Genomic DNA, 47,326 nt, shown 5'->3' with positions numbered 1-47,326 from the left:
TTTATTTGACAGGAAATTTCTCCGAAATTACCTGTCAAATAAAAATCTCTCCGAGGGATCGCACTGCGGCGGATATGTAGATGTCACTCACGCGACCCGCCACAGGCGGTGAATTCTGCGAAGAAGGATTCTTTCTTGTGTTATTATGCATTTTTCTTCCAATATCTATGGACATAATGCTATCATTATATTATACTAGACAATAAGAACTTTTGTTCTGTTTATTATAATTATTATTTATTTTGATTTACATTATCATACATGGAGGTTTTTTATGTGGGATATTGTTTTAATAGTAGTTGTAGCATTGACGCCGGTAATAATTTCATTATTATATTTTATTGAAAGTGATAATAAGAATAATAGGGCTGTTTCTTTATTTATTAGATTTGTTAGAAAGTGTGCTAGCTTTGTGTTAAAATGTCTTTCTTTATTTTTGGTGGGAGATATAAAGTTTGTAAGCGAGATAGAAAAAGATGTGGAAAAAAATAATACGGGAGCTTAAGATGCTTGGAAATGAAGCCTTAATGGAATTTTTAAGGAAAATTTTACCTGATGAAACTGATAAAAAACAGATGGAGGAACAGGCTCATAAACTTGCCCTTAGAAAGCCTGAAAAATCTGAGTCAGGATATATACTTATCGATCCTTTAGAAAATAAGGGAAATAGCAGGTACGAAAAAGAAATTATTGAGAGAAGACAACAGGAGCCTTTGGCTGAGAGCGAGCCTTATTCCACCTTCCGTCAGATGAGAATTTTAGGCAAGAAGGCTGGTTTAAGCAGTGATTGGTATCTTGGGGATACTGAGACCTTTCTTAAACAGGCAAAATTCATGGAGGACTTTAGTGACGATGCAGACAAAGCCTATCCTTTGGAAGCCTACTATACTACCTATGATAGGATGAATGATAATCAGCTTAGGACCTATTTTACTTGGCGGACAAAGGTTAGGAATTCTAATGTAACGGATATATCTGTATCCTACTTGTTTTGTTATGTATATGAACTATTAAACGGGATAGGTACGAAGTGTGCAGAAGAAACCATTGAAAAGCTAATATATATATGGACTGAGTTTAGAAAATATGATGACAGTATTGATGGACATTTTCGAACCTGGATAAGGGACTACTATATTGTAAACCATAATGAACTTCAACATGATTTTTCGTATTATAGAGACTTGATGCCAATTAATTACTATGGTTTTGAACCTCGCTTATATGTTGAAATGATGGACTTTAAGTGGAAGAGTTTAAGAGCAGTTGAAATTTTTTCATCTTTTAGGATAACTGAAGGACAGTTTTATAAGTCAGGCAATCAGGAGATTATCGAAAAATGTGCCTGCTTTGTACTTGAGAGACTTTCACAGACTTTGAATGAGGCTGAAACAGATATCAAAAAATTGTTCACAGCTAAACAAAGTGAGGTTATATACTCTTTTTTTAGAGGAGCAGTGGTTATGCCTTCCAATTTTTTTGAGCAGGTTGTCTCGCTTGATGGTATTGAAACCTATAAATACAATGGAAAGTCACGTAAAATAGATGCTGCTGACATAGGAAAATACAAAGCTATTGTGGGATACATATTAAAGCTTACTGAAGTTAATATGAGAAAAATGTTCGGCTCAAAGAGAAGTCTACAGCCTCCTGCGATTAAACAGGTGGAGAAATGCTTTTTCAATGATAAAAGTGATTATGGTTACTATGCCGGCAGCCATATTTCTAAGTTAAGCTCTTGGAAAAGAAAAATGCTTGAGGCATTGTATGAAGATAGTTTTGAAGAAACTATAATTCAGGCAATTTCTGACTTTATAAAAGAGGAAAACATAGTAATAAAAAATGGCAAACTTGAAATAATTAAGCCTATTGAGATAGACCTTAGTAAAATCAAAGAAATTGAAAGAGACCATATTGAAACTGCTAAAAGGCTCATTCTTGAAGAGGATATCGAAAGAGATGAGAGACAACTATCAGAAATATATAATTGTAAGAAGAATTATAGACAGCAAGAAATAAACTTAATTAACAAAGCTGAAGTACAATCTAATAATGAAAGTGATATTAAGTCAAAAAATGATGCAAATGCTGCTAAAATACCATTATCATCTATAAATCATATCTCTAAAATAGATGCGGTACATATAGTTGATGGAAGTTATGAAAATGAAAGTCAGTCAATTGGACAATTAAATATATTTGATTTTGCTAAAGAAACAATAACTGATGAAGGTAATAAGCCTGAAATTGAAGCTAAAGATTATGATAATGCTGAGCTATCAGGCTGCGCAGCTGTAATAAATGTCTTGTCGAACGAGGCAAAAGACCTGATTTTACATCTTGCAAATGGTGAAAAAACAGGTTCTAATTATGAACTTCTTGTTGAAGAAATAAATGAGAAGGCACTTGAAATAACAGGTGATAACCTGATTGAATATGTATCAGGTGACCCACAGATTTATGAAGATTATTTGAATGAAGTAAAAGAGGCAGTTGGAGGAAGGTCATGAATGTAACAGACAGAATACCGCTTAGAATAGCAAATACCCTGCTAAATTCCCTTAAGGGTGGAGTTGTGCCACGCACCGGCTTAGGCTATATAACGGTAGGTAGGAAAGATGAAATAGATGCACTTTTAAATGATATTGAAATGATATCCGAAGGAGGTGCTTCATTTCGATTTGTTGTAGGAAAATATGGAGCAGGTAAGAGCTTTTTGCTGCAGACTATTCGTAACTATGCCATGGAAAGAGGCTTCGTAGTGGTGGATGCTGACCTTTCTCCTGAGCGAAGGCTTGTAGGCAATAAGGGTGATGGGCTTGCTACTTACAAAGAGCTTATGAAAAACCTCTCCACTCAAACCTCTCCTGATGGAGGTGCTTTAAGCCTCTTACTAAGCAAATGGATAAATGCACTTAAAACTGAAGTGATGACAGAAAACTCACTAACCGCCGACAGCGAGAAGATTAACGGACTGGTTGAGATTAAGATTCATCAAACTGTAAATGAGCTTGAAACCATAGTACATGGCTTTGATTTTGCAAGGATAATTTCTATGTACTGGAAGGCTGTAGTTACTGAGGATGACGAGCTTAAAAGTAGAACCTTAAAATGGCTTAGAGGAGAATACGCAACCAAGACTGAGGCTAAGGCGGAGCTTGGAGTCGGTGTCATTATAAATGATGATGACTGGTATGAGTATATTAAGCTCTTTTCTATGTTCGTGGTAAAGGCAGGATATAAGGGGATGATAATGATGATTGATGAACTCGTCAATCTATTTAAGATTCCCAATTCTATATCAAGGCAAAATAATTATGAGAAAATCTTAACAATATACAACGATATAATGCAGGGCAAGGCGAATTACTTAGGAGTGATAATGGGAGGTACGCCTCAGTGTGTAGAGGATACAAGAAGAGGTATATTTAGTTATGAGGCACTTAGGTCAAGGCTTGAAAGCAGTAGATTTTCTGACGGAAGTACAAGAGATTTGCTCTCTCCTATTATAAGGCTAAAACCTCTTACCCCTGAAGAAATGTATTTTCTTATCTGTAAGCTAGAGAAAATTCATGCTCAGGTGTACAAGTATGAGGCAGGGCTTAGCTCTGAAACCTTGCAGTATTTTATAAAAACTGAATTTAGCAGGGTAGGAGCAGGACAGAATATTACACCACGTGAGATAATAAGGGATTTTATAGAAATACTTAACATCCTCATTCAAAACCCTGACAAAACCCTTGAGAGCATACTTGGAGGGGATGATTTTAACTACGCTAAGTCAAGCGAAGATACTGAGGAAATAAGAAGCGAATTTAAGGGATTTGAGATATGAGTACATTTGATAAGCTTGCTCCTTTTATACAGGATTATATCTATAGAAATGGCTGGGAAGAGCTAAGGGAAATACAGGTTGCTGCCTGTGATGTTATATTTAATACCGATTCTAATCTTCTCATAGCTACACCTACCGCATCGGGTAAAACAGAGGCTGCTTTTCTTCCGGTTATCACAAAGCTTTACAACGAACCGTCTGAAAGTGTAGGAGTCTTATACATAGCTCCACTTAAGGCTCTTATTAATGACCAGTTTGCCCGTATTGAGGAGGTGCTTGAGGAGGCTTATATACCGGTTACTAAGTGGCATGGGGATGTGTCTGCCACTGCTAAGAATAAGCTGCTTAAAAAGCCTTCAGGCATACTACAGACTACACCTGAATCCCTTGAAGCAATGCTAATGAGAAGGAAAGAACAGGCTGTTAAATTATTTTCTGATTTGAGATTTATCATAATTGATGAGGTACACAATTTCATAGGAGAGGAAAGAGGAACACAGCTTATTTCCCTGCTTGAAAGGCTTCAAAAGCTAACAGGTGTGATTCCTGTAAGGATAGGACTATCTGCAACACTTGGGGATATAGAGGGTGCCAAAGACTGGCTAAACGGTGGTACGGGAAGAAATTGCATTACTCCTGATACCGGAGTTAAAAGGCGGAGAGCAGTGGTAATGGTGGAGCATTTTTATGAATTTGCCTTTCAGGAAAAAGATAAGAAGAACGAAATATCCTTTTACGATAATCTATATGAGCTAACTAGAGGGAAGAAGAGCATTGTATTTTCAAATGCACGCTCTGAGGTAGAAAAAAATATTGTTAACCTTAAGGATGTGGCTAAAAAAAGAGGAGAGCCTGATGTATTTATGGTTCATCATGGCAGTATTTCTGCATCTGACAGGGAGTTTGTGGAAGAACAGATGAGGCTGTCTGACTTACCCCTTGTTACAGGTGCGACTGTTACCCTTGAGCTGGGTATCGATTTGGGGGATTTGGAGAGAATAATACAAGTGGGCTGTCCTAAGTCTGTAGCCAGCCTATCTCAAAGACTTGGAAGAAGTGGGAGACGAAGCGGAGTTTCTGAGATGTGCTTTTTGTTTGAAGAGGAAAAGCGAAGTGAGTCCACTGAGTTCTATAAGGCGATAAATTGGAGCTTTATTAAGTGTATAGCTTTAATTGAACTTTATAGGGAAAATTATATAGAGCCGGTGCTGTCTGAGCGATATCCATTTGGTATACTCTACCACCAGACTATGAGTTTTTTATATAGTAGAGGTGAGGCAAGTCCGGAAGTTTTGGCGCAGTCACTCCTTAGTGAATATGCTTTTAGATTTGTTACGCAGGAGGACTACAAGGAATTATTGAGGCATCTCCTTAAGATAGGTCATATCGAGAGAACTGAGAACGGAGGCTTCATCTTAGGTACCGAGGGAGAAAAGATAGCAAATCACTATGACTTTTATTCGGTATTTGAATCTGATGTGGAATATTCTGTAAGAGAGGGCTCACACGAAATAGGTACTCTTACAAGGCTTATGCAGCCTGATACAACTTTTGTTCTGGGGGGAAAGAGTTGGATGGTTACAGAAATAGACAAGGAGAATAAGAATATCTATGTAAAGAGTGCCGAGGGTAAGCCGCCTACAGTCTGGGATGGAACAGGAGAGGTTATTGAGCATACCAGAGTACTTAAGAAAATGAAGGAGATAATAACAACTGACTGTAAGTATCCTTATTTGGGAGATGGAGCAAAGAAGAGACTTGCTGAAATAAGGCAGGTGGCAGCGGGGGCGGGGCTTGACACCAAAGAAATCTTTGAAATATCTCCGGATACTTATGGGATATCTCTGTGGTTAGGCACAAGAGCGCTTAATTCCTTAGACTATATCTTAAATAAACTCCTGCCTGATAGAAAATTTGTAGAACCTTACTGGCCTTTTTTAATAGTTAAAAATGTAACAAAGAATGAACTTATGGATGCAATTGACTACATAAGAAAAAATGATGTTACGGAAAGTGATTATATTGTTCCTAAAGATGCTAAAACCTTAGGGAAGTACAATGACTTTGTTCCTGAAAACCTCTTAATTAAGCAGTATGTTGATAGATATACTGATGTGGCGGAGATGAAAGAAGAGATTAGCTTATAAAAGGTTAGCTTTTTAAGAAGATATTAGAAGGTATTAAAAGCTACTGGAAAGCATTAGATTGGACTAGGAGAATGTTAGATGATAATAAGGACTCTGTCAGACTATTGCAAAGAAAAGTTTGGCACAAAGGTATATAGGTTGTCTTTATCCACAGGATGTAGTTGCCCAAACAGGGATGGAAGGGCAGGAAGAGGTGGTTGCAGCTTTTGCTCTGAGGGCGGTTCCGGAGAATTTGCTACAGAACTTAAGCCCATAGAAATACAGATAGAAGAAGCAAAAGCCAGGGTGAAAAGCAAATTTCCAAAGGATATAAAGGAAGAAGACAAGAAGTATATTGCGTATTTTCAGTCATTTACCAATACTTACGGAGATGTAGACAGACTTGGCAGGATTTTTAAGACTGCTATACTTAGGGATGATATTGCCGCCCTATCTATTGGTACAAGGCCTGACTGCTTGGAAGATGATATACTTGACCTCTTGGACGAGCTTAATAAAATAAAGCCTGTATGGATAGAACTTGGCTTACAGACGATTCACGAAGACAGCGCAAAGGCATTTAACAGGGGCTATAGTTTGCCTGTCTTTAATAAGGCTTATATGGAGCTTAAAAAGAGAAATATTGAAGTGATAGTCCATGTGATTTTAGGCTTACCGGGCGAAACGGATAAAGATATGTATGAAACTGTCAGGTATTTAGCAAATCTCAGTCCTAAGTTAGACGGAATTAAGCTTCACCTCCTCCATATATTAAAGAATACCAGACTAGAGAGGGAATATAGGGAAAAGCCTTTTAAGATACTAAGCCTTGATGAATATACTGAAATTCTTATAAACTGTCTGAGAATCCTGCCTGAAAGCGTGGTGATTCACAGGATGACGGGAGACGGAGATAAGAGGCTTCTGGTAGAGCCACTGTGGAGTGCTGATAAGAAAAAGGTGCTAAATACTATAAATAAGGCTATTAGAGAAGCTAAAAGATGATATTAAATTAATTGTAGTTAAACAAAATACTTATTGGAGAAAATAATGGCAAAGAATAATTATTATGCGGTAAGAATAGGAAAGACTCCCGGTATATATAAGACCTGGGAGGACTGTAAGGCTCAGGTTATAGGCTATAAAGGGGCTATATATAAAGGATTTGTAGAAAAGCAGGATGCGGAAGACTTTTTAAGGGGAGGATTATCTGCTTCTAACACTGATGCAGCAAGTGATAATAATGATGAAAATACACAGGTAGAGCCCTCTGATAGTGAAATAACCGCTTATGTGGATGGAAGCTTTAGTAGTGGGAAGATTTTTGGCTGTGGCTGTATTATACTTAAAGACGGAGAAGTAATAGCTGAAATATCAAAGGCCTACGAGGATGAAGAGCTTGCCACAATGAGGAATGTGGCGGGAGAGATAAAAGCTTCTGAACTTGCCATGCAATATGCGTTAGACAATGGCTATACATCATTAAGCATATATCACGATTATCAGGGGATAGCAAGCTGGTGCCTGGGAGAGTGGAAGACGAACAAAGCAGGAACCGTAGCATATAAGCAGTTTTATGATGGTATAAAAGATAAGCTTAAGGTTCATTTTATCAAAGTCAAGGGCCATTCAGGTGATGAATATAATGAGATGGCTGATGGGCTGGCTAAAAGAGCACTTGGAATTGAGTAGACAAAAAGTGTAAAATTCTCATAAAATAAAACAACAAAAAATATTAAAAAAGTGTTGACATCATAAGTTAATTCATGTATAATATTCCTTGCTTGATTGCAAAACACTTAAGAAATTTCGGGGTGTGGCTCAGTTTGGCTAGAGTACTTGATTTGGGATCAAGGGGTCGCAGGTTCGAATCCTGTCACCCCGACTTGTTTCTAAGTTTTGTAAAAAAAGCAAAAAGTTAATATTTCTTGTATGCGGGTGTGGTTCAATGGTAGAACACCAGCCTTCCAAGCTGGATACGTGGGTTCGATTCCCATCACCCGCTTTCATTTTGATTATTGTCAAAATGGGTTTGTACCGATAGCTCAGTTGGATAGAGCAACGGCCTTCTAAGCCGTGTGTCGGGGGTTCGAATCCCTTTCGGTACACTTAAGCTAGTCGGATTATATATATGGTGGGTATAGTGTAGTTGGTTAACGCGCCAGATTGTGGTTCTGGATACCGAGGGTTCGAGTCCCTCTACCCACCCTTAGAGTGCAAAGGCGAGAGTCTTTGTATTTTTTGGGCTATAGCCAAGCGGTTAAGGCACGGGACTTTGACTCCCGCATCGACGGTTCGAATCCGGCTAGCCCAGCCATGCGGATATGGCGGAATTGGCAGACGCGCCAGATTTAGGTTCTGGTGGGAACCCCCGTGCAGGTTCAACTCCTGTTATCCGCATACTACCGGACTTTATTGCATCTTGCATGAAGTTCGGTTTTTTTATATAATGTACAGGTGTCAAATTAAAAAACGATATGGCTTACATAATAAGTAGGGCTGTAGCAATTCCATATCATTTTAATATGCTTAATAGATAATGACTTAGAGGGATTATGCTACAAGTAAAAATTGCTTGCAAATAGGAGAGCAGTGATGAAAGACTTGATGAAAAAGTTTAACTTGAAAGAATTTATCTGGATGACCATTGGCATCGAGATTATGGTAATTGGTATTTATTTCTTTAAGTTTCCAAATAACTTTTCTTTCGGAGGAGCTACAGGTATAGCGGTTATTTTATCGAAGTATACTGTTGGAGTTTTAACCAAGGGAAATATTGTAGTTATCTTCAATATTTTGCTCCTTATAATAGGATTTATTTTTCTCGGAAAAGAATTTGGACTAAAAACAGTCTATTGTTCGCTGATTATGTCATTTTCGCTGCAGGGGCTTGAGTACATAGTTCCACTTAAGGGACCTCTTACCAATGAAACGATAATGGAACTTGTATATGCCATTTTTCTTCCTGCAATAGGCAGTGCAATTTTGTTTAATATAGGTGCTTCATCCGGAGGTACTGACATACTCGCGATGTTGCTTAAAAAGTACACCTCTATGAACATAGGAGTTGCACTTATGTCTGCTGACTGCATACTTGCAGCCCTTACCTTCCCTATCTACGGAGTGAAGACAGGTCTTATGTCAATGCTTGGTCTTGGAGTGAAGGCTCTTGTTATAGACAACGTAATTGAAAGTATTAACCTACACAAGTATATCAATATTGTTTGTAATGATTCTGAGCCTATAACAAATTTTATAGGTAAGGAATTAAATCGTTCTGCTACTGTGGTTGATGCAAAGGGTGCATATTCAGGACAGCATAAGTTTATGGTGCTTACTGTAGTTAACAGAAGACAGGCGGTTCTTTTAAGGAATTTCCTAAGGGAAACTGAGCCTACAGCTTTTATTATAATTACAAGTACCAGCGAAATAGTTGGAAAAGGATTTATGAGAATATAGGAGAGAATCTATGGGAAAATACTTTGGAACAGATGGATTCAGAGGGGAAGCCAATGTAGGATTGACAGTTAATCACGCATTTAAGGTTGGAAGATTTCTAGGATATTACTATGGTAAGGAGCATAAGGCTAAGATAGTAATAGGTAAAGATACCAGAAGATCAAGCTATATGTTCGAATATGCCCTTGCAGCAGGACTTACCGCAAGTGGGGCAGATGCATATCTTTTGCATGTTACAAGTACTCCAAGCGTATCCTATGTGGTAAGAACGGAGGAATTTGACTGTGGTATTATGATATCTGCAAGCCACAATCCTTTTTACGACAACGGTATAAAGATAATAAACGGAAACGGTTATAAGTTAGAGGCTGAGGTTGAGGCTCTTATAGAAGAGTATATAGATAGGGAAGATGACAATATTCCCCTTGCTACAGGAGAAAATGTCGGAAGAACTGTTGACTATGTACTTGGAAGAAACAGATATCTGGGTTACCTTATTTCACTACCAACCAAATCCTTTAAGGATGTGAGAGTGGGACTTGACTGTGCGAACGGTTCTGCGCATCAGATAGCAACAGCAGTATTTAAGGCACTTGGAGCTAAGACCTATGTTATAAATGCTGATCCTGACGGCACTAATATAAATACTGAATGTGGTTCAACCCATATAGAAAAGCTTCAGGAATTTGTTAAGGAGAAGAAGCTTGATATAGGCTTTGCTTATGACGGAGACGCGGACAGATGCCTTGCTGTAGATGAAAACGGCAATATAATTGACGGAGATGCTATTCTCTACATCTGTGGTTCATACCTCAAGAACAAGGGTGAGCTTGACAACGATACAGTAGTTACAACTGTAATGTCAAATATGGGACTATATAAGGCTTTTGATAAGCTCGGAATTAAATATGAAAAGACAGATGTAGGCGACAAGTATGTGAGTGAAAATATGGTTGCAAACGGCTATTCTTTAGGTGGCGAACAGTCAGGTCACATTATATTTGGAAAGCATGCTACTACAGGAGATGGAGTACTTACTTCACTTAAAATAATGGATGCAATGCTTATCAGTAAGAAGAGGATATCAGAGCTTACAGAAGGCTTTAAGGTATATCCTCAGCTTCTTGTGAACTTAAGAGTTACTGATAAGGACCTTGTGATGAATGATGAAAAGGTTCTTAGAGCTGCGGCTGAGGCTGAGGCAGGGCTTAATGGAGATGGAAGAGTGCTTTTTAGAAAGAGTGGTACTGAACCTCTTATAAGAGTTATGGTAGAAGCAGGAAGTGATGAGAAATGTAAAGAGGCAGCGGACAAAATAATCGATGCTATTAAAGCTTGTGGCTATATTTTATGATACAAGTGTCGAATCTAATCTTTATATTAAAAAGCTTAAGTAAAATGTCCTATACCATTGAAAAAACTCGAGAATTGATATATTATTGAAACAGTTACGCTTTTAAGGCGATAACTGTTTCTTTATGCTTAATGTGAGGTAAAAATGGCAGGGAATAATAATAGAAAAAAAACAGCAAACAAAAGTAATAGAAAAAGCAGCAATAGCAGGAATTCTACAAAGAATACTGTAGGAAAGAAGACAGGTGCAAAGAGAACTACACGTAATAAGCAGGTTAAAGTTGAAAGAGAAGGCTTTTTAGCAGAGAACAAATATGAATTATTATTCATATTTACCAGTGTCATCTCAATTGTACTTTTACTTTCAAATTTTAATCTGGTTGGACCTGTAGGAAGAGGTATTAATAGCTTTCTTTTTGGCTGCATAGGTGTGATTACATGGGTATTTCCATTCTATGTTTTCTTTGCGTCTATTTTTATGTTGGCTAATGTAGGCAATAAGAGGGTTAGAAATAAAGTTATGGCAAGTGCAGGCCTGCTTTTAGCCTTTGGTGGTATATTTGAGCTTGCGTCATATGGAGACCTAAGTGACATTCCTTGGAAATCTCTATACACGATGTCTGTGGATAATAAAAACGGAGGAGGTTTCCTCGGAGGTGCTCTTGCTAAGATATTTAATCTTGGTCTTGCCCAGGTAGGAGCATACCTTTTGCTAATAGCGATAATTATAATGTTTGTTATTTATTTAACAGGAAGACTCATAACCTCTGTTATAAACGACAGGGTGACAGAAACCAGAGAGACTATAGCAGAATACAAGAATGAGGCCATGCTTGACGCTAGGGCAAAGGCTGAGGAGAAGCTAGCCAGAAGAAAAGAGCTAAGAGAAATAAGAAGGGCAGAAAGAGAGAGAATAAGACAGGCCAGAGCCGAAGAGGATGAGAGGCTTAGACAGGAGGAAATGGATAGAAAGAGGGCCATTTCGGAGGAAATCATCCAGGAAAGAATAAAGGCCAATATAGAAAACAAAAAGAAGCTTGAGGAGGCTGCAAAGCAGGAAGAAGCTAAGAAAGAAGAGGAAGAAGCAGCTACAAAAGAGAAGTCTGCGGATATGGGTAAAGAGACTGTAGATGATACTCCTATCGGAGAAGCTAAAGTGTCTGAAAAGAAAGAGGCTGCCCGCGAAAATCAAAAAACAACAGAGGAAGCTGCTGATATTAACAAAGAGGTAGAAGTAAAGGAGGTAGGCGAGACAGAAAAATCTCAGCTTTCTTTTCTGATTCATAGGGCAAATGAGGATAAGAAGATTTCTGAGGGTAAAGAAGATGAGTTTTACTTAAAAGAAATCAATGATAAGTTTGGTGATGGGGAAGGTTTGTGGAAGCCTGAAGGAGAAGAAGGAAAGATTGATGAAGGGCTTGATAATATAACAGAGACTAGTGGTATAGCAGAGTCTGATTATAAATCAGAGCATGGAGGTATAGTAGAGCCTGAAGTAAAGGCTGAAGCTTTGATTGAAGAAGAGGATAAGGAAGATTTAGAGGATGAAGCAGAAAATGAAGTAAGCTCTCATAAGCTTGATAAAAATTACTACGAAACAGATGAAAGCGATTTTGAAGATGATATAGACGAATATGAAGATTTGTTAGATGATGAGGATGAAGAAGAGCTAGTTCCTCAAAGGTCTATTCTTGAAATTGAAAAAGATAGGCTCCTTGAAAAGAAAACCATAACCGGCAATAAAGCGCTTGAGTCTTCATTTGGTGATGGTGGTAATAATAGTACCATCTCTACAGACATTTCAAATATTCCTGAAAATAGAAAAAGCTCTGTAAAAGAAGGAAGAGATGATGGCATAGAGCCGCTTATTCCGGATTTATCGGTTGAAAATCCACACGAACCGCCTAAGCCTTATGTATTCCCGCCTACTAGCCTTTTAAGTAAGGCTTGGGGTGATGATGAAGGGATAAGTGATGAAGAGCTACACGAAACTGCAAGAAAACTTCAGGAAACCCTGACAGCCTTTGGAGTAAATGTAAAGGTAACTGATGTCAGCTGTGGCCCATCTGTAACAAGGTATGAGCTTCAGCCTGAACAGGGGGTTAAGGTAAGCAAGATAACTGCACTTACTGATGACATTAAGTTAAATCTTGCGGCCGCAGATATTCGTATAGAGGCACCGATTCCGGGCAAGGCAGCAGTTGGAATAGAAGTACCTAACAAAAAGAACCTAATGGTGTATTTTAGGGATTTGATTGAGAACAAAGACTTTAATGAACACCAGTCTAAGCTTGCCTTTGCTGTAGGTAAGGATATAGGCGGACAGACTATGATATCTGATATAGCCAAGATGCCGCATCTCCTCATAGCGGGTGCAACAGGCTCAGGTAAGTCGGTATGTATCAATACGCTTATTATGAGCATACTATACAAGGCGAAGCCAAGTGAGGTAAAACTCATCATGGTGGATCCTAAGGTGGTTGAGCTTTCTGTATATAACGGAATACCTCATCTTTTGCTTCCTGTAGTAACCGATCCTAAGAAAGCTGCTGCAGCTCTAAACTGGGCGGTTGCGGAAATGAACAGGCGTTACAAGCTTTTCTCCGACATGAAGGTTAGAGAAATAAAAGGCTTTAACAAAAAGGTAGGAAAAGATTCGCCTGAATGGATGCCTCAGATAGTGATAATAGTAGACGAGCTTGCTGACCTTATGATGGTTTCATCAAAGGAGGTTGAAGAAGCTATATGCCGTCTTGCTCAGCTTGCAAGAGCAGCAGGTATCCATCTTGTGATTGCAACTCAGCGTCCAAGTGTAAATGTCATTACGGGTCTTATTAAGGCCAATGTACCTTCAAGAATAGCCTTTGCTGTTTCTTCTCAGGTGGATTCAAGGACAATTCTTGATGGAGCAGGAGCCGAAAAGCTCTTAGGTAAGGGGGATATGCTATTCTTCCCTTCAGGATATCCTAAGCCTGTGAGGGTTCAGGGAGCCTTTGTTTCGGATAATGAAGTCTCTGATGTAGTTGAATTTATCAAAGAAAACAATGATCCTGCTCACAAGGCGGCTGATATCACCGAGCAGGTAAACGCAGCTGCTCAGGTTGAGAGCATCAAAGAAGGAAATACACCTGCTGAAGAGGATGATGGCTATGATGCGTATTTTGAAGAAGCCGGGAAACTGGTAATAGACAAAGATAAGGCTTCTATAGGTATGTTTCAAAGGGTGTACAGAATAGGATTCAACAGGGCAGCCAGAATCATGGATCAACTTGCTGAAGCAGGAGTAGTAAGTGCTGAGGATGGAACCAAGCCTCGTAAGGTGCTTATGAGTAAGGATGATTTTGAAGCTTTCATAATGACCAGGCATTAATTAGATTTTTTGACATTAATAGCTATAAAATAGACACTTTTTTTGAATTGACAGAAAGGGCGTTTATTAGTTATGATTTAGATATATGAGGCATTTATAAGTAAAAAATATTAATTGCTATTAACTACAATAAACCACAAAGGGGATGGAATCTTATGAAGACTGATATTGAAATAGCTAAAGAAGCGGTGATGAAACCTATTGGCGAGGTGGCTGAAAAACTCGGCATTTCTTCAGATGAGCTTGAATTATATGGAAAGTATAAGGCTAAGCTCTCAGATGAGCTTTGGGACAGGATTAAAGACAATGAAGATGGAAAACTGATTCTCGTAACCGCTATCAATCCTACCCCTGCGGGTGAAGGAAAGACAACGGTCACCGTAGGTCTTGGTGAGGCATTTGAAAGACTTGGCAAAAAGGCTGTAATAGCACTTAGAGAGCCTTCTCTTGGACCTTGCTTTGGAGTAAAAGGCGGAGCAGCAGGCGGAGGCTATGCACAGGTAGTGCCTATGGAGGATTTAAATCTCCATTTTACAGGTGATTTTCATGCAATTACCTCTGCCAACAATTTACTTTCAGCCTTACTTGATAACCACATAAAACAGGGCAATTCTCTTGGTATAGATACCAACCAGATAGTGTGGAAACGCTGCCTTGATATGAACGACAGGGTACTTAGAAATGTAGTTGTTGGACTTGGGGCGTCAGCGGATGGTGTGGTTAGAGAGGATCACTTTGTAATCACAGTTGCATCCGAAATAATGGCTGTTCTCTGTCTTGCAAATGATATGAAGGATTTAAAAGAGAGACTTTCACGCATCATTGTGGCCTACAGCTTCGATGGAAAGCCTGTTACCGCAGGAGATTTGAATGCAGTAGGCTCTATGGCTGCTCTTCTTAAAGAAGCAATTAAGCCTAACCTGATTCAGACTATTGAACACAGTCCTGCTATTGTCCATGGCGGCCCATTTGCCAATATAGCCCATGGCTGTAACTCAGTAAGGGCAACAAAGACAGCCCTCAAACTTGCTGATTATGTTATCACTGAGGCAGGTTTTGGTGCTGACCTTGGTGCTGAGAAGTTTTTGGATATCAAATGCCGTATGGCCGGACTTAAACCTTCTGCAGTTGTACTTGTAGCCACTATCAGGGCTCTTAAGTACAACGGAGGAGTGGACAAGAAGGAACTTGGAGCAGAGAACCTTGAGGCTCTTAAAAAGGGAATAGTAAACCTTGAAAAGCATATAGAGAATCTTAAACAGTTCGGTGTTCCTGTCATGGTAACCCTCAATAAGTTTGTGTCAGATACCGAAGCAGAGCTTAAATTCGTAAAGGATTTCTGTGAGGAGAGAGGCTGTGACTTTGAGCTCGCAGAAGTTTGGGAAAAGGGAGGTCTCGGTGGAGAAGAGCTTGCAAAGAAAATAATTGCAACAATAGAGTCAAAGACAGCTGATTACGCTCCTATCTATGGGGATGAGCTTCCAATCAAAGAAAAGATAGAAACAATATGTACAAAAATCTATGGAGCATCTGGAGTGGACTTTGCACCAGCTGCAGACAAGATGATTAAGAAAATTGAAGAACTTGGCTTTGGCAGTTTCCCTGTATGTATGGCTAAGACACAGTATTCGCTCTCAGATAATGCCACTCTTCTTGGAAGACCTGAGGGCTTTAGAGTGACTGTAAGGGAGGCTTATGTATCAGCGGGTGCAGGCTTTGTAGTTGTACTTACAGGCAATATTATGACCATGCCGGGGCTTCCAAAGACACCTGCAGCGTTTAACATTGATGTGGATGATGACGGCAATATAGTTGGGCTGTTCTAAATATTATTGAGGAGTTTTTAAGATGTGGGAGATAGAAAAAGCGATTTTAATTACCAATAATGACAGAGTAATTGAAAAATTTGAAGATAAGATACATTGCATTATGTGCAAGGACTACGAGGAAGTTATGATAAAGACAAGGGATATGGTATATACAGGTCATAAACTGCTTACCCACCCTCAGGCATCAAGCCTTAAGCCTAACCAGACACTTTACCGCTCAATTATTGTCTACCCAAAGGAGGGGGAAGATAATACTGAAGATATTATGCTCATAGAAAAATGCGTAGAAACCTTTAGACAGTGGCAGGATATTGCAAAAAGTCCTGAAAGCTACCCTGAGAATGTGGCAAACGACTTCAAAACAATTGATTTATCTGTAATAGAAAATGTAATTCCAAGGATATGTTAAAAGGAGCGATTCAGAATGGATTATTTTAAAGGCCTCAATAGAAAAGACTATATAATAAAAGCCAATGAAATGATTAAAAGAGAAGGCATCGATTCTGTTTCAATAAGAAAACTGGCTAAGGAAATGAAGTGTTCGTCTGCAAATCTATACAGGTATTTTGCTAATCGTGATGAACTCATCTACTTTGCGCAGTTAGCTGAACTTAAAAACTATATCGTTTCTCTCAATACTGCAGAGAAAGTTTGGGATAATGTTTGGGAAAGATATGTGGGGGTTTGGTATTGCTACTGCATGGAAGCATTTAGGAAGCCTGTGGCTTATAATCTGCTGTTTTTTAACAATTATGAGATAGCACTTAGGGAAGCTATAGGAGAGTATTATCGTATGTTCCCTGAGGAGATTGATGAATCATCGACATCATTTCAGGCAATGCTTACTAATCCGGAATTTTTGGGGAGAGATTTTGAGATGTGTAAGCTTTGCATAGCTGATAATGCTATTACTTATGACAATGCTGTTATGCTTAACAGGATTGTATGTTTGTTATACAAAGGTTACCTAAAAACAATTATGGACAAGAAAATAACTGATGAGGATACAATCAATAATTATGTGTGGGATTATATTGATGATTGTGAACTTGTGGTTAAGGCACTTGCCTCAGATTTAAAGGGTTACACGAGCTACAAAACGGTTATTGCAAAATCTTGCAAATAAACCAAAAATTTTGCAAAAAATTGCAAATAAAATTGAATTACTGAATTATATATATATTAATCCAAACCCGCTCTCTATAGCAACTTGTCATAGAGGGTGGGTTTTTGCTGTGTTGTAAAAAAGTTGAAATAATTAATAAAAAATTACTAAAAACTATTGATTAATTACTAAAAATTATATAACATGTAGATGAACCAGATATTGTAATTTTAGTATGATGTCAGTTGATTTAGTTAAAATTTTAATAACTCATTCATTGTACCTTAATAGGATATCTTGGGTTTAGTTTTGCTAAAGGAGGACCTGCTTATGATGCCACGACCGGGATAATGATTACATTGTCTCACAGCACTAAATTTTACGTTAAAAATAACAAACAAACGAGAGGTACACATGAAAGATCATAATGCGTTTAGTTGGACAAGAGTTTTAATCCTTGCAGGTGCAGTAATTGCTTTTCAGATAGGCTCAGGCTTTGCTACCGGACAGGAGATAATTCAGTATTTTACTGCTTACGGAGTTGAGGGACTTTTAACTTTGGCGGTATTTTTCGTAACTTTTCTTTATTACAATATCAACTTTGCTAAAGCAGGTGCAGAAGAGCATTTTGAAAAGGGTAATGATATTTACAAATTTTACTGTGGAAAATATGTAGGTACCTTTTGTGACTATTATTCAACAATCTTTTGCTATATGTCGTTTTGGGTAATGGTAGGTGGTGCTGCTTCAACACTTAATCAGGAATACGGTCTTCCTCTTTGGATTGGTGCTGTAATCCTGGTTGTTCTTACAGCTGTAACTGTCGCCGGCGGCCTTGATTTCTTAGTAGATGCCATAGGTATAGTTGGACCAATTATTGTTGTAATTTGTATTGTTATCGGAATCATCACTTTAGTAAAAGATGGTGGTGATGTTCAAGCGGGACTTGATACTATTAAAAATGGTACCTTTGCTGGAGTAAAAGCAGGTGAGACCATTAAAAATGCCGGCCCTAACTGGCTCATATCAGGACTTTCATATGCAGGCTTTGCTCTTCTTTGGTTTGCAAGCTTTATGACAGCACTTGGTACAAAGAATTCTAAGAAGAATCTATATTACGGCATTATAGGTGGAACAATTGCAGTGTCTGTGGCTATTGCACTCATTTCTTTTGCACAGATAGCCAATATCAATACACCTAATTCAGATGGAAGCATATATGTATGGGATGCTGCAATTCCAAATCTCATTCTTGCAATGAAGATATGGAAGCCGTTCTCTGCCATCTTTGCTGTAATAGTATTTGCGGGTATTTATACTTCTGCAGTGCCTCTTCTTTACAATCCCGCTTCGAGATTTGCTAAAGAGGGCACACCAAGGTTTAAAATACTTACAATTGTGCTTGCAGTTATAGGTCTTATTGTAGGACTTTTCCTCCCATTTAAGATGCTTGTAAACTATATCTATGTATTGAATGGTTATGTAGGAGCGTTGCTTGTCATATTTATGATATGGAAGAATATCAAAGATACTTTCTTGAAGAAAAAGGAAGCTTAATTTATTAAAATTGGTATTTTACATTGAAGTCTATTTATAGAAAAATGCAATAAGTAACACTATTTATTGTAAGAAATGCACAAAAATTTAGAAATCACTCTCTGAAAACAAGCGGTTTTTGGAGGGTGACTTCGTTAAAATGCCAAATTTATTTAAATTGACAGATAAAGCTTGAAATTATAATCAAAATTGTGTATTCTATACATGAAATAAGTTATCATGATTACATAATAGATAACAGAAAACTAAAGCTTAATTTTTTTTAGAAAGATGTTATCGCGATAAAAATTTATTTGTGCAACACAGATATTTTTTATTTTTATAAATAAGTTATCGTGATTACTAAAATTATATAAGGAGGGATTTACCTATGAAATTGGAACTTGGAAAAATCAGAATCGATGATATCCAGTTCGCAGACAAGACTTATGTTAAAGATCACGTTCTCTACGTTAACAAAGAAGAAGTAGAGAAGCTTGTTCTTGAAGACGATAAGCTAAAAGGCTGCAAACTTGATATCGCAAGACCGGGAGAGAAGACAAGAATTACTCCTGTTAAGGATGTAATTGAGCCAAGAGTTAAAGTAAGCGGTGGTGGAAATATCTTCCCTGGTGTTATCGGAAAGGTTAGTCCTACAGTTGGAGAAGGAAGAACTCACGCACTTGATGGTTGCTGCGTAGTTACTGTAGGAAGGATTGTTGGTTTCCAGGAAGGTGTAATCGATATGAGCGGCGTTGCTGCTGATTACTGTCCATTCTCAAAAACAGTTAACCTTTGTGTAGTAATCGAGCCTCAGGAAGGTTTAGAGACTCACGTATATGAGAAGGCAGGACGTATGGCCGGCCTTAAGGTTGCTGCTTATCTTGGCGAGGCAGGAAAGGAAGTAGAGCCTGATACACTTGAGACATTTGAAACAAAGCCTATATTTGAACAGGCTGCTATGTATCCTAATCTTCCAAAAGTTGGTTACGTTCACATGCTTCAGTCACAGGGTCTGCTCCATGACACATATTACTACGGAGTAGATGCTAAACAGTTCATTCCTACCTATATGTATCCACAGGAAATTATGGACGGTGCTATCGTTTCCGGTAACTGTGTTGCTCCTTGTGATAAGGTTACAACATATCATCATTTCCACAATCCTGTTATTGAAGATTGCTTCAAGCATCACGGAAAAGATATCAACTTCATGGGCGTTATATTAACCAATGAGAATGTATTCCTTGCAGATAAGGAAAGACATTCTGATATGGTAGCTAAGCTCGCTGAGTGGATGGGACTTGACGGTGTTCTTATTACAGAGGAAGGCTATGGTAACCCTGATACAGACCTTATGATGAACTGTAAGAAGGTTCAGAGAAAGGGTGTTGACGTTGTTCTTATAACTGATGAATTCCCTGGAAAAGATGGAAAGAGCCAGTCTCTTGCAGACGTTTGCGATGAGGCAAATGCACTTGCATCTTGCGGACAGGGTAATATGACATTACAGTTCCCTAAGATGGACAAGATAATCGGTACTATGGATTACATCGAGAATCAGATCGGTGGATGGGCTGGATGCGTTAACCCTGATGGTTCATTTGAGGCTGAGATTCAGATTATCATTGCTTCTACAATTGCTAACGGATTTAATAAGCTCGCAGCAAGAGGGTATTAATTAATAATTATGGAGGGAAATGAAATGGCAAAGTATAAAATTGTACATTATATAAATCAGTTCTTTGCCGGCATCGGTGGTGAAGACAAAGCCGACTTTAAGCCGGAAGTAAGAGAAGAAGTTATCGGACCTGGTATAGCACTTCAGGCTGAGCTTGGCGATGACTATCAGATAGTTGCTACAGTAATCTGTGGTGACAACTATTTCGGAGAAAACCTTGAAACAGCAACTGACATAATAGTTGAAATGGTTAAGAAATACAATCCTGATGTGTTCGTAGCAGGACCATCATTTAACGCAGGACGTTATGGTGTGGCTTGTGGTACTATCTGTAAGGCTGTTGAAGAGAGACTTGGATGCAGTGTCATTACAGCTTCTTATGAAGAAAACCCTGGTGTTGATATGTTCCGTAAGGACATCATCACAGTTAAGACAGGTAACTCAGCAGCTACAATGAAGAAGTCTGTTGGTAATCTTGCTACCCTTATCAAGAAGCTTGCGACAGGTGAAGAGATTTTAGGACCTGTTGAAGAAGGTTATCACGAGAGAGGCATCCGTGTTAACTACTTTGCAGAGGAAAGGGGTTCTGCTAGAGCTATAAAGATGCTTGTTAAGAAAATGAAGGGCGAGGAGTTCTCTACAGATCTTCCTATGCCTAAGTTTGATAGAGTTGATCCTGCAGCTCCTGTTAAGGATATCAAAAAAGCTAAGATTGCTATCGTTACATCTGGTGGTGTGGTTCCACAGGGCAACCCTGATCACATTGAGTCTTCAAATGCTACCAAGTACGGTGCATATTCAATCGAAGGAATGCAGGCACTTTCACCAAAGGATTTCACAACAATACATGGTGGATACGACAGACAGTTTGTTATGGAGAATCCTAACCTTGTAGTACCTCTTGATGTACTTAGAGAGTTAGAGGCAGCCGGTGAATTTGGTGAGCTTTACAATACATTCTTTACTACAACAGGTACCGGTACAGCTACAGGTTCTGCAGCAAAGATGGGAACTGAGATTGGTAAGATACTTGTTGATGACCACGTAGACGCTGTTATTCTTGTCAGCACGTGAGGCACCTGTACACGTTGCGGTGCAACGATGGTTAAAGGTATCGAGAGATATGGCATTCCGGTAGTACATATGGCTACAGTTGTTCCTATTTCACTTACAATTGGTGCTAACAGAATTATTCCTGGTGTTGGTATTCCTTATCCACTTGGAGATCCTACACAGGGTGAGGTTGATTCCAAGAAGATTCGTGAAAAGATGGTTAGAAGAGCTCTTAGAACATTACAGACACCTGTTACAGAGCAGACTGTATTTGAAACTGATAACTTCTAATTAAAATGATATAGGCCCGGATTTGTAGATATGAACATAATAATATAAAGGTTGTATCGTAGAATCCGGGCTATTTTGTTAATTGAATCCTTGTATCCGTATTCTGGCCTGCAGACAGTTTCAGTCCCAGCTGTGATAGTTTGAGGGGAGGTCGGTTGGATTTGATTAATCTACTTTTCGGAGACGCAATTATTTAAATAATTACATAGTGGGGTATATTATATGGGACAAGATAATAATGCAGTAAGTTGGAAAAGAGTTATAATCCTTGCTGGTGCTGTTATTGCATTTACGATTGGTTCAGGCTTTGCAACCGGTCAGGAAATCATTCAGTATTATACAGCTTATGGTGTCAAAGGACTTTTGGCTTTGCTTGTTTTCTTTGTTGCTTTCCTTTACTACAATTACAACTTTGCTAAGGCTGGAGCAGAAGAAAAATTTGAAAAGTCAAATGATATTTACAAATATTACTGCGGAAAGTATGTAGGTACTTTCTGTGACTATTACTCAACAATCTTCTGTTATATGTCATTTTGGGTAATGGTTGGTGGTGCAGCTTCAACTCTTAATCAGGAATATAATCTTCCTCTTTGGGTTGGTGCGGTAATCTTAGTTGTAATTACAACTATAACAGTTATAGGTGGACTTAACTCACTCGTAGATGCAATTGGTATAGTTGGTCCTATCATAGTTGTACTTTGTATAGCTATCGGTGTTATAACCGTTATAAGAGACGGCGGCAATATTCAGGCCGGTCTTGATGTCATTGCAAATGGTACTTATGAAGGAGCAGCAGCAGGAGAGACAATTAAGAATGCAGGTTCTACCTGGCTTGCTTCAGGTCTTTCATACGCAGGTTTCGTTCTTCTTTGGTTTGCAAGCTTTACAGCTGCTCTTGGTGCAAAGAATACTAAGAAGAACCTTAACTACGGTATCATCGGTGGTACTCTTGCAGTTTGTATAGCAATCATCCTTGTTTCTTTCGCACAGATTTCAAATATCAACACACCTAGTGCTGATGGAAGCGTTTATGTATGGAATGCAGCTATTCCTAACCTCATTCTTGCAATGAAGATATGGAAGCCATTCTCAGCTATATTTGCTGTAGTAGTATTTGCAGGTATTTACACAACAGCAGTGCCTCTTCTTTACAATCCTGCTTCAAGATTTGCTAAAGAGGGTACAAGCCAGTTTAAGCTACTTACAGTAATACTTGCAGTTGTTGGTTTGGTAGTAGGACTCTTCCTCCCATTTAAGGTGCTTGTAAATTACATTTACGTATTAAATGGTTATGTAGGAGCAGTACTTATTATATTCATGGTATGGAAGAATATCAAAGATACCTTCCTTAAGAAAAAGAATGCCTAATTGAAACCAAAAGAAAGCCCTGTCGCCAATAGGTGACGAGGCTTTCTTTATGCGTATAATGGTTAAAAATAATAAATTCTTATGTAAGCAAGTTAAGGTAGGATTTTATACATTCTACAGTTAAATTATAAATTCAAATTATCCCTCAAATCTTCCCTGTTCCAGAGTGTAACCATGGCCTCCTTTGCTACATCTATGACCTCAGGTGAGAATCTGGAGGTGGTTATCATCATGCCCTGAGTACAGGCTCTTTGTTTCATTTCAAGTGTAAAGTTGTTAAAATCATCTATATCAATTACTTTGTCGGTAGTTATTATAAGTACGGCACCTCTTTCTGTAAATGACTCACCATTTCTGGTGCCATTCCTTGTACAGACAAAATGGCTTCCTGGGAATTCAGACTCGTATGGCTCCAGTGCGAAGCCTCTTCCGGTATAAAGGGCAGTTATCTTTGTCGTAAGGTCTTCCTCTGAAATAGCTTCTACCTTTTGCATTTTGCTATAAGCTTCGGCTTCGGTTCCATATTTTTTTCCGAGTATCTTTGTGAGGATGGGTGCAAGTACAAGTAACACAAGACAAATTCCTATGTTAAAGGGTGTAAGCCCGCCAAATCTTATGCCTATTAACACAAGTAAAACGATTGCAAACAAAAAGAAATAAATCTCAAACCTCTTATTATTCATCTTCATTATTCCCCTTGACTAATCTATATCTGTTATTAAGCTTATATTTGAAAAGCTTTCGAAAGAATATAATACACTAGTTTAGTCTAAGTGTCAAAAGCATAAAATTCGATTGTGGATTGCATGCAAGAACATTTTTATATTGTGACACACACATCATATAATACTTTTTATATTATTCCCAGCTTTATTAGAAAATGTAAAAAGTAACCAAGAGAAATATAATAATTGCTAATGTAGATATTTTTACTTATAAGTGATATAGTATAATCATAGATTATTATTAAAGCCTACTTATGAAAGGAAGGAAGATTATGAAAGAGTATGCTCCTGTTAAAGAAGGAAAGATTAGAGAAGTTTATGATATAGGTGACAGCCTGATTATGGTTGCGACTGATAGAATATCAGCGTTTGACCACATATTAAAGAACAAAATAGTTGATAAGGGGGCAATACTTACCCTTATGTCAAAGTTTTGGTTTGATTTTACGAAGGATATTCTTCCTAACCATATGATTAGTGTAGATGTGAACGATATGCCTGAGTATTTTAGAAAGCCTGAGTTTACAGGTAACAGCATGAAGGTTAAGAAGCTTCACATGCTTCCGCTTGAGTGCATAGTCCGTGGCTATATCACAGGAAGTGGCTGGGCAAGCTATAAGGAAAATGGAACGGTTTGTGGTATTAAGCTTCCTGAGGGACTTAAGGAGTCAGAGAAGCTTCCTGAGCCTATATACACACCAAGTACAAAGGCTGAGATAGGACTTCATGATGAAAATATATCTTACGAGCAGAGTATAAAGGTACTGGAAAAGGAGTTTCCGGGTAAGGGAGAGGAATATGCATCAAAGCTTAAAGATGCTACTATAGCTCTCTACAAGAAATGTGCTGATTACGCACTTTCAAAGGGAATTATAATTGCAGACACCAAGTTTGAATTCGGTCTTGATGAGAATGACAATATTGTAATTGGTGATGAGATGCTAACTCCAGACAGCTCCAGATTCTGGCCTCTTGAGGGCTTCAAGGTGGGAGCAGGACAGCCTTCTTATGATAAGCAGTATGTAAGAGACTGGCTCAAAGCTAATCCTGACAGCGATTATCTTCTTCCTGAGGATGTAATTGAGAAGACTATAGAGAAGTACAAGGAGGCATTTAAGCTGCTTACAGGAGAGGATTTCAAGAGATAATATCATAACTTGATGGATATTGCCACATAATAAGATAACATTACAATTGTGTATAATGATGTGATTGTCAAAAGCACTTGATAATACGTGTTAATACCGATAGGCTCAGTATTTGGCTTATCGGTATTTGCATTAATGTAATAATATCTGTTTATCACAGTAAAAACACAATTATATGATACACTTATTAAGAAGTTGAAAATACCTAATTATGCTTAAAAACTTGACAAAATACTGTCAAATGATATCATTTTATAAACTGGCATAGTAGTCAGTGGCATCCGCGTTATAACTATAAACTAAAATAAGAATGGAGGTGTAAGATGTTAGTTATACCTATTTACAATACAATAATTTTGCCTGACGTGCAGTACAATCTCGAGCCAGATTCACTTACAGACAGAGAAAAAAGCACATTAAAGGTAGAAGATACAGTAATACTTTTACCACTTAAGGAAGAGAAGACTAGAGAAGAAATTAGAGCAGAGGATTTTTATCCGATAGGGTTAACAGGTGTTATTAAGGGGATTAGAAATACTGATGGTGATTTGATTATGGCTGTAAGAACTGAACTAAAGGTAAAGGTAGTTAACCTTGTAGCAAACAGAGAGGTTCTAAACGCAGAGTATGAGATTATCTATGACGAGGCTGATATAGATGAAAGAGAGCAAAGAGCCGTATTTAATATGGTTTTAGAGAATCTTGCGCAGATTTCTTCGTATTTTCAGTGGGGAAGCTGGGCTATGCGTTTTTCTGAAAAGCTTGATAATGTCAACGAAGTCATAAGCATAGTAGGGCCTTATACAGACTTAACAGTAGAAGAAAAGTACGCTATGCTTGAAACAGACTCACTTATGGAGAGGTATCATCTCATCTCAGAGGCAATGCTTAAGTATAAGGATCTGGTTGAACTTCAGGTAGATATTAACAAGAAAATCCAGGACAAGCAGGGTGACAATTACAGGGAAAGTATGATTAGGAGGCAGATAGAACTGCTTAATGACGAACTTTCCGAATATAATCAGGATGAACTCTCGGATGTAAAGAGGCTTGAAAGTAAAATAGAAGAAGCGGGCTTTCCTGAAGAGGTTAAAGTTGAGATAGACAGGGTATTTAACAAATTTAAGCAGATGGGAAGTGATGACCACGAATATGGCTCCACACTTGAATATCTGGAGTTTGTTACTGCCCTTAGTTGGAAGACTGAAGAAGAACAGGAAATAGATATCAAAAGGGCAAAGGAAATACTTAATAAGAGCCATCATGGCCTTAAGAAGCCTAAAGAAAGAGTTACCGAGCAGATTGCAGTAATGGCACTTAAGAAGCAAAATGCAGGCTCCATCATTCTGTTTACCGGTGCACCGGGAACCGGCAAAACAAGTATGGGTAAGGCTATAGCTGAGGCGCTTGGTAGAAAGTATATAAGAATCAGCCTTGGAGGAATAAAGGATGAGGCTGAGATAAGAGGACATCGAAGAACCTATGTAGGTGCAATGCCGGGACGTATAATGGAGAGTATCAAGCGTTCAGGTGTAAACAATCCTGTAATTGTCCTTGATGAGATAGATAAGCTGGGTTATGGAAGCTTCAATGGCGATCCTGAGAGCGCACTTCTTGAGGTACTTGATCCTGAGCAGAATGTAACCTTTACAGACCATTATATGAATGTGCCTTATGATCTCTCTAAGGTACTGTTTATCTGCACAGCTAACAGCATAGATGAGATGAGTGAGCCCCTCCTTGACAGAATGGAGATAATAGAGCTTTCGGGCTATACTGCGGAAGAGAAATTCCATATTGCTAAAGAGCACCTTATGTCTAAATCACTTGAAGAGACAGGACTTTTAAAGAAAAATATTGGAATTTCCGATGCCGTACTTAAAAATATAATAGCCAATTACACTATGGAAGCGGGAGTAAGAGGGCTTAAGAAGCAGATAGACAAGCTGATGAGACAGGCAGCAGTTAAGATTCTTGAAAAAGAAGTTGAAAAGGTTGTAATAAAGAAAGAAGATCTTCCTAAACTACTTGGCAATAAAAAGGCTCTTCACGATAAGGTGCTTAAACACAATATTCCGGGCGTAGTAACGGGACTTGCTTGGACTCAGGCAGGAGGAGAAATCCTCTTTATAGAAACTACGGCATTTACAGGAACAGGACAGATTGTAATTACAGGACAGCTTGGAGATGTTATGAAGGAGTCTGCAACTATAGCTGTAAACCTTGTAAAATCATTATTATTTGAAAAGAAAATTGATTTTAGAGACAAAGACATACATATCCATGTGCCATCAGGCTCTGTACCCAAGGATGGTCCATCTGCAGGAATAACTATGTTTACTGCAATAATTTCATTGGTGCTTGGCATTAAGGTGGATTCTCTGCTTGCGATGACCGGAGAGATATCTCTAAGGGGACAGGTTCTTCCTATAGGAGGGCTTCCTGAAAAACTGATGGCGGCAGAAAGAGCCGGTATAAAGAAGGTACTCATACCGCTGTCAAATAAAGAGGACCTTATCGATGTACCTGAGTCAACTAAGAAATCACTTGAGATAGTACTTGTAGACACAGTTACTGATGTCGCAAAAGAAGCACTTGGACTCTCGTTCTATCCTAATAATAAGGGATTTTTTAAGGATATAAATAAAAAGATAAAAAATGAAGATAAGGAGAAAGTTGTAATACCGGTTAAGAGGAAAAATAAGAATTCTGATTTTATAGCCAATTAAGCAGTATTGTCGTTTAAAATATCTTGAAAAAACTTATAAAATGTGTCATTATAAGTGGAACAAGAGGTGTTAGTTAACTATCAAGTAAAGAAAGGTAAAGAATGAAATTTATAAGGTTAAATAAGGCAACAGTCAGATGTATTCTTACAACTGAAGACTTGGAAGAGTACGGAATTGGCATTGATGACTTTATTGAACAAAATGATCAGGTTTCTGACTTTATCCAAGAACTACTTGAAAAAGCAGGCGCTGAAGTTGGAAATGTTTCCCAAAGTGGTATGGTAACTCTTGGGATAATGCAGATGCCGGGTGGAAAAGTGTCTATAACCATAACAGATGCAGGTGCTGAGGACGCTATGGAAGGCGGTATGGCAGACAGACTTGAATCATTGTTTAAGAAGATGTCACAGGTTGACCAACTCCGTCAGTTCATCAGTGAAATGGGGGCCCTTAGGGAAAGTAAGGAAGATGAGGAGAAGTCTCCGGAAAAGCTGATTACCGATTCAATCGTAGGGTTGGATGGAGAAAAAACAACTACAGTATTGCATTTTGACACACTTGATGATATAACTGAATATGCAAAGTCTATCTCTTATGGCAGACCTATAAAAAGTGATCTGTATAAGGTGGATGACGGCTTTATTTTGGTAGTGCATAAGGCCTCGATGTCAATGCTTTCGTATGCAAAGATTTGCTTTTCAGCCATTGACTATGGGGCAACGATAAATAATGTGCCTACACTTGAAGCCTTCCTGATGGAACATGGCAACTTGCTTATAGCAAGAAAAGCAATTCAGGTTATGAGAAATATTTAGTTCTTTTGACCTTTGCTAAAACTTAATAATATTCTTAAGCCCTGTGCAAGCTTGCTTGTTATAGGGTTTAAGGTGTTTAAGGCTGTATTTAAAAATATACTTTATAGGAGTGGCATTATGTTAGATATCAGATTTGTCAGAGAGAACCCGGACGTAGTTAAGCAGAACATCAGAAATAAATTTCAGGATGAAAAGCTTCCTTTGGTAAAAGAAGTGATTGAGCTTGATGAGAGATCCAGAGAATTAAAAACAAAGGGAGACAGCCTTCGTGCTGAAAAGAACAAGCTAAGTAAGCAGATTGGCGCTTGCATGGCTAAGGGCATGAAGGATGAGGCTGAGGAGCTTAAGAGAAGAGTAGCTGCTGATGCCGAAGAACTTGAATCTATGGAAAAAGAGCAGGCTGAACTTGATGAGAAAATCAAGAAAATAATGATGACTATACCTAACATAATAGATGAAAGCGTACCTATTGGTAGGGATGATTCCCAGAATGTAGAGGTTCAGAAGTTTGGGGAACCTAGGGTGCCTAAATTTGAGATACCTTATCATACCCAGATTATGGAAAGCTTTGAGGGTATTGACCTTGAAAGTGCAGGCAGGGTTGCGGGTAATGGTTTCTATTATCTTCTTGGTGATATTGCAAGACTACACTCAGCTGTACTTTCTTATGCAAGAGACTTTATGATAGATAGGGGATTTACCTATTGCGTGCCTCCTTTTATGATAAGAAGTGATGTCGTAACCGGTGTTATGAGTTTTGCTGAAATGGATGCCATGATGTACAAGATTGAAGGTGAAGACCTTTATCTCATTGGTACAAGTGAGCATTCTATGATAGGACGTTTTATTGGTCAGATGCTTGACGAAGAAAGTCTTCCACAGAAATTTACCAGCTATTCACCATGTTTTCGTAAGGAAAAGGGTGCTCATGGCATAGAGGAAAGAGGAGTTTACCGCATCCACCAGTTTGAAAAGCAGGAGATGATAGTAGTATGTAAGCCGGAAGATGCTATGAAATGGTATGATAAGATGTGGCAGAATACAGTAGACCTCTTTAGAAGCCTTGATATTCCTGTAAGAACTCTGGAGTGCTGTTCAGGCGATCTTGCTGACCTCAAGGTTAAGTCAGTTGATGTTGAGGCTTGGAGTCCTAGACAGCAGAAGTATTTTGAGGTAGGAAGCTGTTCTAATCTCGGTGATGCTCAGGCTAGAAGACTTGGTATAAGAGTACGTAACAAGAGTGGCAATTATTTTGCAACCACACTCAACAATACTGTTGCTGCTCCACCTCGTATGCTCATTGCCTTCCTTGAGAATAATCTTAATGAAGATGGAAGCGTGAACATTCCTGAGGTACTAAGACCATATATGGGTGGCAAGGAAAAGCTTGTTCCTAAGAAGAAATAAGAAATGTTATCCTTTATTTAAGCGTTTTGTAAGTGAATTTTAAGAATATCGGTCTTCGATTTAATTGACTTTGATTGATATAAGGTTTAATCTTATATTGTCAGTTAAATCGGAGATTTATAACTTTAACGGGAAGCTTTGTATTAGGAGATTTATGTACGGATATGTAAATATTAATAAGATGGAGCTGAGGCTTAAGGAAATCTATGAATTTCAAGGCTTTTACTGCGGGCTTTGTGAAACTTTGGGAGAAAGATACGGAGTAAGCGGAAGATTTTCACTCTCCTATGATATGACATTTCTTATAGTCTTGCTTACGTCGTTATATGAGCCTGACTCAGCTATAGTAAGTAAACGCTGCCCGGTACACCCTCTTAAAAAAAAGCCTGTAATTACGAATAAGTTTAGTGAGTATGCTGCTGATATGAATATCATCCTGGCTTACGAGCATTTTACTGATGATTATAAGGATGAGAAAAAGCTTAAGGCGGCTGCAGGGCTTTTGGCATATAAGAATGCGTATAAAAGAGCTGCAGTTATGTATGAAAGACAGACAAAGGTAATTAGAGAAGAGCTTGATAATCTAAGCAGAATTGAAGAGGCTGAGGAAGATGATATAGAGAAAGCAGCCGCTACCTTTGGCAGGATAATGGCCGAAATTTTTGTATATGAGAAGGACAACTGGGAAGAGGATTTGAGGAGAATTGGGTTTTATATTGGTAAATTCATATACATAATGGATGCTTACGAAGATGTGGAAGAGGATGTTAAAAAAGGAAATTATAATCCTTTTAAGAAGATTTATAAAGATGATGGTTTTAGAGAAAATGTGAAATATATGCTTGAGATGACGATAAGTGAGTGTGTAGCATCATTTGAAAGGCTGCCGCTTTTAAAAGATATCGACATTTTGAGAAATATATTGTATGATGGAGTTTGGACAAAGTTTGACAGGAGGTCTGAGAATGAATCCTTATGAAGTGCTTGGAGTATCAAGGAATGCAAGTATTGATGAAATAAAAAAAGCTTATAGAGAACTTAGTAGAAAGTACCACCCTGATTCTTATGTGGGCAACCCTCTATCTTCGTTGGCAGAGGAGAAATTTGAGCAGGTGCAGGAAGCCTATGATGCCATTATGAAAGAGAAAAATGGAGAACGTAATTATTCAAATTATGATAACTCTAATAATTACGGATATAATAACGGTGAGAGTGGTGAAATGGCAGAGGTATACAACCTTCTTGGCAGAAGGTCTTACAGTCAGGCTTTACGGCTTCTTGATTCTATACCGAACAGAAATGCAAGATGGTATTATTACAGTGCAATAGCTCAGGTAGGACTTGGCAACAACCTTCGTGGCATGGAGTATGCGAAGATGGCGGTATCTATGGAACCAAACAACATTGAATATCAGAATCTGGTTAACCGCTTAAGCTTTCAGGGTAACAGATATGGTGAGGTTAGAAATGTATACAGAGGCGGTAGGAGCGGATTTGATGATGCAAGTGACCTGTGTTGTAAACTATGGTTAGCTGATTCACTATGTGAGTGTATGGGAGGAGATTTGTGCTCATGCATGTAAATGTAAAACAATTAGTTTATGCAGGGCTTTGCCTTGCTGTTTCTATGGTTTTGGTGATACTTGAAGGCGTATTCGGGATGAGTACGCTTTTTTTGCTAAGCCTGTCCGGATTTTTTGTGGGAGTGGTGATAAGAGAGTCAGGCTTTAAGATGGGAGGAGCGTATTTGGCTGCATCCATTGCTCTTGCATTTTTCATAGCTCCGGATAAAACAAAGATAATCACGTATGTGGTAGTGGAAATATATATATTTGCAAGAGAGGCAATATGGGAACTTATGACAAAGGGAGAGATTAAAGATGCCAAAAGATCAAACCTATTGTATTTTCTTTCAAAATTAGCAGTATTTAACCTGCTCACTGTGCCTCTTGTTCTAATATTCCCTACGCTCTTCCTAACACAGGTAAGTACAAAATGGCTTTTGATTGCTATAGCAGTGATACAACCTGCTTGGTATGTAGGAGACAAAGCCTATGATGCGTTTCAGATTGGCATATGGAATAGGATTAAGGGTTTGATATGATATTAAATAAATATTTGGGAAGTAACTACAATGTGGCTGAACTAAAAGAGGCTGTCTATGAAGGCGAAGGAGAGCTAACGAAGGTGGCTGCCTACGCTTTTAAGGAACATAGAGAGCTAACTGAGGTTAGCCTCCCCGAGAATGTGGAAGAAGTAGGAAATAACGCTTTTTACAACTGTAGAAATCTACGCAAAATTGTATTTTATGACAAAATAGAAAGCTTTGGTGATGGAGCTTTTCGTAACTGTAGCAAGCTTGACTATATAGAGGTTAAAAGGGCGGGAGGAAGTCTTAGAGGGCTTAAGGAAATACTATTAGCCATGTCAAAATCTGTGACGGTTTCAGTGTATGGAAATGAATTGTTTTTTCCACATTTTCAGCCTGAATTTCAGGATAATGTAGGAGCGAAAATAGTGGCTGAAATCATGCACGGTGCAGGTATGAATTACAGGGAATGTGTAGACAGAGAGGGAATAGACTATATGAAATACGATGGGCTGTTCACCATACAAAAATACTCAATGGACTTAAATGAGGCGGTTATGGTATGCAAAGCAAGGCTTATATATCCTGTAGAGCTTAAAGATGAAAAAAGGGCCGAATACCTTGAGTTTTTAATAAACACTAAAAAAGCTCTTTTAGATGATGCCGCAAAAAATAAAGACAGCGCCTCGGTTACAGCCTATATTGATGTGGGAATATTTGACACAAGGGAGGCAACAGATGAGGCCTGTGATTTCTTTTGCGAGACAGACTTTGCAGAGGGTGTCAATATTATGATTGAATATAGAAACAAGAAGTTTAAGAAAACAAGCATAATGGATATGGAAATATAAAAAAAGCAGATATAATGGATACGGAATTATAAGGTAAAATCCGGTATGGTAATAATGGATAATTGGAATTAAGATAACTTGTATAATGGATATGGAAATATAAAATGGGAAGAAGTAATAAAGAATGGGAGAACCTTGGACTAAAGATATTTAACGCCGCAAAAAATGAACTCTACCTCTCTATGAGATACCTCTACTTAGCTCTTGACGGACTGGAGATAGTAGCGGATATGAGGGTGGATTTCCTTGCTACAGATGGTGGAAAGCTGTATTTTTTGCCGATGATGGCTGCTGAGAAGTATATGGAAAATCCTCTCCTTATCAACAGAGCCTATCTTCACTCTGTGCTTCACTGTCTCTTTGGACATATGTATAAAAGGGAGAAGAGGGATGAGGATTTGTGGAACCTTGCATGCGATATTATGGTGGAGGGAGTTATAGATGATATGGAAGTCGCCAGTGTAACTACAGTTGTCCCGCCTCTTAAGGAAGAAGCTGAGGTAAGGATAGCAAGGGAGTGTAAGATATTTTCAGCAGAATACATCTATGACTATTTGAAGAAGAATAAAGAAGATATACTAGCTCTAGAGAATTATTTTAAGGTAGATGACCATTCTCTTTGGGATAATGAGAATAATGATGAGAAGGATACAAAAAGAGAAAAGAAGGAAGAAAATGCCAAAGAAGAAGAACTGTGGAAGGATGTAAGTACTAAAATACAGACAGAGATTGAGACTTATTCAAGGAGTATAGGTATAGAAAATACAAGGCTGTATCAAAGTCTTGTGACAAAAAATAGGGAAAAGGTATCTTTTGCTGATTTCCTCAGAAAGTTTAAGGAGCCGGTTGAAGAAATTAAGCTTGATTTTGAGACCTTTGACTATGGTTTTTACAACTATGGACTTAGGCTTTATGGAAATATGCCTCTTATAGAGGAGCCGGAATACAGGGTTTCGGAAGTAGTTAAAAATTTTGTGGTTGTTATAGATACCTCAGGTTCGGTGAGCAGGGAGATTGTTACTGCTTTTCTTGAAGAGACTGTAAATATCCTGACTGAGGAAAGCGTTACTGAGGATTTTGGTATTACCAGAGAATGTGTCATTATTCAATCAGACAATCAGATTCAGGATGTTAAGGTACTACATAATAAAGCAGAACTTGAGCATTATATTAAACAGTTTGAAATTATCGGGCGTGGAGGCACTGACTTTAGGGTTGCTTTTAGCTATATAGCGGAGGAAGTAAAAGCGAGTAGAATGAGCAAGCCTTCCGGATTAATTTACTTTACAGACGGATATGGTATTTATCCAGAGGCAAAGCCTGAGTACGATGTGGTTTTTGTGTTTCCCGAGACTGCTTATCCCGATGGGAAGCTGCCCTATCTAAGTGGGGAGTTTCCTGTGTGGGCAATGCATTTGGTGATGAATGTTTAGAAAGGTAAAAAGATGAATATAGAAGCGGCTAAGACAGAGATTAAGCGCACTTTAGCGTTGTACTTGGAAAAGGATGAGATGGGGAATTATTTGATGCCCCAGGTGAAGCAGCGGCCACTCTTTTTGGTGGGACCTCCGGGAGTGGGTAAGACTGCTATTATGGAACAGGTGGCAGCTGAGGAAGGGGTTGCCCTTGTGTCATATACCATTACCCACCATACGAGACAGAGTGCAGTGGGACTTCCCTTTATAAAAGAGAGGGAATATGACGGTAAGCTGTATTCTACCACTGAATACACTATGAGCGAGATTATAGCAAGTATCTATGAGAGCATAGAAAAGACAGGCATTAAGGAGGGAATACTTTTCCTTGATGAAATTAACTGTGTATCAGAGACACTTGCGCCTATGATGCTTCAGTTTCTTCAGGAAAAGAAATTTGGCAACTTCAGTGTACCTAAGGGCTGGATTATAGTTACTGCGGGCAATCCTGCGGGATACAATAAGTCTGTAAGGGAGTTTGACACTGTTACACTGGATAGAATAAGACAGATAACAATTGAAGCAGAATATAGCGTATGGAAGAATTATGCGATAAAACAGGGAGTTCATCCTGCTATAATGAGTTTCCTAGAGATTAAAAAGGAAAATTTCTACTACATGGAGACAACTGTAGAGGGAAAGAGAATAGTTACTCCGAGGGGATGGGAGGATTTCTCTGTGCTTTTATGGGGATATGAGAGAAAGGGCTTTGATATATCTAATGAGGTAGCTCTTGAGTTTATAAAGGATAAGAGAATAGCTGTAGACTTTGTCAACTTCCTTGAGCTTTTCCGTAAATATGAGAATAAATATAGGATAAAAGATATACTTGAAAATGGAGATATTTCAGCTGAACTTCCAGGCTATGAAGAAGCAGGCTTTGATGAGAAGATAAGTGTGGTTTCTATGATGCTTTCGGGACTTAATAACTATTTTATAAAGACTTACAGAGAAGAGGAATATCTAAAAAGACTATTTAATGTGCTTAAAAGGGCAAAGGAAGAAGAAGGATATAAGACAGTATGTGAGCTTTATGAGGGCGAAAGAAAAGAGTATGAGAAGCTTACTCTTGGTAGAGCCTTAGACAAGGTGCAGGATAAAATTTATCTTAAGACCATATCTAAGCTTTCTGAACTAATTTCTCTATATGACGGAGCTAAAGAGGAAGAGTTTTCCAGCAAAATGTCGGAGTTTTTTGCAGGAGAAAAGAAAGCGGTGCTTGAAATAAGTGAAAAGGCGGAAAAGGCTCTTTCAAATGCGATTAACTTTATGGAGAAGTATTTCACTCCTTCTGATGATAGTGAGGAGCTTGCTCTGGCTTCAGGTTCAGAAATGGTTTACTTCATCTCAGAGCTTGAGACCAATTATTACAGTATGAATTTTATAAGGGAACATTCAAGTTTGGATCTTAAGAAGTATGGAAAACTCCTTAAGACATCTTCGATGCGTGAAAAACTTATGAGTGAGATAAAAGGGGAGTAGCAGAAAATGCTATCCCGAAAATCTTAAGGTAAATGGATTTGAAAGGGTTATAGATTAAGTCAAGTCAGGGGCTGCCGTATCAAGACTATGTCTTGCTGTACTTATACTTGTTGCGGCTGCCCCCCCAAATATTTTGCACCACTACCTGAGACCGTCTTTTGTCAATACATAGACCTTGTCACAGACCTCTTCTATGTACTTCCTGTCATGTGAAATGCTTATAATGGCACCCGGAAATTCTCTTAGCATCTTTCTTATTACAGGACCTGAAAGAGGTGAAAAATTCCTCGTAGGCTCGTCAAGTATGAGTACATTTGCTTTAGATATGCTCATCTTAAGCAGAAATATCTTCGCCTTTTGACCACCAGATAGCTCAGAGATTGGGTGTTCCATCTCATCTGATGTATAGTTTAGCGAACCTAAAAAAGTTCTGATTTTTGTTCTTTCTTCTTTACCTGCATCAGGGCAGAGGTACTCTACAGGAGTTATATCCAGTTTAAGCATATCTTCATAGTTTTGCGGCATATATTCAGCCTTTATATCAGTCCTACATAGCAAGATTTCAGCAATTTTATGTATGAGACTTGTCTTTCCTGAGCCGTTCTTTCCGGTTATACAGATTTTTTCGGGACCACGAAGGCTTAAAGCGATATTTTCAGCAAGGAGGACCTTGTTATCCGGGGTATATAGCTTAGGGAGCTCGAATTCTATGACTGTCTTTCCTGATGGAATTAAAGAGTTCCTGTCTCCAAGCTTAAAAAAGATAGCCTCTTCCTGTTCAGGACTTTCAGTCATGTCTCTTTCTTCCTTTTCAAAGCGGTGAGCCATAGACTTTACTGCATGCATCTTCTTTTTTAACAGTCTTCCTCCCGCAGGATCTCTCCTGGTAATTGTAGCCTGTGCGTGTTCAACACTTTGGTATATGCGGTTTAGTTTTTCATCTCGAATCTTTTTAAGACGCCTGTCATTTTCAGCAACTCTTTCCTGGTTGTTAAAATCGCGCCTCCTTTCCTCCATATACTGAAGATATGGAAGCCTAGTTACAGTGTATCTGCTTTCTGTTTTTCTTCTAATCTGTTCAAGGTGAATCACCATATTGGCAGTATTTTCAATTAATACCTCGTCATGAGATATGAAAATGACTATATGCTTAAAATCATTTATTATATTTTCAAGAAGACAAAGAGTATCGGTGTCAATGTCGTTAGATGGCTCGTCAAGCAAAAGAACTGTAGGTTCCTCAAGCAAAAGCCTGATAAGTGAGACTTTGATTTTTTCGCCACCTGACAGAGTACTCATTAATTGCTCGCTATAGTAAATGTCGGTAGGAAGTCCAAAGTCTTTGGCCATCCTGCTTAAAGCTTTGGGATTCTGTGAGAGGAAACTATCTGACTGCATAAAAAAGTCGTAAATACTTATATTAAGCAATTCATTCGCCATCTCCTGTGGGAGATAAGCAAGTTTTTCTCCGGATTTAACAAGGGTTCCATCTTCATTGCAGTAGGTTGTTATTAGCTCTTTGTCATATATCCACTTTAGGAGAGTGGATTTTCCGTTTCCTTCTTCACCGATAATTACAGCCTTGTCTCCATCGTTAAATGAAGAGGAAAAGTTACTTAGTATAATTCGATTATCTTTTTTATGGCTTAGGGTTAGATTTTTTATCTGTAGCATAATCCTCCTAAAATGAAAAAGTCTGCTTCATTTTCTGAAACAGACTAAATATCCCAATCGCCATCAATATAGGAGTTGCAATCAATTATCATCTCTTATGATGAAGCATAAAATTGATTCAACCCTAAAGAGGTATATTATGCCTTGATATCAAGATTTCATCAGTATTAGAACTTAATGATAAAAGCATAAAAATAACACAGCCGTCATAGGGGAATTATAAATAATCTAATTCAGAAAAAACACAGACTTATTCCGTAAAATCAGTCTGTTATTAGTTTCATAAATTAAATTATTTATTAATCATTTTGCCACCTGTACTGTGCCTTTCTTTTTTGATAATTCTAATGATACCAAAAATATAATTTTTGTCAATAGCGGCAGATTAAATCCAATAAATAGTGAGTTTACTTGATATTTGCCATTAAATAAAGGGATTTTGGCGATAATTAAAATAATTTCAATTATATCAAATTATTCTCGTCTTGCCCTTTATTATATCCAAAAAAAATGTTATAATGAAGAGTGTACGTCAAAAAATCAATCATAAATCAGGGAGGAAGAAGAATGAGACTAGGTGGTCTTGAAGCAGGCGGAACTAAGATGGTTCTCTGCGTAGGAGATGAAAAGGGTGAGATATTCGAGCAGATATCAATACCTACAGGGACTCCTGCAGAAACAGTACCTGACATTATTAAATGGTTTTCAGATAAAAATATAGAAGCACTTGGAATAGGTTGCTTTGGACCGGTGGATGTATCACCTGAATCACCTACCTACGGTCAGATTTTGGAGACTCCTAAACTTCCTTGGGTACATTATGACCTACTTAAAGAACTACAAAAAGAAATAAAGGTTCCGATGAAAATAGATACTGATGTAAACGGTTCATGTCTTGGAGAGATGGTTTTTGGCTGTGCTAAAGGCATCGATTCCGTTGTGTATGTCACAATAGGAACCGGAATCGGTGTGGGTATTGCTATCGGAGGCAAGCTGGTTCACGGGATGCTACATCCTGAGGCGGGACATATCATAGTCAATAAGCATCCTGAGGATAAGGGGAACTGTATCTGTCCATATCATGATGCCTGCCTTGAAGGCTTGGCGGCAGGGCCTTCCATAGAGAAAAGATGGAATAAAAAGGCCTATGATTTGGAAGACAACGACCTTGCTTGGGAGATAGAGAGTGATTATATTGCTCAGGCGTTAGTAAATTATATACTGACTGTTTCACCTAAAAAGATAATCTTGGGTGGAGGAGTTATGCATCAGGAGAGGCTTTTCCCTCTTATCAGACAAAAGGTTACTAAGTTACTCAATGGGTATTTGAACACCCCTGAAATCAGGGATATGAATAACTATATAGTTCCAAACAGCCTTAATGACAATCAGGGAATACTTGGAGCTATCGAGCTTGGAAGACAGGCTTACGAAGAAAACAAAGCTAAAGAGCTATAAAGAAAGGGATAGGGCAATGGTAAGAGCAATAGTTGGAGCAAATTGGGGAGACGAAGGTAAGGGAAAGATTACAGATATGCTTGCACAGACATCTGACATTATTGTTAGATTTCAGGGAGGAAGCAATGCAGGACATACTATAATCAATAACTATGGAAAATTTGCACTTCATTTACTTCCTTCAGGTGTATTTTATGACCACACTACAAGTATTATAGGAAATGGAGTTGCACTCAATATTCCTTATCTTATCAAAGAAATCAATTCTTTGGTTGAAAAGGGAGTACCAAAGCCAAAGATACTTGTATCAGACAGAGCACAGATTATTATGCCTTACCATATCAAGTTCGATGAGTATGAGGAAGAAAGACTGGGCAAAAACTCATTTGGCTCTACCAAGTCAGGCATAGCTCCTTTTTATTCAGATAAATATGCAAAGATTGGTTTTCAGGTATCAGAGCTTTTTGATGACGAGATTCTTAAAGAAAAAATAGAAAGAGTATGTATACAAAAAGATGTGATTTTAGAGCATCTTTATCATAAGCCTGCAATTGACAAAGTCGAGCTTATGAATACACTTCACGAGTACAGAGATATGGTTGCTCCTTATGTTTGCGATACCGCACTTTTCATACAGGAGGCAATAAAGGCCGGCAAGACAGTTCTTCTAGAGGGACAGCTTGGAACACTTAAAGATCCTGACTTTGGTATATATCCTATGGTTACTTCATCCTCAACCCTCGCATCCTACGGTGCCATAGGAGCAGGTATTCCTCCTTATGAGATTAAGGACATTATAGCTGTAGTAAAGGCTTATTCGAGTGCTGTCGGAGCAGGTGAATTCGTGAGCGAAATCTTTGGCGAAGAGGCTGATGAGCTTAGACGCAGAGGAGGGGATGGCGGAGAGTACGGTGCTACTACAGGACGCCCAAGAAGAATGGGTTGGTTTGATGCTGTAGCAAGCCGCTATGGTGTAAGGATGCAGGGTGCCACACAGGTGAGTCTCACTGTGCTTGATGTGCTCGGATACCTTGATGAACTTCCTATTTGTGTAGGCTATGAAATAGATGGTAAGATAACAAGAGATTTTCCGGTAACTGCTGAACTTAAGAAGGCTAAGCCGGTATATGAAAAGCTACCGGGCTGGAAATGTGAGATTAAGGGAATCAGAAAATATGAGGAGCTTCCTGAGAACTGTAGAAAGTACATTGAGTTTATAGAGAAAGAGCTTGGAGTACCTGTTACCATGGTAAGTAACGGACCGGGAAGAGAAGATATTATCTATAAGAAATAAAAAGCTATTGTAAGGAGGGGTACTAATGGAAAAAAAGATAGAAAATTTTGCGGAAGAAAAGTTTAACTTTGAACTTCCGGAAATATTAGTGCTGCCCTCCGCTTTGGAAGTATCAGTTAGAACCGACACAGGTGCTGTCGGTTCTTTTAAGATAAGATATAAGGATGAAATAAAATATAGTGACAGAAAAATAAGAGGCTATGTTACCTGCAATGACTATCGCTTTAAGTTTAGTACTATTACTTTTTCAGGCTGTGAAGTTGAGATAAAATTTGAATTCGATGGCAGGGGATTGGCTCCTGATCATGAATACAGCGGAAATATCCGCTTGATTACCGATTGCGGTGAAATTACAGTTCCTTACTTCATCAAAACTAAAGAAGAAGGGCTTGTAATAGAGGGCGAGGATATCAAAAATATTTATCAGTTTGCTTCCTTTGCTGAGCATAATTTTGAACTTGCTGCAAAGATATTTTACAGTGATGAATTTGAAAAATATGTTCTAAAAGACAAGGAGGAGCTTAAACTCATACGCAGAGGCTTACTTGGCAACAAGGACAGATACAGGGCGTTAGAGGAGTTTTTCTGTTTTACTAAGAGTAAGCAGAGGGTTAGACTTACTGCTGACAGGACGGTTTATAATTTTCACATTTCAGGGCTTCCTATCAAGGATAAGCTGCTCATTCGTAAGAGCAACTGGGGATATGTTAAGGCTGATATCATTACGGAGGGTAAGTTCTTTAGAATTAATAAAAATGAAGTAACAAATGAGTCCTTTGAAAACGGAGAATTTGCACTTGAAGTATTTATAGATCCGAGGTATATAAGGTCTGAGAAAGCAAGCGGAAGGATTATTTTCCGTACCTTTGAAGAAGATCTTTGTATTGAATTTAATTTTATAAATACAACAATTTCTCCTGAAAAGTCTGCTGCGAATAGAAAGAGATTTGAGTATACTAAAAAATTAATAGATGAATTCTATGCCTATCGTATGGGAACGAGCAGCCTTAAAAATGTGACTACTGCAGTGCGGACGATATTGTATGGCATTGGTATATCGGGAAGAAATCAGGAAATAGTTAATTATGTCAATATTTATTTACATCTGATTAATGGAAATGAGGCAGAAGCAAAGGAAGAACTTGCAAAGCTTAATACCAATACGCAGATACCGTTGTTTAGGCTTATTTATATTTATTTTAAGTACAGGCTTGCATCTGAAGAGCATAAGGAAAAATATAGACGAGAGATAGAAAAGCTTATTAATATAAAGGGCTATCAGGCGGGATTATATTTTTTAATCCACATGGATGGCAGATACAAGATGAATTTAGCCAGAAGGCTGGATTTTATTGAACAGCTTTACAATGAGAGCTTCCAAAGTCCGTTTTTGCTCATGGAGGCTTGGAGTATATATAAGTCTCAGCCGGATCACTTCGGAAAGCTTAATTCATTCTCTATTCAAGTAGTTAACTGGGCTATAAAGCATGGCTTTTTCTCGGGTAAACTTGTCACAGAGAAATTTGTAATCCTTACAAATGAACTTAGAGAGTATAATCCTCTGGTAATTAAGCTTTTGGAAGTAGTTTATAAGAACTGGGGAGTTGAAGAGGTTGTTCAGGCAATATGCGCCCAGCTTATTAGAAAAAAGAACATGGATGAAGCTGACCATGAGTGGTATAGAGTAGGTATTAAGCGAGGTATCAAGCTTACAGGAATATACGAACTGTATATGAGAACGATGAGAGATGATTCAGATGAGAAAATAGAACTCTCGGTATATTCATACTTTTTATATGATAATACACTTAATACCGCAAAAAAAGCCTTGCTGTATTCATACCTGATAAAGAATAAGAATGAGGCTGATTTACAGGATATATATAGGGAATATAAGGAGCAAATCTACTCATTTGCAAGTGAACAGATTAAAAAAGGTGAAATCAGCTCCAATCTTGCAACTGTATATAAGCTGGTATTTAAGGATTACAACTTTTTATCAGAACATTATTCTTATCTGCCTTCAGTTATTTTTAAGAAGAAAATTGTATGTAAAAATGCAAATATGCAGTTTGTTACCATAGTTACAAGAGGACTTATAGCTGGCTCTTCATATAGGTTCAATGACGGAGTTGCCATAGCAGATGTGTCAGGGGAGTATTCTACTGCTGTAGTGGCGGATAAAGAAGGGAACTTATATCCTGCCAAAGAATATTGTGATTCGGAAAGACTTATAAACTACTATGATTATTTAAATAGCTGTTATGAGGCAGGAGATAGAAGTTATATGGAACTTCTTACCATTGTTGCTGAAAATGACCGCTTTCATAAGCAGTGTAAGCACCTAAGTGAAATCTGCGAGCAACTGCTTGCATCTAAGGTTATTACAGAAGAATATAAGTATTTTATAAGAAATAAGCTCTTAGAGTACTACTTTGAAGCCAATGAAGGTGAAAAACTTGAACTCATATTAAATGACTATGATTTTAATCAGGTTGATGGGAAACTAGCTGATTATGCGGCTAATATAGTATTGATAAGAAATGTATACCCTCTTTCACTTCAGGCGCTTAAGATAATTGGCCTTGATATGGTGGGGGCAGGAAAGCTGTCTAAGGTCATTTCATCCTATATCGAAGATGAAGATGAGGCAAGAAAAAAAGAAAACTTTGGAATAATTATTTCATCCGCATACAGACTGTTGCTTGATAAAAAGGCTGATGATGAGGTTGTTATCTTCCTTAGAGACAATTATGAGGGTGGTGTAACTGAACTGGACTTGATATACAAGGAACTTAGAGATAGGAATTTACTGAATGTAGAATTTGTCTCAAGGGTTATTCAGCAGATGCTCTTTTCTGAGTCTCTTGCAGTGGAATCTGATAAGATATTCGAATACTACGAAAAGTTTGGCGAAGAGACCTTGAGTAAAGCATTTTTATCCTATGTTTCCTACAAGTGGCTTGTGAGGGATGTAAGAGTAGGTAAATACTTTGAAAAGCGTATCTATGATGAGGCATACAAGACAAAAAGCACGTTGTTCATTGTCTCATATCTCAAAATCCTAAGCGAGAAGAAGTTTTTAACTGATGAGGAGAGGGATTATGTCACAGTATGGGTAGAAAACCTTGCAGAAGAAGGCATTATACTTCCGTTCTTTAAGGAATTTAAGAATAAATGCAGGCTCCCTGCTGAAATCGAAAATTCAAACTATGTGGTCTGCTATGCTGACAGCGAAGATGAGGTTGCTATCAATTATAGAATCATTTCTTCTGCCAATGGCGGAGACAGAAGCTATACTGTAGAATGGATGAAGAATGTGTATCAGGGCATCTTTGTAAAAGAATTTTTGGTTTTTGCAGATGAAGTGGTACAGTATTATATTTCCATTAAGGAAAAAGGTGATGATGAGCCAAAGATAATAATGAGTGACGAGTTAGTCATCAAGCAGGATGTGCTCTTTGAGGAAGACTTGGGACATAGCTTATTCTCACAGATAAACATGATGTATGTATGTAAGGATTTGTCAGACGAAAAAACATTGAAAGAATATATGAGGAATTATGTAGCTCAAAAGGAGATTATAGATAAGCTGTTTTCTTTGGAGACTATAGATGAGGAGTTTTGATAATGAGAGAGAAGGCAGGACTTTTGGTTGGAATGGACATTTGCGAGGATTATGTCCAGCTGACCTATTATGATAATGAGCTTCTTTCGCCTGAATCAGTCAGCAGGGGGGAAGGAGAAGAGCAATACCTTATACCTGCGAGACTGGCGTACAGAAAAAGTAAAAATGATTGGATAATAGGAGATGAGTTAGACAAAGAAGAGTCAGGGGACATTGTCGAAGTACAGGATTTCATCAAATATGCCTGCCTTTATGAAGAGATAAGGGTATGTGATAAGACCTATAAGGCAGAGCAGCTGATGAAGATATTTCTTGAAGCTTTGTTAAATGTACTAAATAGCTTTTATCCGTTTAACGAGATAGAATACCTGGGAATTACTTTTCCTACAGTTACAAAAGAGATGTCATACATGATGAATGCTGTACTTAAGGAATTGGGATTTGAAAAGGAAAAGTACATTCTTTTAACTCATGACGAGGCATTTTTATACTATACTATCAATCAGAAAATCGAGCTTTGGCTAAATGATACTGCTTTATTTGAGCTTGAGGAAGATGGACTTCACTTTAGAATACTTACTATATCCAAAAAGCTTGAGCCTATAACAGCTAAAATAAGCAAAAAGGAAAAGGCTGAGAAGCTTAATAAGTCCCTAGTCAGAAGTAATCAGGAAGAAAGTGCCAATTTGTTCCACACCCTATCTCTTATGGCTCTTGAAGAATCTACAGTTTCTACCATTTATGCGGTAGGAAGAGGCTTTATAGATGCTTGGGCAGATGGAGTACTTAGGAAGCTTTCTCCGGGTAGAAGGATATTTAGAGGGCAGAACCTATATGCTAAGGGAGCCTGCCTTGCTGCAAAAGACAAGACCTCAGATGAACCTACGGACATAGTGCTGATGGAGGAGGACAAGACAACAGTAGGCTTTTCGTTTATGGCTGTAAAGGACGGTAAAAATACTGAGATTACACTCTTAAAGCCTGCACTAAAGTGGTATGAAGCAGAAACTGAGATTGACCTAATTATTAAGGATGAAGATGAGTTGGGTATACAGATAAATGATTTTATTACCAAAAAAACCAGCCAGAGATTCATATCATTTTCGGGAATTAGCACTGCTGAAGCAGGATTGACTAGAATAAGGCTGTCGCTTAAATTTACAAACAGAGATACCTGCATCATAAAAGCCTCTGATATGGGCTTTGGAAGCTTTGTACCTACTACAAACAGAGTCTGGGAGTTAATATGGGAAAAGTAATAATATGTAGCGGTAGACTTGCGGTAAAGCCGTTTGTGCCGGATGGAACAGATAAAAGACTGTACTCTATTGAGGAAATCTGTCACTATGTAAACAACAATGTATACAGCATAGACATGAAGTTTTTTTCTCATCATCTGACAGATTATATTAAAGAAGAGCTTAAATTGCCTGCTGTGGCAGACAAGCTTAAAAGATTGGTTGATGATGGCTTCAGCCTTAATGATGTAATTACTGCTTTGTTTTGCAGCTGTGACCTCTATAGCAAGGACGAAATTCTTGAAACCATAGAGCTTGTTAAGTCCTTAGAGAAAATGCCGGACTGGGAAAGAAAGGCATTTATAGGCTATAAAAAGCTTGAAGAGAAGAAATATCTTGCAGCCTTAAAGTGCTTTAGAGGAACTCTGAAGGTGGAAAGCCTTGCAGATAGGGACTATGGACTGGTGCTAAAAGCTATGGGGATTTGTCTCATACATGTATCCTCCTTTAGAGAAGCAGCAAATTGCTTCTACAAGTCTTATAAATATACTGGTAGCAATAAGGCACTTTTACTGGCCATACTTGCACTTAAGCTTGGAGGCCACGAAAAGGAATTTAACGAAAAAGTCGGTGAATTTACAAATGACGAGGCTGTTATATCAAAGGCTGAGTCTGTATGGAAAGAAACTGAGAGATTGGCTTTAAATAGTGAGAATATAAGTAGAATTGAAAATGTTTTTGGCAAGCTTAAGACCTATAAGGTAGCGGAAGGCTACAAGGAAATAGAGTTTAAGCTTGAAGAATTTAAAACTGAGTATAGGGAAGGAGCTTGGAATGGGCTTATTTCATAAAAAGATAAAGGAAGTTGAACCGGAAGAGGTTAAGGTTGATTATGAAGAGGAAGTTCGTTCAATTTGTGAAAAAATTGACAAAGCTAATCTTCAGATAAAAATTATAAAAAAAGAGTATGATGAAGTTAACCGTTATCTACAGGATGCTCAAATAATTGACGGTTTGCCTGAAGAGCCTAAGAAAGAACTGCTTACATACGCAAAGTACATTCTTGACCTAAGAAAGGATATATCAAAGCTTGAAAGTAAGAGAACTGAGCTTACTGAATTTGAGTTCGGCGTTATGGAAAGGTATGAGGATATAATTCCTGACGAGATAAAAAGACTGAAAAAAGAAGAAGAGTACGAGCAAACAATTAAAAGTGACTTAAGAAAGCTATCAGGTGAAAAAGCAGTGCTTAGGCATGAAGAGGAGGTAGAGCTTAGCAGAAAAGCATTTCTAGGGAAGCTGGGCTTGGTAGCAGGCACAATCATAGGCTTACTTTTGCTTATGTATCTTATTCTTTATATGATATTTGATACCTTTGCTGATATTGCATTTGTACTTACCATAATCGGTGGAGTTGTTATAGCCTTCTATATATTCATTGAAACTGATAAAAACTCGAAGGCACTTAAGCTGAATGCTGCAAAGGAGAACAAACTGATTAATCTTACCAATACAGTTAAGATTAAATATGTTAATCAAAAGTCCTCTCTAGATTACAGCCACGATAAGTATGCGGTAAACAATGTATTTGAGCTTGAGTACAGATATAATCAGTATATGTCCTATAAGGAAGATGAGATGAAGCGCAGAAAAGCCAATTCAACTTACGAGTTTTACAACAACAAGTATAAGGACCTGCTCTTTCAGTATAAGGTTCATGACGCTGAGGTATGGTCTTATCAGGCAGGAGCGGTAGTAGATCCTAAGGAAATGGTTGAGATAAGACATAAGTTAAATGAACGAAGACAAAAGCTTAGGGAACAGCTAAGTGAAAATACTGAAACAATATCAAAGCTAGGGGAGAGGCTTACTGAGATAGGAAAGAAGTCTGAAGAACTGGGAATCATGGTCAATGGGATGATGGAGTTCTATGGAATTGGAGCAGTTCCAAGTGGGACAAGGAAAAAACAAGGACTATCTCAATAAATACTAACGTAAGCACAAGTATAAAATAGGCTAAAGTGACTTATCAGTCTATTTATGATATAATATATCTTAACAATAAAACGGATAAGGGGTAATAATATGGCAATTTGTTATAAACCATTATGGCACTTATTGGTAGAAAGAGAAATGAACAAAGAAGACTTAAAAAGAGCTGCAAACATAACAAGCAAATTTAATATACTTGCGATTGGAGAAAACTGGTGTATTGACTCTATAATTAATATTCCTGTAGTTCATTGGTTAGAAAAAAAATAATGAAAATAAAAAACTTAAAGTAATAGATACAGATAGTTACAGTAA

The 47,326-nt window shown here is 38.1% G+C and carries 35 protein-coding genes and 6 tRNA genes; 39 read left to right on the top strand and 2 right to left on the bottom strand.

Going from position 1 to position 47,326, the window contains the following annotated elements; genetic code table 11:
• Positions 1–274: 274 nt before the first annotated feature.
• From ACO6HM_RS10475 to ACO6HM_RS10370, 22 genes are all read left to right on the top strand, one after another.
• A complete protein-coding gene (locus ACO6HM_RS10475) occupies positions 275–505 on the top strand; it encodes a hypothetical protein (RefSeq protein ID WP_485390989.1) in 231 nt (76 codons plus the stop codon).
• Complete coding sequence (locus ACO6HM_RS10470; protein ID WP_485390988.1) at positions 477–2,510, top strand: TerB N-terminal domain-containing protein; 2,034 nt, start codon at positions 477–479, stop codon at positions 2,508–2,510. Before ACO6HM_RS10475 ends, ACO6HM_RS10470 begins: the two co-directional genes overlap by 29 nt.
• On the top strand, positions 2,507–3,835 hold the full coding sequence (locus ACO6HM_RS10465) for an ATP-binding protein (RefSeq protein ID WP_485390987.1): 1,329 nt from the start codon (positions 2,507–2,509) through the stop codon (positions 3,833–3,835). Before ACO6HM_RS10470 ends, ACO6HM_RS10465 begins: the two co-directional genes overlap by 4 nt.
• Complete coding sequence (locus tag ACO6HM_RS10460) at positions 3,832–5,982, top strand: DEAD/DEAH box helicase (protein ID WP_485390986.1); 2,151 nt, start codon at positions 3,832–3,834, stop codon at positions 5,980–5,982. The genes ACO6HM_RS10465 and ACO6HM_RS10460 overlap by 4 nt, the downstream gene beginning before the upstream one ends.
• Before the next feature lie 78 nt (positions 5,983–6,060).
• Positions 6,061–6,966 carry a tRNA modification radical SAM protein MnmL/YtqA gene (gene mnmL, locus ACO6HM_RS10455; protein WP_485390985.1) on the top strand — a complete coding sequence of 302 codons (906 nt, stop codon included), beginning with the start codon at positions 6,061–6,063 and terminating at the stop codon, positions 6,964–6,966.
• A 45-nt stretch (positions 6,967–7,011) separates the two neighbouring features.
• Positions 7,012–7,653 (top strand): ribonuclease H1 domain-containing protein, encoded by a 642-nt coding sequence (locus ACO6HM_RS10450; RefSeq protein WP_485390984.1) that lies wholly within the window; start codon positions 7,012–7,014, stop codon positions 7,651–7,653.
• 118 nt (positions 7,654–7,771) lie between these two features.
• A tRNA-Pro gene (locus tag ACO6HM_RS10445) sits at positions 7,772–7,846 on the top strand.
• A gap of 49 nt (positions 7,847–7,895) precedes the next feature.
• A tRNA-Gly gene (locus ACO6HM_RS10440) sits at positions 7,896–7,966 on the top strand.
• A 29-nt stretch (positions 7,967–7,995) separates the two neighbouring features.
• Positions 7,996–8,069, top strand: a tRNA-Arg gene (locus ACO6HM_RS10435).
• A gap of 26 nt (positions 8,070–8,095) precedes the next feature.
• Positions 8,096–8,169 (top strand) — tRNA-His (locus tag ACO6HM_RS10430).
• 34 nt (positions 8,170–8,203) lie between these two features.
• Positions 8,204–8,278: transfer RNA gene (locus ACO6HM_RS10425), tRNA-Gln, on the top strand.
• A 1-nt stretch (position 8,279) separates the two neighbouring features.
• Positions 8,280–8,361, top strand: a tRNA-Leu gene (locus ACO6HM_RS10420).
• Between the two features lie 195 nt (positions 8,362–8,556).
• The gene (locus tag ACO6HM_RS10415) at positions 8,557–9,420 is read left to right on the top strand and encodes a YitT family protein (protein WP_485390983.1); all 864 of its coding nucleotides are present in this window, start codon (positions 8,557–8,559) and stop codon (positions 9,418–9,420) included.
• A 10-nt stretch (positions 9,421–9,430) separates the two neighbouring features.
• Complete coding sequence (glmM, locus tag ACO6HM_RS10410) at positions 9,431–10,774, top strand: phosphoglucosamine mutase (protein WP_485390982.1); 1,344 nt, start codon at positions 9,431–9,433, stop codon at positions 10,772–10,774.
• A gap of 144 nt (positions 10,775–10,918) precedes the next feature.
• Positions 10,919–14,143 carry a DNA translocase FtsK gene (locus ACO6HM_RS10405; RefSeq protein WP_485390981.1) on the top strand — a complete coding sequence of 1,075 codons (3,225 nt, stop codon included), beginning with the start codon at positions 10,919–10,921 and terminating at the stop codon, positions 14,141–14,143.
• 155 nt (positions 14,144–14,298) lie between these two features.
• Positions 14,299–15,969 (top strand): formate--tetrahydrofolate ligase, encoded by a 1,671-nt coding sequence (locus ACO6HM_RS10400; protein WP_485390980.1) that lies wholly within the window; start codon positions 14,299–14,301, stop codon positions 15,967–15,969.
• Positions 15,970–15,991: 22 nt separating this feature from the next.
• Positions 15,992–16,381, top strand: a complete 390-nt coding sequence (locus ACO6HM_RS10395; protein ID WP_485390979.1) for a GrdX family protein — start codon at positions 15,992–15,994, stop codon at positions 16,379–16,381.
• A 15-nt stretch (positions 16,382–16,396) separates the two neighbouring features.
• On the top strand, positions 16,397–17,098 hold the full coding sequence (locus tag ACO6HM_RS10390; protein ID WP_485390978.1) for a TetR/AcrR family transcriptional regulator: 702 nt from the start codon (positions 16,397–16,399) through the stop codon (positions 17,096–17,098).
• A 393-nt stretch (positions 17,099–17,491) separates the two neighbouring features.
• Positions 17,492–18,634: a YkvI family membrane protein gene (locus ACO6HM_RS10385; RefSeq protein WP_485390977.1), complete on the top strand. Its 1,143-nt coding sequence runs from the start codon at positions 17,492–17,494 to the stop codon at positions 18,632–18,634.
• Between the two features lie 370 nt (positions 18,635–19,004).
• On the top strand, positions 19,005–20,294 hold the full coding sequence (grdG, locus tag ACO6HM_RS10380; protein ID WP_485390976.1) for a sarcosine reductase complex component B subunit alpha: 1,290 nt from the start codon (positions 19,005–19,007) through the stop codon (positions 20,292–20,294).
• Positions 20,295–20,303: 9 nt separating this feature from the next.
• Positions 20,304–21,638: a sarcosine reductase complex component B subunit beta gene (gene grdF, locus ACO6HM_RS10375; protein WP_485390975.1), complete on the top strand. Its 1,335-nt coding sequence runs from the start codon at positions 20,304–20,306 to the stop codon at positions 21,636–21,638.
• A gap of 222 nt (positions 21,639–21,860) precedes the next feature.
• Positions 21,861–23,006: a YkvI family membrane protein gene (locus tag ACO6HM_RS10370; protein ID WP_485390974.1), complete on the top strand. Its 1,146-nt coding sequence runs from the start codon at positions 21,861–21,863 to the stop codon at positions 23,004–23,006.
• Positions 23,007–23,131: 125 nt separating this feature from the next.
• Here ACO6HM_RS10370 and ACO6HM_RS10365 read toward each other — a convergent pair whose 3' ends face one another.
• Complete coding sequence (locus ACO6HM_RS10365) at positions 23,132–23,695, bottom strand: restriction endonuclease (protein WP_485390973.1); 564 nt, start codon at positions 23,693–23,695, stop codon at positions 23,132–23,134.
• A 308-nt stretch (positions 23,696–24,003) separates the two neighbouring features.
• Between ACO6HM_RS10365 and ACO6HM_RS10360 the strand changes: the two genes are divergently transcribed.
• The 10 genes from ACO6HM_RS10360 (at position 24,004) to ACO6HM_RS10315 (ending at position 35,727) form a co-directional block, all read left to right on the top strand.
• Positions 24,004–24,879 (top strand): phosphoribosylaminoimidazolesuccinocarboxamide synthase, encoded by an 876-nt coding sequence (locus tag ACO6HM_RS10360; protein WP_485390972.1) that lies wholly within the window; start codon positions 24,004–24,006, stop codon positions 24,877–24,879.
• Between the two features lie 323 nt (positions 24,880–25,202).
• On the top strand, positions 25,203–27,608 hold the full coding sequence (gene lon / locus ACO6HM_RS10355) for an endopeptidase La (RefSeq protein WP_485390971.1): 2,406 nt from the start codon (positions 25,203–25,205) through the stop codon (positions 27,606–27,608).
• Positions 27,609–27,709: 101 nt separating this feature from the next.
• Positions 27,710–28,423: an adaptor protein MecA gene (locus tag ACO6HM_RS10350; protein ID WP_485390970.1), complete on the top strand. Its 714-nt coding sequence runs from the start codon at positions 27,710–27,712 to the stop codon at positions 28,421–28,423.
• A 117-nt stretch (positions 28,424–28,540) separates the two neighbouring features.
• Positions 28,541–29,830, top strand: a complete 1,290-nt coding sequence (serS, locus tag ACO6HM_RS10345) for a serine--tRNA ligase (protein WP_485390969.1) — start codon at positions 28,541–28,543, stop codon at positions 29,828–29,830.
• Positions 29,831–29,984: 154 nt separating this feature from the next.
• Positions 29,985–30,809 carry a DUF5685 family protein gene (locus ACO6HM_RS10340; protein WP_485390968.1) on the top strand — a complete coding sequence of 275 codons (825 nt, stop codon included), beginning with the start codon at positions 29,985–29,987 and terminating at the stop codon, positions 30,807–30,809.
• Positions 30,796–31,413 carry a DnaJ domain-containing protein gene (locus ACO6HM_RS10335; protein ID WP_485390967.1) on the top strand — a complete coding sequence of 206 codons (618 nt, stop codon included), beginning with the start codon at positions 30,796–30,798 and terminating at the stop codon, positions 31,411–31,413. The genes ACO6HM_RS10340 and ACO6HM_RS10335 overlap by 14 nt, the downstream gene beginning before the upstream one ends.
• Positions 31,398–31,934, top strand: a complete 537-nt coding sequence (locus ACO6HM_RS10330) for a hypothetical protein (RefSeq protein WP_485390966.1) — start codon at positions 31,398–31,400, stop codon at positions 31,932–31,934. Before ACO6HM_RS10335 ends, ACO6HM_RS10330 begins: the two co-directional genes overlap by 16 nt.
• Positions 31,931–32,770 (top strand): leucine-rich repeat domain-containing protein, encoded by an 840-nt coding sequence (locus ACO6HM_RS10325; RefSeq protein ID WP_485390965.1) that lies wholly within the window; start codon positions 31,931–31,933, stop codon positions 32,768–32,770. Before ACO6HM_RS10330 ends, ACO6HM_RS10325 begins: the two co-directional genes overlap by 4 nt.
• A gap of 104 nt (positions 32,771–32,874) precedes the next feature.
• Positions 32,875–34,203: a vWA domain-containing protein gene (locus tag ACO6HM_RS10320; RefSeq protein WP_485390964.1), complete on the top strand. Its 1,329-nt coding sequence runs from the start codon at positions 32,875–32,877 to the stop codon at positions 34,201–34,203.
• A 12-nt stretch (positions 34,204–34,215) separates the two neighbouring features.
• Positions 34,216–35,727, top strand: coding sequence for an ATP-binding protein (locus ACO6HM_RS10315; protein WP_485390963.1), 1,512 nt, complete (start codon positions 34,216–34,218; stop codon positions 35,725–35,727).
• 141 nt (positions 35,728–35,868) lie between these two features.
• Here ACO6HM_RS10315 and ACO6HM_RS10310 read toward each other — a convergent pair whose 3' ends face one another.
• Complete coding sequence (locus ACO6HM_RS10310; RefSeq protein ID WP_485390962.1) at positions 35,869–37,401, bottom strand: ATP-binding cassette domain-containing protein; 1,533 nt, start codon at positions 37,399–37,401, stop codon at positions 35,869–35,871.
• Between the two features lie 567 nt (positions 37,402–37,968).
• Here ACO6HM_RS10310 and ACO6HM_RS10305 point away from each other — a divergent pair.
• The 7 genes from ACO6HM_RS10305 (at position 37,969) to ACO6HM_RS10275 (ending at position 47,281) form a co-directional block, all read left to right on the top strand.
• Positions 37,969–38,859: an ROK family protein gene (locus ACO6HM_RS10305; protein ID WP_485390961.1), complete on the top strand. Its 891-nt coding sequence runs from the start codon at positions 37,969–37,971 to the stop codon at positions 38,857–38,859.
• Between the two features lie 16 nt (positions 38,860–38,875).
• Positions 38,876–40,153, top strand: coding sequence for an adenylosuccinate synthase (locus ACO6HM_RS10300; RefSeq protein WP_485390990.1), 1,278 nt, complete (start codon positions 38,876–38,878; stop codon positions 40,151–40,153).
• 25 nt (positions 40,154–40,178) lie between these two features.
• Positions 40,179–43,781 (top strand): DUF5717 family protein, encoded by a 3,603-nt coding sequence (locus ACO6HM_RS10295; RefSeq protein ID WP_485390960.1) that lies wholly within the window; start codon positions 40,179–40,181, stop codon positions 43,779–43,781.
• Between the two features lie 2 nt (positions 43,782–43,783).
• Complete coding sequence (locus ACO6HM_RS10290; protein ID WP_485390959.1) at positions 43,784–45,040, top strand: DUF5716 family protein; 1,257 nt, start codon at positions 43,784–43,786, stop codon at positions 45,038–45,040.
• Complete coding sequence (locus ACO6HM_RS10285) at positions 45,028–45,870, top strand: hypothetical protein (RefSeq protein WP_485390958.1); 843 nt, start codon at positions 45,028–45,030, stop codon at positions 45,868–45,870. The genes ACO6HM_RS10290 and ACO6HM_RS10285 overlap by 13 nt, the downstream gene beginning before the upstream one ends.
• Positions 45,815–47,005 carry an AAA family ATPase gene (locus tag ACO6HM_RS10280; RefSeq protein WP_485390957.1) on the top strand — a complete coding sequence of 397 codons (1,191 nt, stop codon included), beginning with the start codon at positions 45,815–45,817 and terminating at the stop codon, positions 47,003–47,005. The genes ACO6HM_RS10285 and ACO6HM_RS10280 overlap by 56 nt, the downstream gene beginning before the upstream one ends.
• A 99-nt stretch (positions 47,006–47,104) precedes the next feature.
• On the top strand, positions 47,105–47,281 hold the full coding sequence (locus ACO6HM_RS10275) for a thioredoxin family protein (protein ID WP_485390956.1): 177 nt from the start codon (positions 47,105–47,107) through the stop codon (positions 47,279–47,281).
• Positions 47,282–47,326 lie beyond the last annotated feature (45 nt).

It is taken from the genome of Catonella sp. (assembly GCF_057250765.1).
The sequence above is the reverse complement of the archived record's forward strand: the minus strand, read 5'-3'. Positions and strand labels throughout refer to the sequence as shown.

Bases quoted from the DNA above. Each gene is read 5' to 3' on its own strand.
- ACO6HM_RS10475 (WP_485390989.1), top strand. From the start codon at position 275: ATGTGGGATATTGTTTTAATAGTAGTTGTAGCATTGACGCCGGTAATA.
- ACO6HM_RS10470 (WP_485390988.1), top strand. From the start codon at position 477: ATGTGGAAAAAAATAATACGGGAGCTTAAGATGCTTGGAAATGAAGCC.
- ACO6HM_RS10465 (WP_485390987.1), top strand. From the start codon at position 2,507: ATGAATGTAACAGACAGAATACCGCTTAGAATAGCAAATACCCTGCTA.
- ACO6HM_RS10460 (WP_485390986.1), top strand. From the start codon at position 3,832: ATGAGTACATTTGATAAGCTTGCTCCTTTTATACAGGATTATATCTAT.
- mnmL (WP_485390985.1), top strand. From the start codon at position 6,061: ATGATAATAAGGACTCTGTCAGACTATTGCAAAGAAAAGTTTGGCACA.
- ACO6HM_RS10450 (WP_485390984.1), top strand. From the start codon at position 7,012: ATGGCAAAGAATAATTATTATGCGGTAAGAATAGGAAAGACTCCCGGT.
- ACO6HM_RS10415 (WP_485390983.1), top strand. From the start codon at position 8,557: ATGAAAGACTTGATGAAAAAGTTTAACTTGAAAGAATTTATCTGGATG.
- glmM (WP_485390982.1), top strand. From the start codon at position 9,431: ATGGGAAAATACTTTGGAACAGATGGATTCAGAGGGGAAGCCAATGTA.
- ACO6HM_RS10405 (WP_485390981.1), top strand. From the start codon at position 10,919: ATGGCAGGGAATAATAATAGAAAAAAAACAGCAAACAAAAGTAATAGA.
- ACO6HM_RS10400 (WP_485390980.1), top strand. From the start codon at position 14,299: ATGAAGACTGATATTGAAATAGCTAAAGAAGCGGTGATGAAACCTATT.
- ACO6HM_RS10395 (WP_485390979.1), top strand. From the start codon at position 15,992: ATGTGGGAGATAGAAAAAGCGATTTTAATTACCAATAATGACAGAGTA.
- ACO6HM_RS10390 (WP_485390978.1), top strand. From the start codon at position 16,397: ATGGATTATTTTAAAGGCCTCAATAGAAAAGACTATATAATAAAAGCC.
- ACO6HM_RS10385 (WP_485390977.1), top strand. From the start codon at position 17,492: ATGAAAGATCATAATGCGTTTAGTTGGACAAGAGTTTTAATCCTTGCA.
- grdG (WP_485390976.1), top strand. From the start codon at position 19,005: ATGAAATTGGAACTTGGAAAAATCAGAATCGATGATATCCAGTTCGCA.
- ACO6HM_RS10370 (WP_485390974.1), top strand. From the start codon at position 21,861: ATGGGACAAGATAATAATGCAGTAAGTTGGAAAAGAGTTATAATCCTT.
- ACO6HM_RS10365 (WP_485390973.1), bottom strand. From the start codon at position 23,695: ATGAAGATGAATAATAAGAGGTTTGAGATTTATTTCTTTTTGTTTGCA.
- ACO6HM_RS10360 (WP_485390972.1), top strand. From the start codon at position 24,004: ATGAAAGAGTATGCTCCTGTTAAAGAAGGAAAGATTAGAGAAGTTTAT.
- lon (WP_485390971.1), top strand. From the start codon at position 25,203: ATGTTAGTTATACCTATTTACAATACAATAATTTTGCCTGACGTGCAG.
- ACO6HM_RS10350 (WP_485390970.1), top strand. From the start codon at position 27,710: ATGAAATTTATAAGGTTAAATAAGGCAACAGTCAGATGTATTCTTACA.
- serS (WP_485390969.1), top strand. From the start codon at position 28,541: ATGTTAGATATCAGATTTGTCAGAGAGAACCCGGACGTAGTTAAGCAG.
- ACO6HM_RS10340 (WP_485390968.1), top strand. From the start codon at position 29,985: ATGTACGGATATGTAAATATTAATAAGATGGAGCTGAGGCTTAAGGAA.
- ACO6HM_RS10335 (WP_485390967.1), top strand. From the start codon at position 30,796: ATGAATCCTTATGAAGTGCTTGGAGTATCAAGGAATGCAAGTATTGAT.
- ACO6HM_RS10325 (WP_485390965.1), top strand. From the start codon at position 31,931: ATGATATTAAATAAATATTTGGGAAGTAACTACAATGTGGCTGAACTA.
- ACO6HM_RS10320 (WP_485390964.1), top strand. From the start codon at position 32,875: ATGGGAAGAAGTAATAAAGAATGGGAGAACCTTGGACTAAAGATATTT.
- ACO6HM_RS10315 (WP_485390963.1), top strand. From the start codon at position 34,216: ATGAATATAGAAGCGGCTAAGACAGAGATTAAGCGCACTTTAGCGTTG.
- ACO6HM_RS10310 (WP_485390962.1), bottom strand. From the start codon at position 37,401: ATGCTACAGATAAAAAATCTAACCCTAAGCCATAAAAAAGATAATCGA.
- ACO6HM_RS10305 (WP_485390961.1), top strand. From the start codon at position 37,969: ATGAGACTAGGTGGTCTTGAAGCAGGCGGAACTAAGATGGTTCTCTGC.
- ACO6HM_RS10300 (WP_485390990.1), top strand. From the start codon at position 38,876: ATGGTAAGAGCAATAGTTGGAGCAAATTGGGGAGACGAAGGTAAGGGA.
- ACO6HM_RS10295 (WP_485390960.1), top strand. From the start codon at position 40,179: ATGGAAAAAAAGATAGAAAATTTTGCGGAAGAAAAGTTTAACTTTGAA.
- ACO6HM_RS10290 (WP_485390959.1), top strand. From the start codon at position 43,784: ATGAGAGAGAAGGCAGGACTTTTGGTTGGAATGGACATTTGCGAGGAT.
- ACO6HM_RS10285 (WP_485390958.1), top strand. From the start codon at position 45,028: ATGGGAAAAGTAATAATATGTAGCGGTAGACTTGCGGTAAAGCCGTTT.
- ACO6HM_RS10275 (WP_485390956.1), top strand. From the start codon at position 47,105: ATGGCAATTTGTTATAAACCATTATGGCACTTATTGGTAGAAAGAGAA.